The organism is Flectobacillus sp. BAB-3569 (genome assembly GCF_002270355.1).
Taxonomy (GTDB): domain Bacteria; phylum Bacteroidota; class Bacteroidia; order Cytophagales; family Spirosomataceae; genus Flectobacillus; species Flectobacillus roseus.
Map to the genome: position 1 here is coordinate 1 of NZ_NJFZ01000001.1, position 57,671 is coordinate 57,671.

Annotated in this window: 35 protein-coding genes and 2 pseudogenes (1 of these 37 running past the window's edge); 15 read left to right on the plus strand and 22 right to left on the minus strand. The window is 37.3% G+C overall.

Features of this window, described 5'->3' with window-relative positions; all coding sequences use genetic code 11:
• The 3 genes from BWI92_RS27145 to ung all read right to left on the minus strand — a co-directional run.
• A partial coding sequence (locus tag BWI92_RS27145) for a hypothetical protein (RefSeq protein ID WP_176464321.1) occupies nt 1-977 on the minus strand: 977 nt, incomplete at its 3' end.
• 201 nt (nt 978-1,178) lie between these two features.
• The gene (locus BWI92_RS00010) at nt 1,179-2,627 is read right to left on the minus strand and encodes a TlpA disulfide reductase family protein (RefSeq protein WP_095160080.1); all 1,449 of its coding nucleotides are present in this window, start codon (nt 2,625-2,627) and stop codon (nt 1,179-1,181) included.
• A 63-nt stretch (nt 2,628-2,690) separates the two neighbouring features.
• Entirely contained in the window at nt 2,691-3,356 is a 666-nt protein-coding gene (gene ung / locus BWI92_RS00015; protein ID WP_095160081.1) for a uracil-DNA glycosylase, read from the minus strand.
• 211 nt (nt 3,357-3,567) lie between these two features.
• On the opposite strand from ung, the gene apaG reads away from it, so the two are divergent.
• Nucleotides 3,568-3,954, plus strand: a complete 387-nt coding sequence (gene apaG / locus BWI92_RS00020) for a Co2+/Mg2+ efflux protein ApaG (protein WP_095160082.1) — start codon at nt 3,568-3,570, stop codon at nt 3,952-3,954.
• Between the two features lie 12 nt (nt 3,955-3,966).
• Nucleotides 3,967-4,800, plus strand: coding sequence for an O-methyltransferase (locus BWI92_RS00025; protein ID WP_095160146.1), 834 nt, complete (start codon nt 3,967-3,969; stop codon nt 4,798-4,800).
• Between the two features lie 133 nt (nt 4,801-4,933).
• Here BWI92_RS00025 and BWI92_RS00030 read toward each other — a convergent pair whose 3' ends face one another.
• Nucleotides 4,934-6,076 (minus strand): MFS transporter, encoded by a 1,143-nt coding sequence (locus BWI92_RS00030; protein ID WP_095160083.1) that lies wholly within the window; start codon nt 6,074-6,076, stop codon nt 4,934-4,936.
• A 1,168-nt stretch (nt 6,077-7,244) separates the two neighbouring features.
• Here BWI92_RS00030 and BWI92_RS00035 point away from each other — a divergent pair.
• Nucleotides 7,245-10,163 (plus strand): PAS domain S-box protein, encoded by a 2,919-nt coding sequence (locus BWI92_RS00035; protein ID WP_095160084.1) that lies wholly within the window; start codon nt 7,245-7,247, stop codon nt 10,161-10,163.
• 1 nt (nt 10,164) lies between these two features.
• A complete protein-coding gene (locus tag BWI92_RS00040; RefSeq protein WP_095160085.1) occupies nt 10,165-10,857 on the plus strand; it encodes a LytTR family DNA-binding domain-containing protein in 693 nt (230 codons plus the stop codon).
• Between the two features lie 103 nt (nt 10,858-10,960).
• Here the strand turns inward: BWI92_RS00040 and BWI92_RS00045 are convergent, their stop codons facing one another.
• The 7 genes from BWI92_RS00045 to BWI92_RS00075 form a co-directional block, all read right to left on the minus strand.
• Entirely contained in the window at nt 10,961-12,481 is a 1,521-nt protein-coding gene (locus tag BWI92_RS00045) for an ATP-binding protein (RefSeq protein WP_095160147.1), read from the minus strand.
• A 5-nt stretch (nt 12,482-12,486) separates the two neighbouring features.
• The gene (locus BWI92_RS00050) at nt 12,487-13,626 is read right to left on the minus strand and encodes an FIST signal transduction protein (RefSeq protein ID WP_095160086.1); all 1,140 of its coding nucleotides are present in this window, start codon (nt 13,624-13,626) and stop codon (nt 12,487-12,489) included.
• 495 nt (nt 13,627-14,121) lie between these two features.
• Nucleotides 14,122-16,299 (minus strand): DPP IV N-terminal domain-containing protein, encoded by a 2,178-nt coding sequence (locus tag BWI92_RS00055; protein ID WP_095160087.1) that lies wholly within the window; start codon nt 16,297-16,299, stop codon nt 14,122-14,124.
• Between the two features lie 166 nt (nt 16,300-16,465).
• Entirely contained in the window at nt 16,466-17,962 is a 1,497-nt protein-coding gene (locus BWI92_RS00060) for a RagB/SusD family nutrient uptake outer membrane protein (RefSeq protein ID WP_095160088.1), read from the minus strand.
• 18 nt (nt 17,963-17,980) lie between these two features.
• Complete coding sequence (locus tag BWI92_RS00065) at nt 17,981-21,097, minus strand: TonB-dependent receptor (protein WP_095160089.1); 3,117 nt, start codon at nt 21,095-21,097, stop codon at nt 17,981-17,983.
• A gap of 964 nt (nt 21,098-22,061) precedes the next feature.
• Complete coding sequence (locus BWI92_RS00070; protein WP_176464322.1) at nt 22,062-22,292, minus strand: DbpA RNA binding domain-containing protein; 231 nt, start codon at nt 22,290-22,292, stop codon at nt 22,062-22,064.
• Nucleotides 22,293-22,406: 114 nt separating this feature from the next.
• Nucleotides 22,407-24,734, minus strand: a complete 2,328-nt coding sequence (locus BWI92_RS00075; RefSeq protein ID WP_095160091.1) for a TonB-dependent receptor — start codon at nt 24,732-24,734, stop codon at nt 22,407-22,409.
• Between the two features lie 376 nt (nt 24,735-25,110).
• Between BWI92_RS00075 and BWI92_RS00080 the strand changes: the two genes are divergently transcribed.
• From BWI92_RS00080 to BWI92_RS00090, 3 genes and pseudogenes are all read left to right on the plus strand, one after another.
• Nucleotides 25,111-25,623, plus strand: a complete 513-nt coding sequence (locus BWI92_RS00080; protein WP_095160092.1) for an RNA polymerase sigma factor — start codon at nt 25,111-25,113, stop codon at nt 25,621-25,623.
• 473 nt (nt 25,624-26,096) lie between these two features.
• Nucleotides 26,097-27,565, plus strand: a pseudogene (locus tag BWI92_RS00085) (phytoene desaturase family protein).
• A gap of 99 nt (nt 27,566-27,664) precedes the next feature.
• Nucleotides 27,665-28,501 carry a phytoene/squalene synthase family protein gene (locus BWI92_RS00090; protein ID WP_095160093.1) on the plus strand — a complete coding sequence of 279 codons (837 nt, stop codon included), beginning with the start codon at nt 27,665-27,667 and terminating at the stop codon, nt 28,499-28,501.
• Nucleotides 28,502-28,754: 253 nt separating this feature from the next.
• Here BWI92_RS00090 and BWI92_RS00095 read toward each other — a convergent pair whose 3' ends face one another.
• Nucleotides 28,755-30,065 (minus strand): Nramp family divalent metal transporter, encoded by a 1,311-nt coding sequence (locus tag BWI92_RS00095; protein WP_095160094.1) that lies wholly within the window; start codon nt 30,063-30,065, stop codon nt 28,755-28,757.
• A 684-nt stretch (nt 30,066-30,749) separates the two neighbouring features.
• Here BWI92_RS00095 and BWI92_RS00100 point away from each other — a divergent pair.
• Complete coding sequence (locus tag BWI92_RS00100; RefSeq protein WP_095160148.1) at nt 30,750-31,412, plus strand: metal-dependent transcriptional regulator; 663 nt, start codon at nt 30,750-30,752, stop codon at nt 31,410-31,412.
• Between the two features lie 130 nt (nt 31,413-31,542).
• On the opposite strand, the gene eutC is transcribed toward BWI92_RS00100, so the two are convergent.
• From eutC to BWI92_RS00120, 4 genes are all read right to left on the minus strand, one after another.
• Nucleotides 31,543-32,298 (minus strand): ethanolamine ammonia-lyase subunit EutC, encoded by a 756-nt coding sequence (eutC, locus tag BWI92_RS00105; protein WP_095160095.1) that lies wholly within the window; start codon nt 32,296-32,298, stop codon nt 31,543-31,545.
• Nucleotides 32,299-32,309: 11 nt separating this feature from the next.
• On the minus strand, nt 32,310-33,209 hold the full coding sequence (locus BWI92_RS00110; protein ID WP_095160096.1) for a YitT family protein: 900 nt from the start codon (nt 33,207-33,209) through the stop codon (nt 32,310-32,312).
• Entirely contained in the window at nt 33,172-33,438 is a 267-nt protein-coding gene (locus BWI92_RS00115) for a hypothetical protein (RefSeq protein WP_095160097.1), read from the minus strand. The genes BWI92_RS00110 and BWI92_RS00115 overlap by 38 nt, the downstream gene beginning before the upstream one ends.
• A gap of 334 nt (nt 33,439-33,772) precedes the next feature.
• The gene (locus BWI92_RS00120) at nt 33,773-35,149 is read right to left on the minus strand and encodes an ethanolamine ammonia-lyase subunit EutB (RefSeq protein ID WP_095160098.1); all 1,377 of its coding nucleotides are present in this window, start codon (nt 35,147-35,149) and stop codon (nt 33,773-33,775) included.
• Nucleotides 35,150-35,430: 281 nt separating this feature from the next.
• On the opposite strand from BWI92_RS00120, the gene BWI92_RS00125 reads away from it, so the two are divergent.
• Nucleotides 35,431-36,132: a molybdopterin-dependent oxidoreductase gene (locus tag BWI92_RS00125; protein WP_095160099.1), complete on the plus strand. Its 702-nt coding sequence runs from the start codon at nt 35,431-35,433 to the stop codon at nt 36,130-36,132.
• 183 nt (nt 36,133-36,315) lie between these two features.
• On the opposite strand, the gene BWI92_RS00130 is transcribed toward BWI92_RS00125, so the two are convergent.
• Complete coding sequence (locus BWI92_RS00130; RefSeq protein WP_095160100.1) at nt 36,316-36,906, minus strand: NADPH-dependent FMN reductase; 591 nt, start codon at nt 36,904-36,906, stop codon at nt 36,316-36,318.
• 203 nt (nt 36,907-37,109) lie between these two features.
• On the opposite strand from BWI92_RS00130, the gene BWI92_RS00135 reads away from it, so the two are divergent.
• The 5 genes and pseudogenes from BWI92_RS00135 to BWI92_RS00155 all read left to right on the plus strand — a co-directional run bounded on the left by BWI92_RS00135 (nt 37,110) and on the right by BWI92_RS00155 (nt 42,675).
• Nucleotides 37,110-37,538, plus strand: a complete 429-nt coding sequence (locus BWI92_RS00135; protein WP_095160101.1) for a Dabb family protein — start codon at nt 37,110-37,112, stop codon at nt 37,536-37,538.
• Nucleotides 37,539-37,752: 214 nt separating this feature from the next.
• On the plus strand, nt 37,753-39,186 hold the full coding sequence (locus BWI92_RS00140) for an MFS transporter (protein ID WP_095160102.1): 1,434 nt from the start codon (nt 37,753-37,755) through the stop codon (nt 39,184-39,186).
• 206 nt (nt 39,187-39,392) lie between these two features.
• Nucleotides 39,393-40,169, plus strand: coding sequence for an alpha/beta fold hydrolase (locus BWI92_RS00145; RefSeq protein ID WP_095160103.1), 777 nt, complete (start codon nt 39,393-39,395; stop codon nt 40,167-40,169).
• Nucleotides 40,170-40,266: 97 nt separating this feature from the next.
• Nucleotides 40,267-41,349, plus strand: a complete 1,083-nt coding sequence (locus BWI92_RS00150; protein WP_095160104.1) for a type III polyketide synthase — start codon at nt 40,267-40,269, stop codon at nt 41,347-41,349.
• A 667-nt stretch (nt 41,350-42,016) separates the two neighbouring features.
• Nucleotides 42,017-42,675, plus strand: a pseudogene (locus tag BWI92_RS00155) (phosphatidylserine decarboxylase family protein).
• A gap of 397 nt (nt 42,676-43,072) precedes the next feature.
• Here BWI92_RS00155 and BWI92_RS00165 read toward each other — a convergent pair.
• Nucleotides 43,073-43,798, minus strand: coding sequence for an RluA family pseudouridine synthase (locus BWI92_RS00165; protein ID WP_176464323.1), 726 nt, complete (start codon nt 43,796-43,798; stop codon nt 43,073-43,075).
• Between the two features lie 38 nt (nt 43,799-43,836).
• On the minus strand, nt 43,837-44,652 hold the full coding sequence (panB, locus tag BWI92_RS00170; RefSeq protein ID WP_095160107.1) for a 3-methyl-2-oxobutanoate hydroxymethyltransferase: 816 nt from the start codon (nt 44,650-44,652) through the stop codon (nt 43,837-43,839).
• A gap of 372 nt (nt 44,653-45,024) precedes the next feature.
• Between panB and BWI92_RS00175 the strand changes: the two genes are divergently transcribed.
• On the plus strand, nt 45,025-46,767 hold the full coding sequence (locus BWI92_RS00175) for a hypothetical protein (RefSeq protein ID WP_095160108.1): 1,743 nt from the start codon (nt 45,025-45,027) through the stop codon (nt 46,765-46,767).
• Nucleotides 46,768-47,377: 610 nt separating this feature from the next.
• Here the strand turns inward: BWI92_RS00175 and typA are convergent.
• The 3 genes from typA to BWI92_RS00190 form a co-directional block, all read right to left on the minus strand.
• Nucleotides 47,378-49,192, minus strand: coding sequence for a translational GTPase TypA (typA, locus tag BWI92_RS00180; protein ID WP_095160109.1), 1,815 nt, complete (start codon nt 49,190-49,192; stop codon nt 47,378-47,380).
• A 236-nt stretch (nt 49,193-49,428) separates the two neighbouring features.
• Nucleotides 49,429-51,126: a hypothetical protein gene (locus BWI92_RS00185; RefSeq protein WP_095160110.1), complete on the minus strand. Its 1,698-nt coding sequence runs from the start codon at nt 51,124-51,126 to the stop codon at nt 49,429-49,431.
• A gap of 344 nt (nt 51,127-51,470) precedes the next feature.
• On the minus strand, nt 51,471-57,671 hold the 3' portion of the coding sequence (locus BWI92_RS00190) for a carboxypeptidase-like regulatory domain-containing protein (RefSeq protein WP_095160111.1). 561 nt of this gene lie beyond the right edge of the window; only the last 6,201 of its 6,762 coding nucleotides appear in the window; the start codon falls outside the window, past its right edge; its stop codon occupies nt 51,471-51,473.

The following is a 57,671-nucleotide window of genomic DNA, read 5'->3' on the forward strand; positions in this document are numbered from 1 at the left end:
GACTGATAGTTTTTGGTATCTCTCACTATTACTAACGACAAGTTAATGTCTTCAAAACTAGGGTGTTGTACTTGAGTCCAAGCAATAGAAATGCTCTTGAGAATCTTTCTCTGAGAATCGAGCACAATCTTTTTACTTCTAGCTTTAAAAGAGCGAGCTAGAAGATGGGTTTGCTTTTTACCTTTAGTTGAGTGTATAAGTAAATGATTCTTCTTCCATCGGACTAGGAAATCTTGTTCGAAGTTCGTAAACCACTCGATGGTCCACTCATTAGCGTAACCACGGTCAAGCACATGTAGGATGCCTTTTCCTACTTGTGCTTGTAGTTTTTCTAGCATCCGAAACATAATGTTTCGACCATATTCCTTGTATTTACCTCTGGTAGTCCACCAACTCATCTGACATACACTTACAGACTCACCCAAAGCTGAGAGCAACGTACTTGTCCAATGATAACCAGGAACACAAATACGTTTATTAGGAGGAGAATAGTATCCTTTTTTTATCCGTGTTAGTCGTTTTGCCTTTGAGCTTTCTACACTACAAAGCCCTTCCAAAAACCAAGATTCAGCCTTTTCTAGCCGACTATCATCCCAAAGCATTAGCGGACGTTTTCCCTGTTTTACTAACGATTCAAGCCTTTTTCGAGTTTGACTAAAGAGAAAATTATCAATGATAGTAGATGTCCATTTTTTGGAGCGTAACAGATTACTGATGCGCTTTGTCCCAGCGGGAGCATGTGAAAAACCGCAAATATAGCCACCTAACTCACTAAGCAATAAGCCCATAGAGTTGTGTCGATGCAATAAAATGGCAACTATTAAATCGTAAAAAGTACGAACTAAACGCTTATCCAGAACAGAATCTAACGATAACTGGACGTCAGCAAGATAAAGATCAAGTTTATGAAGAAGTAAATGAGAGAGTCTTGACTTACTCGATTTTATGTCATTATTTTGTAGAAATGCTTTATGCATAGAAACCTCCTGTTTGTTTGTGTTTGTCGTAATTCACAAAGTAAACAAGGAGGTTTCGTTTTTAAAAGTCTTCACGAAAAATTCGGGATGACTCATGTTTTAATGAAATTTATAGAATCATCCAAACTTTAACAATCGGTTTGAAACATATCTAGCCGCAAGGCATTCCGTCTCTACTGGCGAATCACTTAATTGAGAAATTTATTTCTCTTCAAGTAGTTGTATCAACTCTCCTAAAGTTCGTGGATCGCTAGGACGTTTGGCGTTTTCGTAGACTATTTCTCCTTTTTTATTAATAATCAAATACCTTGGAATCGCTTGCAATTTAAAGCGTTTGGCAGCTTCAGAGTACCATCCTCCTTTTGAAAACAAATTAAGTCCATCCATCAAAACATGCTTCTCTACCCCTTTTTTCCATAATTCCTCTGTATCGTCCACCGAGATATACAAAAACGCAATGTCCTTCTGGAATTTACTCGGAATAGATTGCATGAGTTTTTTGGAATAAGGAAACTCCTCAATACATGGCTTACACCAAGTTGCCCAAAAATCTATGTACAATATTTTACCTTTCAAACTCGACAAAGAAACACTGTCTCCTTTCAGATTTACAGCTCTAAATGAACCATCTTTTGCTTCTAGTACTTTCGCTATTTCGGCGTCTTTTGCTCCTAAAACCACACCGCATTTTTCTTTAATTACTTTTGACCACGCATCTGCAGTAGATGAGACCGACAGCGCAGCAAAAGTATTACGAGCCACCGAAGGCAAAACCTTATCACAATTGTTATAGAGCAAATACGCCAAATAATACTGATAACTTAGCAATGGCAAATGTTCTCTAGCAAAATTATGCTTATCGGCCATTGACTTACTTTGATCTTTGTACTTTTCAAAATCATGTGCTCTTGAGTTGAAATAGGTAACATAATAACTCAAAAAGCTTCGATATGAGTCCGAAAGTAAAGCATCATCTTGCATTTTTTTGGTATCCAAATCTGCGACTAAAGTATTTGGCAAAGCCATTACCTTAGTAAGAGCGGTATTAGTATTTCCTTTAACAATCGGGTATGCCAACAGGTAATTCCAATAATTCCAGCGGATTTGGTTTTCAATATATTGCTTAAACTTGGGTGAAAACTTCTCTAATCCCGTTGCTTTTTTGTAGAAATCTGACTGAGCTTTTTTAGCATCAAATAAGGTCATCTCCCATGAGTCTATTGGGATTTCGGCCATTTGAGCAAATACTTTTGTGGCATTAAAGTTATCAGCAAATTTTTCATTGAACTGCTGCAAAAAGGTATTCTCAGCATTCATTGAACCTTCAATCTGAAGTGATTTTGGCCAATCTTTTCCATCAATTTTAACTTTCACTTGATTGCCTCTTTCCAAATACAAATGAAAAACCTTTCCTCTAAAGCTCAGATCCACAATTCCTTCGTCGGCTATACCAAATTGGATAGCATCAGATATGCCAGAAGCAGCAACAAAAAAGTCTTTTCGCACCTTTGCCCCAAGGAAAAGTGGGTCATACGAAAGATATAAGGTATCTTTTCCCGTATTTGTGAGTTCGAGAGATACAACAGATTGCTGAGCCCTAGTACCAAGCGAACAACACAAGAGGATTAAAACACTCAGGATTTTTTTCATAATAAACAGTATAAGTGAGAGTTATGAATTGCGAATGCACTCACAATTCTGCATGAACATTTGTTACCACACAATTGGCTGTTGTCCTCTGCTAACTAAGTAGGTATTTGTCTGCGAAAAATGCTTATTCCCAAACCACCCACCTTGATTGGCTGACATAGGCGAAGGGTGCTTGCATTTTAATACCAAATGCTTTTTAGTATCTATCACAGCGCCTTTATCTTGGGCATATTTTCCCCAAAGTAAAAATACAACGCCTTCTTTCTCATCAGATAAACATTTGATTACGGCATCGGTAAACTGTTCCCAACCCTTTTTTTGATGCGAGCCTGCGCTATTGGCACGAACCGTAAGAGTAGCATTCAAAAGTAAAACTCCTTGAGTTGCCCAGCGCTCTAAATTCCCTGAAGCAGGCATTTCTGTGCCTAGATCTTCTTTAATTTCTTTAAAAATATTGATTAAAGAAGGCGGAAAAGCTACTCCATCATTGACAGAAAAAGATAATCCCATCGCTTGATTGATTCCATGATAAGGATCCTGTCCTAAAATAACTACTTTTGTTTGGTCAAAAGGGCATTTATCAAAGGCATTGAAAATTAGTTTCCCAGGAGGATATATCTTTTGAGATTGGTATTCTTCTTTTATAAATGACACTAATTGTGTAAAATAAGGCTTTTCGAACTCGCCTGCAAGTCTGGTCTTCCACGAAGACTCTATTTTTACATCCATACGTTTCTTGGTGTTTTTACAGAAAGTATTTAATTTTTATAAAAATTGATATGTGCTTTTTTAACAAAACTACACATTTTCACATTTTGAAACCTAACTTTGTATTTGTTAAAACAGTTGTAACATCGGAATTATATTTATTTTTACGCTGTTAATGGATAAAGAATTTTTGCACCACTCGTACATTCATCATACCCAAATTATTAAAAACATGGTCTCGGCAATTACACATGGCATTAAAGTAACTGTAGAAACAGAGTATCAACCACAATACTCTAATCCATCTCATGCCCATTTTGTTTTTTCTTATCGTATAAAAATAGAAAACGAAAGCGAATATACAGTCAAACTACTTCATCGCCATTGGATAATTGTAGATGCCAACGGGCTAGAGCGACAAGTGTCGGGTGAAGGCGTAGTGGGGCAACAGCCGATTATCGAGCCCGGACAATCACATGAGTATTCGAGCGGTTGTAATTTTAATACCTCTATCGGAAAAATGAAGGGTAGTTATACCATGGAGCGTGTATTTGATGGAAAAAAGTTTAATGTTGCCGTTCCTGACTTTACGATGACTGTGCCTTATCGTTTGAATTAATTATTGACTATTTTGATTTTATCATATCTAAAATACCTTCTAAAAGCAGGTGATGAACATTCGGTTCATTCGCCATTTGTATTTGATTTATATTATCGTGCCATCAAATCTCGTGATGGTCGTTATTTGCAGTTAGTCCGTGTTGAGCCTCCCGACGCCAATGCTCCCAAGCGCATTCAAAACAATCCAGAACATATCCAGTCGATTGAATCCCTCCGTGAAACACTAAAATCAGATTCAAGAACCATTGAAATCACAGAATTGGGTGCGGGCTCGAAAATTCATGCTGGCAATCAACGTAAAATATCAGACTTAAGTAATACTGCCCAAAAGCCTCCCAAATATGCTCAGCTTTTAGCTCGATTGGTCGCCTACTTTCAGCCAACTACAATCTTAGATTTGGGCACTTCGCTCGGGTTAACCACCGCTTATATGGCATTGAGCGGTCAAAATGCGAAGGTATATAGTTTTGAGGGATGTCCACAAACAGCTGCGATTGCCCAAGAAAATCTTGAGAAACTTCAAATCAGAAACGTTTCTATCATCGAAGGAAATATCGATCATACACTTCAAGAAATAGTCGATAAACTTGGGTCATTGGATTTTATTTTTGTAGATGCCAACCATCGAAAAGCTCCTACCCTTTCCTATTTTGAAATTTGTTTGCCCAAAGTTCATGAAAATTCCATCATGATTTTTGATGATATTTACTGGTCTAAAGAAATGACAGAAGCTTGGGAACAAATCAAGCAACATCCTAGCGTTGGCATAAGCATTGACTTATTTCAATTTGGCATCGTACTTTTTAGAAAAACACAAGCCAAACAGCATTTTGTATTGAAATAGACAGTAGAACGTGTTGAATAGATAGTTTGCAAAGGCTGGCAAAAATCTGCTATTTCGGATGGCGGATATTGGATTGCGGAGGTATAACATTTTATAAAATTCTTCAATATTTCCGAAATCAGAAATCCCAAATCTACAATTGATTGTATTTTACTTTTCGAAAGAAATATAGTCCGATTAGAATAATAATTACTTCAAAAATCACAAGCGCTCGAATAATGCCTAAGGCATCTGACAAATAGCCTAGGAAAATAGCAGGGATTCCAAACCCGATGTAACCTACAAACATGAATCCGGAAACGGCTCTTGCTCGTTGTTCGCCGCCAATATTAGCAATAATAGCCAATCCTCCCAGATACGAAAATCCATAGGCAGCCATGCCAATTACAGAAGCTCCCAACAAAATAATAGACAAATACGATAAATAGCATCCTAAAATTACCAACCCAAAACCGACGGGAATTAGAAGATAGCCAATTTGCACAGATCTCTTAGGGTTGTGATTTCTGATAAATGGTTGCAGGAAAGCTCCTGTCCAATTGACTAGAACCAAGCAAAAACCAGCGTAGGTAGTAAGACCAATCAACGCCAACTGTCCGGGGATAATAGCAATCACAATACCTGTTACAGCCCAGCAGACGCCAATCCCTACATTTACAGGAAGTGAATTTTCTGGGAAATAAGGCAAGCGCATTACTTTTCCTCCCAAAGGTTTCAAATCTGGCAGAAAGAGCATCAAGCATAAACCAATAAGGGTTAAGCCAATCAAAATAGGATAACTAAGAGGCACTAGGGTAAATTCATGTATAACAAGCAAGGTAGTCGTGAGGGCTCCTCCACTAAAACCTATCGCTGTAGAAAATGACGCTATATTGGCCGCCTGTGTTGCTGGGTGTTCCTCTTGATTCAGAATCAATATTTCGGTCAAATAGGCTGTTCCTGTACCCATGCTCAAGCCAAGAGCTATTCCTTGACAAAAACGAGCTATAATCAAAGTATATATCTCTGGACTAAGCGTAATTACGGTGGTAGAAATCAATGAAAATAATACACTCAATAGCATGATTTTTTTTCGACCTATCTTATCAGAAATACCTCCTAAAAAAATATAGCAAGGCAGCATTCCTACTATGTAAGAAGCCAATACCAAGGCCGTTTGTCCATTATTTAGCCCCTCATTCTGGGCATAAACCCTAAATAATGGCATCGAAACATTCACTGCAAGGGTAACTAATAGCAACGCATATGCAATAATGTATTTTGCATTTTTTTTCATTTTTCAGGATATACGAAAAATTTTGTACATGATTTAAGAAAATTATCAAAAATCATGAAAATTATTTTAAAAACTCGTAATTTAGCATACATACCCATCCATAAAACCATTGAACATTTCTACTTTTTAGAAACATCTATTTATTTGATTTTCTTGAAAATAATATTTTGTAGATGTTATGTAAAATCACAGCATTTCTCGGAATAACAATCCTTGATGTTTTCACATCTTTATACGTTTCTCAAGCACCTCATTGGTTTGGGGTGAAAAGTATTTCGGCATAAATATTTGTATATACATTTAATTTGAATACTTTCATTGTTGAAATTCAATAAAATTGTGAGTAAAAACATAGAAATTGTAAAAGTTCACAAGAAGATGCACGATTTTTGCTTGTTGTTTTCTCAAAGACTATTGCCAAATTATTGAAACCCTTTAATCAACAAATATATTCTGATTTTTCAACCAGAAGCATTTTCTCTATGCGCTCTTCATACGAGAAATCAAAAGGGAACTCTTCATTCGTCAATAATCTCTGAGTATGCAGTATTGTAAGGCTGACGCCCAAATCCTTAATTTGAAACCCATAAAAACAAACGCTCGTCAACCATACATACCTACCAAATTACCATGATTTCATTTTGAAGAAATATAGCTAAGCTTGGACAAAGTTCAGGAAAAGAAGTGGCTAATACTTGATATTATTTGCTAAATCTGTCATAGTCCTATCAGTGGTTTTTCCTACATGATATAGATTAGAAGCATTAAGCAAAGTATTCGTTTTTACTTCAAAAGTCTTAAGACTTGCATTATTTTGAATACTAATCAAATAGAGATTACTAACCATACTTTAACGTCATTATATTTTATCTATTTATGAAAAATATAGTTTTTATCAATTTTCGTGGAAAAGTGAAAGCTGGCTCTGGCTAAAATCACTTCCATGTTCAGAACACTAACCCCTAATACACAATTACCTCGTTCTGATACTCGAAACATTACCAATGCGCATTTCGTGCCAATTTATCATTCTAACCGCCGAATGGGAGACTTTGCACTTTGACTATTATTAAACTGCTTAGGTAATCACACCCCCAAAGCCAACTTTCAAATTTATTATTCAACGGAAGGTAACTGCATGGTGCGTTTTGAAATTATAGCTAAATAAATGAATCCTAACGAAATAGAGCTACTAAAAACGGAACTTGAGCGTGAAAGAGCCGCTCGTATTCAAGCTGAAACAATCTTGGACGAAAAGGCTATGGAGTTGTTTGAGTCAAATCAAAATCTGATTCGACTTAATCAGAACTTAGAAGCACAAATCAACGAAAAAGTTGCTGAGCTCAGTAAAAGTGAAATCCGTTACAAACAACTTATTGAATCTGTTCAAGATATTATATATAAAATTTCACCTGATGGATATTTTACCTTTGTCAACCCTACTATTGAACAAAGACTCGGATATCAGGAATGTGAAATTATAGGGCGTCATTTTACAGAATTAGTGCTTCCTGAATACCGAGAATCACTCGTTAATTTTTATTACGAGATGATTGCCACCAAACAGGAAAGCACTTACAATGAGTTTCCAGTATTTCATAAAGATGGACATATTATCTGGATTGGTCAGACGGTCAGATTGATGCTGGAAAACGAAGAAATCAACGAACTGGTGGCTGTTGCTCGAGATATTACCGATCGTAAGTCAACAGAAGAGATTCTTAAAAGTACCCAAATTCGTCTCTCCACTCTGATTTCAAATATGCAATCAGGTATTTTGGTAGAAGATGAAAGCAGACACATTATTTTAGTAAACCAGTTCTTGTGTGATACGCTTGGCTTCAACAGCGCCCCCGAATCACTTGTTGGAATTGACTGTGAAAGTGCTTTGCATGAGCTTAAAAACTATTTTAGTGAGCCAGAGGAATTTGCGAGTCGTGTCAACACTTTGGTTGCAGAACAAAAATTAGTAGTCAACGAAAAGGTTAGAACAGCCGACGGAAGAATTTTAGAGCGAGACTACATTCCTATATTCATCGATGACCATTATACAGGGCATCTTTGGAGATATAATGATGTGACAGAAAACTTCAATACTCAAGAAACCATTCGTAAGAGCGAGGAAAAGTATCGTGGTATTATGAATAACATGGAATTGGGGCTATTGGAGGTGGATAACGATCAAACCATCATACGAGCTTATGATAAGTTCTGTAAAATGGTAGGATATACCGAAGCTGAGTTGTTAGGGAAAAATGCGATGGAGCTATTTCTTCCTAAAGAATTCATCACGATTATTGAAGAACAACAGAATCTTCGAAAAATTGGTGGCAGTAGTTCTTATGAATTACCGATTCTTAAAAAGGATGGCGAAATCCTTTGGACGCTCATTAGTGGTGCTCCGATTATCGACGAGCATGGAGTAACAGTGGGTTCTATCGGTATCCACTATGACCTTACTGAGCGCAAAACGCTTGAACAGGAATTGAGTTTGGCAAAACAAATTGCTGAGGATGCCCGTCAAGCTGAGAAGCAGTTCTTGGCCAATATGAGTCACGAAATTCGTACGCCTTTGAATGCTATCATTGGTATGGCTCACTTGCTGTTTGATACGCATCCTACCAATCAACAAGTGGAATACCTTGAGATTTTGAGAAGTTCAGCAGATTTCTTGCATAGTCTTATTTCTGACTTGTTGGATATGGCAAAAATTGAAGCAGGTAAAATTGAGGTCAACCATAAGGAGTTTGATCTTGTGGGCTTGCTCAAAACAGTTCAGAAAGTATTTGAAATCAAAATTGGGAATCGTCCGCTCGATGTCAACGTCATGATTGACTCAAAGATTCACGGTGCCTACGTCGGGGATGATTTATTACTCAATCAGATTCTTTTAAATATCATCGGAAACGCTGAGAAATTTACGGAAAAAGGTGAAATCAATATTACCGTTCGACAGCTAAAAGAAATCGCCAAAGACGAAGTATTATTGGAGTTCCAGATTGCAGATACGGGCATTGGTATTTCTCCAGAAAAGTTAGAATTGATTTTCCAAAAGTTCAAACAAATCAATCAGCAAGGTCATAAGCACAAAGGAACTGGCTTGGGCTTGGCAATTACCAAGGAGCTCATCGAGCTTCAAGGTGGCGAAATTCACGCTACCAGTGTAGAAGGAAAAGGTACTACCTTTATTTTCTCGTTACCTTACAAAAGAAGCGACAATATTATTATTACCGCTCCAGCACCAAGTAGTAAGCTTTCAGAAACTAAAGATTTTGAAAATGGACACATCTTGGTCGTTGAAGATAATTTGATGAATCAAAAGTATATTTCAAGTCTATTAAACAAATGGAATCGTCAATTTACAGTGGTTTCTGATGGACGACAAGCGGTAGAACAAATTCATAAACATAAGTTTGATATTATTTTCATGGATCTTCAGATGCCACATATGGACGGATATGAAGCCACCATTGCCATTAGAAGTACCCAAACACCCAATCAACATATACCTATTGTTGCCCTAACGGCGTCGGCTATGCTCGACCAAAAAGTAAAGGCAATGGCAGTAGGTATGAGTGATTTTCTACCTAAGCCGTTTGCACCGAATCAATTATTTGAAATGCTACAAAAATATAGAAAACTATCTAATGAAGAAGCTGATGATGATTTTGAAGAAATTATCCCAGTAGTTTCAAATACCGAACCCCAAACACAACAAACAGCCACCGTGGAAAACCCTATTGACTACGAGCGATTAGATGAAATGTATGAGGGAGATGTCGAATATCAAGCAGATATGTTTGATACCTTTTTATCAGATGTTTATCCCGAATTCAAAGATTTGGCGCCACTCGTGGAGCAACAAAATTTTCCAGAATTGAAAAAATTGGCTCATAAGCTCAAACCAACTTTAGGTATGGTAGGGTTAACTCAGCTCGAAAAACAACTTGTGGAAGTTGAGCGCCGAGCATTGGACAAACCCGAATATTACGACCTAAAAGCTAGGGTAGATCAATTGCTTAAGGCGTTGAACCAAATTCATCCAATTTTAGAAAACGAATTGCAACGCTTACAAAACCTCCAATAAAATGAAGTTACGATGTATCATTGTTGATGATGAAATCATGGCCAGGAAATCCCTGCAAAAGCTATGTGAACAACATAGTGCGTTGGAGTTGGTGGCCATTTGTGAAAACGTCCAACAAGCTCTTAAAGTACTGGAACAAAACGAAATTGATTTGATATGGCTAGATGTTGAAATGCCTGAGATGACAGGATTTGATTTGTTAGAAAAAATCACGACAACAACCACACAAGTGATTTTGACAACCTCAAAAATTGAATATGCCTACGATGCCTTTCAATATCAAGTGACCGATTATCTGAAAAAACCCATTACTGGTCCTAGATTTAATCTTGCTGTAGAAAAAGTCTTAGATTTACGACAGAAAAAAGATAGCCCACTGCAACAGCATAACGAGATTTATATCAAGCATGAAGGTCGTTATATTAGGTTACCCTATTCAGATATTCAGTTTGTAGAAAATATAGGTGATTATGTGAAAATATATACGAGCAAGCAAGCTTACATTATTCACACCACGATGAAGTCACTGGAAGAGAAATTAGGAAAGCAATTTTTACGAGTCCATCGTTCGTTTATTGTACACCTTGATAAAATCGTAGATATTGAAGAAAACAATTTAGTCATTGCCAACAAAGTAATTCCAATAAGCCGAGCGAATAAATCAGAATTGATGAATCGACTTAATATGTTATAAAAGTACAATGCCTCAGATTAAAACTCCTTCTTCAAAGATATAAAAAGTGGTAAGTTTTCGTAACGAAAACTTACCACTTTCATTTTATACAAACTCATCAATATCAAGAACCGCGATGGCTATATTTTCCAATTTTTTGGAATAACTCTTTCGGATTAAATGGCTTGGTTACATAATCATTCATACCTACTTCAAAAGCTCTATCTTGATTATTGAGCGTAGCTGAAGCCGTTAATGCGATAATAGGTATTTTTTGATTGAGTTCACGAATGCGTAATGTAGCTGTATAGCCATCCATTTCAGGCATCAACAAGTCCATCAGAATGACATCGTAATTACCATTCTTATATTTTTCGACAGCGATGAGACCATTCTCTGCAACATCAAAATCAATTTCCCAACGACTTAGGAATTTAGTCGCTACTTTTACGTTTACTGGGTAATCCTCCACTAATAGAACCTTCACTCCTTTCAAACTAACCTCGTTAATACTTTCGGCAACAGGGGTTGGAATGGTTTTGATACCATTGCCAATTTTTAGTTTTAAGGTAAAATAAAACTTAGCCCCTTTTCCCTCTTCACTCTGTAATTGAATCTTACTACCATGAAGCTCTAACAATTTTTTGGTAATTACTAAGCCCAAGCCTGTACCACCAAACTTACGGGTGGTTTCAGAATTTGCCTGAGTGAATTGCTCAAAAATCAGTTCTTGTTTATCTAAAGGAATACCAATACCAGAGTCTTTTACTGATACATAAATCTGGGCTTCCTCTTCAGTTTTGCTCACTAACGAAATTTCTAAAGAAATACTTCCATTAATCGTAAACTTAACCGCATTAGAAACCAAATTGGATAAAATTTGTCCTAAGCGAAGCGGGTCTCCAATCAATGAATCAGGGATATCATCATCTACCATCAGGCGAATTCTATTTCCCTTTTCTTCAGCTTTTACCTGATTGGCTCTTTTGATATTAGATACTAATTGTTTGAAATCGAACGGAGTGGCTTCCAAATCAACTTTTCCTGCTTCAATTTTACTAAAATCAAGAATATCGTTGATAAGTACATGTAGATTATCTGTAGAAAACTGTAATGTCTTGAGGTTATCTGCCATCGTTGGCGAACACTCCTCTTGTTGCATCAGGTAGGTCATACCTACAATAGCATTGAGTGGCGTTCTGATTTCGTGGCTCATCATTGACAAAAACTCTGACTTGGCTTGTGTAGCTTTTTCGGCAGCGTCTTTTGCTTGACGAAGCTCAGTTTCCATCTTTTTACGATTGTCGATTTGCTTTTGTAGGTAGTCTACCAAAAGCAACAAATTATCAGCATCGAACGAAGGTAAAGAGCTATCTGTTTCAAGCGAATGAATCGCCTCAATCAATTTCTCGATAGAGCGTTTTCGTTGACCTATTTCATCTTTAAGTCGAATATTTATCTCAGCGTATTCTTTTTCATTGAGAGACGAAGAATGTTCAAAAAGTTCTTTATCTCTGTCAAAGTTCACGTAGGAGTCACTAACTACTTTCAAAAATTTCACCACATCCTCTCTTCCTTGCGACTCTGTATTTAGAAAGCGATTTACTTGTTTTGAAAGAAGTTTATGTAATTGATCGTTTTGCATATAAATCAAATCTCTGTAAATGTCGTAATAGTCATGGTTTGATTATGAAGGTCACATTTAGCTTCGGCCATCAAAGGAGATATTTCTCCGTAAGAGTAGAACCCCGTAATAAATGTATCTGGTCCAAATACTTCGCGTGCGGCCTCTACCTCTTCTTCGGTACGGTATCCCAATACGAGTCTTCTTCCAACGCAACTAATTAAAATTGCTAATTCTGGCTTGAATGATAAGGATTGTAGCGCATTTTCGGCAGCCTCTGATGAAGCATCAAGTAAATTATCAAAGTTGGCTTTCATAAAGCGAATAAGTGCTCCTTTGGGGATTTCACCTGCAAAAGTCATACTTTGTTGTTTTTCATCAATAGAAAGAATCGTTCTTACAACTGGAGCAGCATCCGCATCAACACGCATCGACAATGGGAATAACAAGGCAGCTCCCGGTAAATCTTTGGCGTATTTTCCGAGATACTCTTTGTATAGTTCTAAGGCAGGTTTATCACCAATCGTGTATAACACATTATACTGCGACTTGGTGATTTCTCTTTCTGGTCCAAAAACATCCCAGCCTCCCATTGTACCGTGACCGATTCTTAACTTATTTCCGTAAAAACCAATCCCTATTATTTTTCCTTCTGTAGGCTCTGAATTGAGTCCAACCAAGGTTTTCTCAAATCTATCATCATCCCCAGCAAGTCCTCCTGTAACAGTCACGTGTGATGCTGTATGTTCGTTTAATGCTCTTACCAAAGCACTTCCGTTTACAATACCACCATCAGAAATAACCATAATATGAACTAAGTCATCAGCTTGAAGCGCCTCTACGATTTGACACGCTGACTGATAACTCTCACTGGTATCTTTAATATTAATTTCGGTCGTTTTAATAATCGTCTCCTCAAATTCGATACCCGTAACAACAATTGTTTGGGTTTCAACACCAGCATCAAAAATCTCTCCAGCTGTTGAATTTATAACAATTTCTGCCTTTGGAAAATTTTCACGAACCTTCGAATAAACATCCATTTGTTCGAAAAGCTTGCGTTCTCCAAAAACCATTACTAATTGTGCTTTTTCTGAAGAGAAACCTTCATCAATTCTTACACTCTCCCAAGTGTCTGATTGGTAGGTACTTTGACAAATTTTCATCGTGTTAGAGAGATTTTATTATGCAGTTATTGAGTTGGCGATGAGCATAATAACACAAGAAATGTTTCAATTGTGTTAGTGTGGTACAATAATGGTTGTAATCAAATAAGCTACCCACAAATCAGTACTATTAATTCTACGCAAACTACTATAATTTTTTAATTTACCCACAACTTAAATGCCAATCTTATCAAATGGTAAAAGTTTCTGCGGTTTTGTTTTATTATAGAAAATAAGAGTGGTTAGGTATTTCGGAAAAACCGAAAATATTATATAAAGTGGTTAGGTTGCTTATCTATATCTATTGTAATCTAATGCTATTGCTAAGAAGGTATTGGCGAATTTGTTAAACATTGATTGAACAAACTTACTTAATCTAAGTGGATTCAACCAAAAATTTCGATAAACTGTAGTTTTTGGGCTTTTTTTGGTAAATGAAGAGCAAATGTATAGGTGTAGAACGTACAAAAAATGATATCATCGTGCACTTAGCCCTTATTTTCCTCCCGGAGGGCAGTATTTTCTTAAATAGTTAGTGTATAAGGTAGAGAGGTGTTTTCCTGTCCCCTCTCCTTCACTAATTCCATGAGAACGGTTTGGATAAGCCATAAATTCAAACTGTTTGTTGTACTTGATTAGCTCATTCAACAGCATCTCGGCATTTTGATAATGTACGTTGTCATCGCCTGTTCCATGAATGTATAATAAATGACCTTGCAAGTTTTTGGCGTGCGTAATTGGCGAACCATTCACAAAATCTTCTCTATTTTCTTGTGGTAATCCCATGTATCTTTCTTGATAGATATTATCGTAAGTCAACTGGTTACCAACTGCGGCTACGGCAATACCCGTTTTGTAAATTTGAGGATATTGGAACAATAGGTTTAGCGTAGTAGAACCTCCACCACTCCATCCCCATACTGCTACACGAGAGCTATCCATATAAGGTCTTTTTAGCAAATAGCTTGCTCCTGCCGCTTGGTCTGCAATATTGATTTGACCAATCTTACGATAAATAGCCTTGCGCCAAGCACGCCCTTTTGGAAGTGGCGTTCCGCGTCCGTCGATAGACACATAGATATATCCATCTTTACCCATATCGCCTTGGTATAAATTGTTACGACCTGTATAATATTCGTCTTTGGTTGTGGCTCCTGCTGGCTCAGTGTACACATAAAACACCACAGGGTATTTTTTGGTAGAGTCAAAATTGGCTGGTTTTACCATCCAAGCGCTTAATTTTACACCTCCATCTATCGGAATATCAAAGAATTCAATTGGGCGTTGCACCAAACGTACTCTTGAAAGTTTAGCTTCAATACCTTCTTTTCCACCCGCCACACTGTGGTCAGGCAGATTAACTACCTCACTCATACGGCTAATTTGGCTTGAATTGAATGAGTGAAAAGCCATTTTTTGATCTGGAGAAATTTCATACGAGTGTGTACCACTTTGTGTCAATGGAGTAATACGTGTACTTTTACCTTGTCCGTCCAATGTCGTACTGAACAAATAACGTTGACGTGGATTATCAGGTGAGGCAGTATAATACATTTTATTATTTTGCTCGCTATAGCTCAAAATATCAATTACATCAAAATCTCCGGGGGTCAATAATTGTTCTTTTCCATCCAAAGTAATTTTATAAGCATGATTCCAACCGTCTTTTTCAGAAATCCACAAAAACGATTTTCCATTGTCTAACCAATCCCAACCAACACTTTCGCCTGAACGGTTATTAAATTCGACCCAAGCTTCGTCTGTTTCTTTATAGATAGCTGTAGTAGTAGCAGTTTGTGCTTCAGCAATAAACAAAGTCGATACATTTTGCTTACGGTTCAATTGTTGAATAATCAACTTATTGGTGTTAGGCACCCATTCCATTTTAGGGATATAGTTGTTATTGGTAGCCCCCGGAAGTTTCATCCATTTAGTTTGTGCTGTTGACAATACTACCACACCTATACGACACGAAGAAGGCGTTTGTCCAGCCTTTGGATATTCAACTGGGACAATTTTTGAATATACCGAATCCGTATTATTAATCATGTAAAAATCTCTAATCGTATTAGCATCTATTTGCCAATAAGCAATCGACTTACTATCTGGACTCCAACGGAAGCCATCTCTGCACGAAAATTCTTCTTCATAAGCCCAATCAAATGTACCATTGATGAGTTTTTTTGTGCCATCCTTGGTCAAAGGAGTGATTTTATGCGTTGTGATGTTTTCAGCGTAAATATTGTTTTTATAAACATAGGCTACAGATTTACTATCTGGTGAAATTTTGGCAAACATCAAAGAGGAGGCATCAAATCCTTTTCCTAGTTGTGAAAGTTGGTTGGTTTTGAGGTCTAAAATCCAGTAATCTCCTTTTGTATCATAACGCCATACTCTTTTGGTGTTAGTATAAATAAGGACTTTTTGGTTGTCTTCCGAAAAGCTATAACTACGTACTTTTAGTTCGTCATTGGCACCTTTGGGAATAAGTAAATTTTTGGCAATTATCACATCTTTTTGACCAGTAATAGGATTCACACGAACAATCTGGTTCGCTTCTAAAGTAGTGTAATCACTTCCGCCTTTGTTCCAATTAATAGATTGTTGAGCCGTGGCAGGAAAAAGAAGACATAGGAGTGCAAGCGCACTCAATAATCGATGAAGTTGTTTCATAAATTTAGTTTTTATTTTGAAAGGGTGAATTTCTTACAAATATTGGAAGGAAAAAATGAATTTATGATAATTGGCTTATGGATTGTATCAAAATCCTTTACTCTAGCCATAAAACAAAAGAGGTTATCCTTTCGAATAACCTCTTTTGAGTAAATTGTGATACTAATTATGGGTTAGGAACACAGTCTTTATTAACGTTAATCTCTGTCTGAGGAATTGGCCAAATGTACACTGGCGAAGTTGTTGGAATCGCTACAACAGTAGGCTTAGCAGGAAGAGCTAACATATTGCGTTGTAGATCAATCGAACGGAAACCTTCTCCCAAGAATTCGATATTTCTTTCAGTCAAGATTGCACTTACCAATGCAGTACCTGTTGCAAAATCAGCAGCAGCATAAGCAGTAGTAGAACGACCACGAACTGCGTTCAATAATGTCAATGCCGAAGCATCAACAGCAGATCCAGCCAAACGAGCTTTTGCTTCAGCCAAATTCAACAATACCTCTGAGTAACGAATTACTGGAACGAAATCTTTGTGAACTGGGCCTGTAGGGAATTTTAGCAAACGGATACGACCACCATCACCGGCGATATCATTTTTAACAAAGTTAGTTCTACGAGCATCTGTTGCCAAAAATGCAGGGTTAGCAACCACTCCTGCAGGATTCAAAGCATAGTCGCCAATACCAGTTACAGGAACGTAGTAACTGTGTAAACCATTCTGAGTACCAGGAAGGTCATTGTCACCCATTGGGAATGAGAACACAGACTCTACAGTTGTATATGGAGCAGCAAAAACAGAGGCAACATTTGCTTGAAGCGCATTTGCAACACCAGTTGAAGCTCTAAAAGGAGCAGCTGCCGAAACAATTTTATTAGCTTCTGTCACTACATCACTCCATCTGCTCATTAGCAAGTACATACGAGTTTTTAGAGCAATAGCGGTGTTTTTGTGAGCACGAGTTGTATTCAACAATGCTGATGAATATGAAGCTGGCAAATTTTGTTCTGCAAAATTCAAATCATCTAAGATTTGAGCATATACCTCAGCTACAGTACTTCTTTTCAAATTGTTGTTACCACTACCTACCTCTCCTTTCAAACGCAAAGGTACACCAAGACTAGCACCCGCATCCTTGTTGAAAGGTTGTGCATAAGTATTTACCAAAGCGAAGTAAATCAACGCTCTCAAAAAACGAGCTTCTGCTTTATATTGAGAAACTGTTGCTGCATCTACTACATTTGGGTTCTTGTCTAAGCCTTCAATAAACAAGTTTGCACGGTTTATAGCAAGATAAGCAGCATTCCACATGTTAGTTGGCTCATTTGAAGACGAGTTGTTAGTGTGGTTCCAAGTTTGCAACCCTGTAACACCATTTGATGTAATATTCGACCAGTTTTCACCACGAATCTCGTTATAAATCAAATAACGACCACCAAACAACTGACCAGATTTAGCACTTGAATATAATCCATATACCTGAGCTAAGATACGGTCGGGAGTCGAAAATGCCTGTAAGTCAGACAATGATGTAATTGGAGTTGGTTCGAGCAATTCTTTTTCAGTACAAGAAACCGTTACCGTCAACATCATGAGAGCAGCCACAGATACTTTTAGTGTCTTCCCTGCATTTTTAAAAGCTACGTTTATATATTTTTTCATCGTATAATCAATTTAAAATTAGAAATTAACCGAAAGACCTACTGTGTAAGTACGCGCTTGTGGCGTAGAGTTACGGTCAACACCTGGAGCAATGTTAGAGCCACGGTTTGTTGAGATTTCAGGGTCAGCACCAGTATAGCCAGTAATCAAGAATGCATTTTGTACTTGAGCATACAATCTTGCACTAGAGATTTTAGCCTTTTCTAACAAACCTTTCTTGAATGTATAACCTAAAGAGATGTTACGCATACGAATAAAGTCTCCTTTTTCTACGTTTTCAGAAATAGGGTTTGCAGAACCGTTAGAGATGTTATCACCAAATACTAAACGTGGGATGTTAGTAACATCGCCAGCTTTTTGCCAACGATTAATGATATCAGTGTGGTTGTTCCATGCACGTTGATCACGCAAACCAGCTTTAGTACCATTATAGATATAGTTACCACCTGAGAATTGCATGAAAATGCCTAAATCAAATTGCTTATACTTGAATGTATTGTCCAAACCACCAAAGAAAGTAGGCATTGCTGTTCCCCATACCTTACGGTCTGACCCTGTAATAGCTGGAGCTACAGCACCATCTCTTACATAAGTCCATCTGGTACTACTGCTTGCTGCATGGTTATATTGTACTTCCTCGCCTTTAGCATTCACAAAAATACGCTGACCGTTAGCAGGGTTAACTCCTCTTGTTTCGATTACGAAAATACTACCAACAGGATAACCTACACGAACAATGTTTGAGCTTTCTAAACCACCCGTTGATGCAATGATATCAGCATTGTTGTTTGCCAACGCTAACACTTCATTAGAGTTTGTAGAGATGTTGAAGTTAGCATTCCAAGTGAAATCTTTTTTCTCCAACACTAAGGCATTCAAAGTAAATTCTAAACCTTTATTCACCATCGAACCAACGTTTGTGTTGATTGAGTTGTTTGGTACACCACGTGAAGGAGCTTGTGGCTCAGCCAAAACTAGGTCTGTAATATTATTTTGGTAGTAGTTCAATTCACCCGTGATACGGTCTTTGAACAAACCATAGCTAATACCTACGTCAACTTTAGTACTTTGCTCCCATCTCAAGTTAGGGTTACCTGCTTGTGCAAATGCCCATGTTGGAGTAGAACCATATAAACCAGAACCAAACAAACTCAAAGAAGCAAAATCACTTACACCCGTATTACCTACACGACCCCAGCTACCACGCAATTTTAATTCATTGATAGTATTGCTGATTGAAGAACCTTTCCAAAAAGCTTCTTCTGATAAACGCCATCCTAATGATGCACCAGGGAAGCTACCCCATTTGTTACCTACTGCATAAGCTGAGTAACCATCACTACGTAGTGTGAATGAAGCTAAGTATTTCTTGTCGAAGTCATAGTTCAAACGACCAAAGTAGGATAACAAGCCATTTTGAGACTGGTAGTTGCTACCTACAACGTTATTCACAAAGCTACCTTGGAATGAAGTAAAGAATGGATCAGAAACGTTTGTACGACCAGCACCCCAACGGTTGATAGTGAATTTTTGCGCTTCTGTACCTACTACTACTGTAAAGCTATTTTTGTCTACGTTGAAATCATACGTCAAATAGTTTTGCCAGTTCCACTGCTTGATATTTGTATATGTGTTATAAGCAGAACCGTTTGTAGTACCAGCTTCACCATGGATTGGGTTCGAGAATTGAATATCTTCAATTTGAGTGTTATCCATACCGTAAGATGTTCTGAACACCAAACCTTTGTACAATTTGAAATCAGCAAAAATATTAGCAATCAAGTGAGCATTCTCTGACGTAAATTTACTCAAATCCAAATCTGGAAGTGGGTTATAATAACCACCAGGACCAACAAGGTTTTTACCTAAACCTAGGTTGTTAGCCGATCTATTGATATTATAAGAACCGTCAGCATTGTAAGGTGCTACGTTTGGAGCCAATACTAATGGCAAACGACCTAAACCACCTGTTGAGAATGCACCAGTAGAACCAGTGTTTGGCGCTTGGTTGAATGAATTAGCGTAAGTAATGTTCGAACCAATTGTGATAAAGTCAGTCAAACGGTGAGACACATTCATACGACCAGTCATACGGCTAAATGTGTTCTTCTTCAACATACCGTTTTGGTCTGTATAACCTACAGAGAAAGAGTATTTTGTATCTTTGTTACCACCATTCAAGCTCAAGTTATGGCTTTGAGAATAACCAGTTTGGTAGATATAGTCGTACCAGTTTGTATTAACCAAGCTACCATCAGCATTGTAAGAAGGGAAGAATTGATCTGCCAATCCTGCATTACGAGAAGCCTCGTTTTTCAAATCCATGAATTGTTGAGCATCCAACATGTTAAATCTTCTGAATGTTTGAGTAGCACCTACCCAAGTATCATAAGACAACTTAGCTTTACCTTCTTTACCTTTTTTCGTAGTAATCAACATTACACCAGCAGCAGCTCTTGAACCGTAGATAGCAGTTGCAGAAGCATCTTTCAAAATTTCAACTGACTCAATATCAGATGGGTTGATATCACCTAGAGGGTTGTTCACTGTGTAACCACCAGCAGATACATCACCAGAGTTGATTGGCATACCGTCAATTACAATCAAAGGTGACGAGCTTTGGTTGATTGAAGATGTACCACGCACACGAATTACTGGAGCGTTGTTCAATACACCGTTTGGCGTTGTGATGTTAACCCCAGAAACACGACCTTGCAAACCTTGGTCAAATGATTGAACTGGCTGACTAGCGATTTCTTTACCAGAAACAGATGTTACAGCACCTGTAATCACTTTCTTACTTTGAGTACCATAACCCATTACTACCACTTCGCTCAACTCAGAAACATCTGATTCTAATTGAACATCAATTACAGAACGGTTACCTACTTTTACAGAAAGTGGTTTAAAACCTACAAAGGTAAATACCAAGGTCTCGTTTGGAGAAGCATTGATGGTATAATTACCATTTCCAGCTGAGGTTGTACCACGAGTAGTACCTTTTACAGATACACTAACTCCTGGAAGATCTGAGCCATTTTCGGCCATTGTGACTTTTCCTGTTATTTTGCTTTGAGCAAAGATTATGCTCGCAGAAAACACTAACAGCATGGTAAGTAGAAGTCTCTTTTTCATGCAATAAAAGGGTTTTACTTGTTGACGTTTTTACCTGACAATTGTTGATTTATATTTATTAAAACTAAATCCAAAAGTAAATAGAGGCGATACTCCTACCACGTTGAAACCAACGAGTAATGAGTGCTACAACAAATGGCGAATGAAGTAGCGTTGCCGATTTTTATGACTTGGGGAATTGATACTAAGGAACAATAAGAACAGGTTAAGGTAATTTTGTTTTGCAAACAAAGACTGGACTTATCTAGGAAATAGTATCAAAACTATCGAGAAGCTTTTGTAACAGTTAAGGTGATACATTAAGCCTACTTTGTAGCATTATCAAAAAGCTCAAAGATTTGTAGTAGCATGATATAGAATTCTATCTTTCATGCATTAAACAGAATATAATTTGTTGATGATTAAAACTGACTTTAGTTTGATTCTGTATGTGTTTGATTTTCTAAACTGAGGTGAAATTATACATTAACAATTAGTTTAACAATTATTTATATGCCACTTATTTAAAATTGTTTTAAAAATACAACAAAAAATTATTTTAATCATATTGTATACTCTATTTTTAGTAGCTGAATATACAATTAACATAAATAAATCGATAATTATTCATCATTTGTCAACGATAAAGGTAGTAAATAACAAAACCCGAAGAGTAAGTAATTATACTTAAACCAAAATATAATTCTACTCAAATCAACAAAACCAATGCTATATTCTTTAAGTATCTATTTTTACCAAATAATAACCTGCATGTTTTTTAAGGCAATATTTACTTTAATTTATTGAGTCGATAAGAGGCTAATAAGTAGCAAAGGACAAATATTCAATAAAAATAGTTATAATTTTAAACAAAATAACCATATTTTACTTTATTTTTTTATTGAGCAAAAGTATAGCTAGAAGTATAGGCAATAAAAAAGGCCGCTGTTTTCACAGCGGCCTTATATTTATGTAAATCGAATGCTTAGTTGTTAGGCTTTGCAATCTCAACATTTACTTTTTTACCTTTAATAGAAGCACCTTCCATACGGTTCAATACAGTGTTTGCAAATTCTTTAGGAACGTCAACAAATGAATATTTGTCGAAAATATCAATTTGACCCAATACGTTACCCGGAATTCCAGATTCACCTGCAAATGCTCCTACGATATTCGCTGGAGAGATTTTTTCGTTGAAACCGATGTTAACAAACATTCTTACCATGTTTGCATCGCGACGGTAAGGACGACCTTGTTTGTCAGAACGAGGACCTCTATCTTCCGAACGACCACCTCTATCTCTGCTATCGCCTAACCCCTAACCCCTATTTTAAAATCTATACTGCACTCTCAACGAAATATTTCTTCCCATTTCGTCTGTAAAATATCTGAATCGATTCATGTAGTCACGATAAGATTTATTGAGCAGATTACTTACACCCAGACCAAAGGTGAAATTTTTGTAAGGATACGAAGCATTCATGCTCCACAAACTGTATCCCGAAGGAGGTGCCAAGAAATCGCTGTTAGCCTCTACACGTGTTTGGCGAGCCACCAATAAGTTGGTTAAGCTCACGTAAGCTTGATTTTTTCCAAAAGTATAGCGTAGACTACTCTCCAAACGGTCGGCAGGAATATTGACCATATAATCATCGTTGCGAGTATCTTTGGCTCTTACCATTGAGTATTTTTCAGTAATGGTAAAATGTTTTGAAATCAAATATTTTACGGAAGCATCAACTCCTGCAAATCGAGCATCTACTTGTGTATAGTCAAAGGCAGGAAAAGCGCCTCTTACCGACAATACCGTTTGAATTTCCCCATTTTCTACACGAGGCTTTAAATAAATAAAGTCATTAATTAAGTTCAAATACGGACTAATTTCCCACGCCCATTTACTTCCAGAATATTCGGCAGTGACCGAAAAGTTATGTGCGACTTCGGGTTGTAGATTGATATTTCCTTTCTCGTAAGCTGCTGCTCCGTGGTGTACTCCGTTTGAGAATAATTCATTCATATTAGGTGCACGCCAAGCAATAGCAGCATTTCCTTTCAAAGATAAAGACTCCGAACTATTCCAGACAAAGCCAATGGTTGAGGAGGCATTATTAAAAGTAAAAGAATAATTGAAGAGTTTGCTGGAGGCATCTAATCCATACGCATCCGAAGAACGAATATCATAGCGCAAACCACCTTCAACTTCCCAACGATTTTTTACCCAACGTTCAATCAAAAAGACGCCACCGCTTTTAGTCTGATAATTTGGAATCAATACGGTATTAATGAGCGGTTTGGTCAACTCATACGATGATGATAAGTTTTCCTGATACATACCACTTGCGCCAAATGTTCCGCTCAAGGTGTTCCATAGCGGTTTGTGGTCAAGCAATAATTCAGCTTGATAGGTCGTGAGTTTGAAATTGAGCGTATTCAACGTACGATTTCCTCTTGGTACATCATACTCCAAACGCCAGTCATATTGGCGAGAAAGAGTCAATTGCCACTTCCCAAGATTTTCACTTACTAAAAAGGATTTTACTTTAAAGAGATTATGCGCCAAATCTTGATTAGGACGATTGATAGTATAGCTTGCCGAGGAAGGCGTGTAGTCAATATTGGGACGCGAACTATTAATCGCAGTAAGTAAGTCTGTAATATTGCCAATATGCGAACCCGCAAAAATTCCTAATTGTGTATCAAAATAGCTAAAATAGGCTTCTGTACCCCAGTGAGCAGTGTTATATCCAATAGTTGCCGAAAAATTTCGTTCTTGGATACCCGTATTGGCTAAATAATAGTCTGCCGTTTTGATGTCAGCACCGCGTTTGTAAGTACCTTGCAAACGCCAAGCCCATCCTTTTTTCTTCGCAAAACCACCTTCTATAATACCAGAGGCAATCCCTTGTTGACCATTCGAAAAGCCTACTAAATTAGCTTCACCATGAATCGCTGCCGAATCGGGTAGGGGATTAGGTTCTACCATAATTACACCAGCAATAGCATCGGACCCATAACGAACGCCAGCAGCACCTTTAATAACTGTGAGTTTTTGTGCCATAAATGGATCAATTTCTGGCGCATGTTCGCTACCCCATTGTTGCCCTTCCTGACGTATTCCATTATTAAGAATCAATACTCGGTTTGAGTGCATCCCATGAATTACGGGTTTGGCAATACTACTACCTGTTTGAAGTGTGGTTACGCCTGTTGCAGCTTTGAGGGCTTCGCCAAGACTTTGTCCACGAGTTTCGGCAAGGTCGCTACCTTCAATGACTGATTTGGCTTTGGTCTGATTTTCTGTCTTTTTTCCTGAAACGACTACCTCTTGTAAATGCTCATCGTCATTGGCAAGGGTGAGTTCCTTCGAATGCTCCTGTGTCAGGTTGATAGGAACCTCAATTTTTTGAAAGCCCACTGCCTGACATACAAGTGTATAGGCACCCTGACAAAGTTTCGGGAATTGATATTCACCTTTCGCATTGGTGAAGACCGCATATTTGGTTCCTTTCAAATATACCACGGCGCCAGGGATGGGATTGTGGGCATTGGTTTCGTGTACTACGCCTTTGAGTGTACAGTTACAGTTAGTGGTATTTTGTGCAAAAATGTTCAACCCAAAGCTGAGTAATACCGTAAGTATAAAAAAAAGTTTTTTCACGTTTGTCGATAATTGTTGGTAAACAAAGATAATAATTGGGAGGATAATAATTGCAACAAAGTTGCAATTAAAGCGGTTCTAGATTTTGGATATTTTTAAGAAGAAGGCAAAATTTTGTTTAACTTTTTACTAATATAAACTTAAACAAAAGGCTTTGTTTAACAAAATTGGCTTGTTGTTAAACTTTTTTCTAAATTTTTGAACTTTTTTGAACATTTCTGAAACTTGCAGTTTTTTGATAAATACTTGATTTTAGCCTTATTGGCTATTAATTCTAATTTAATTTTAATGTAAAATTTATTCGAAAAAGTTTTGAAGTTTGTTTAATGTTGTAATATATTTGTTAAACAAATCAACAAATAAACTCAACACAATTATGACTGCTATTGAATTTTCATTCCACATAGGTAGAGTTTCAAAGTCATTGAAACCGTTTGCTATGAAGTTGACTAGAGATTACGAAGATGCAAATGATTTGTTACAGGACACTTTGTTGAAGGCATTCACCAACAGAGATAAATATACAGAAGGTACCAACTTGAAAGCATGGTTGTACACTATCATGAAAAATACTTTTATTACGAATTATCAAAAAATGGTTCGTAAAAATACCTTCATTGATACTTCTGATAACTTGCATTATATCAACTCTTTAGAGTCAAGCACTGACAACAGCGCAGCAAGCTCTTTTGCCCTTAATGACATAGAAAATGCCGTTAAATCGCTAGATGAGGCATATCGTATGCCTTTTGTGATGTATTTCAGAGGCTTTAAATATCATGAAATAGCCGACAAATTGAATATCCCAATAGGTACAGTTAAGAACCGTATCCACATAGCCAGAAAGGAATTAAAAGATAAGCTTCATATGTATGCTTATTGGAATTAAGGCCTAAACGTTGTAACTTGGTGCCTAAAATTAATTAGGACAAGTCGTTCTAACTGGAGTTACACTTCATCAACACCAAAAGTATTGACTCCAAAAACGACAATTGTGAAATAATTGATTAGTTTTTTGGTTAACAGAAGAAAGTTGCAAAGGGTCGAGCGCTTGCTCGACTTTTTTGTTTTTGTTTAATTTTTAAAAACTAAACCTTTTACAAAACATTCTTTAGGCTTCTCGGTTTATTACAGTATAAAGTTTCTATTCTAAGATTTCTCAATACCATTTTTTCAAGAATTATACAACAGAATAAATTTCCTACGTAGATTTAGGTGGAAAAGGTAAAGTTGTATCATATGGCATTAGTTAGGCTAGATACTTTCTATCTCAATCACTCTTAAAAACTTAAACTACCTAAAAGTATCTATCTCAAAACCACACAAGAAACATCTGATTTGGATACTTAAACAAAACTATACATGAAAAAAGTAATTGTAATTGGAGCGGGATTTTCGGGTTTAGCCGCCGCAACAGGCTTGGCCGATAAAGGTTATGACGTTACGATTCTAGAAAAAATAGCATGGCGGGTGGTCGTGCGAGAGTTTTTGAGGCAGAGGGTTTTACATTTGATATGGGGCCAAGCTGGTATTGGATGCCCGATATTTTTGACAACTATTTTGCTAAATTCAATAAAAAAACTTCTGACTATTATGATTTAGTGCGTCTAGATCCTTCGTACGCTGTGATATTGGAAGGAAATGAAACCATAGCACTTCCTGCTGGGGTTGATAAACTTGAAGCGCTTTTTGAGGAAATGGAACCGGGTAGTGGTGCAAAGTTTAGAGAGTTTCTTCGACAGGCAGAGTATAAATATGATGTAGGGATCAATCAATTCGTGTGGAAGCCTTCTCGAAGCATTTCAGAATTTGTAAGTGTAAAATTACTGTATGATGTGGTTCGATTAGACGTATTTCAGTCATTTGCTAAGCATATTCGTAAGTTTTTTACAGATGATAAAATACTGAAGCTGATGGAGTTTCCTATTTTATTTTTGGGAGCTACGCCCGAAAATACTCCAGCAATGTATAGCTTGATGAATTATGCCGAAATGCAATTGGGTACATGGTATCCAATGGGTGGAATGCACAAAATCGTGAAAGGAATGGTGGCTTTGGCAGAAGAAAAGGGCGTGAAAATTCTCTATAATCAGGAGGTTCAAAAGGTTGTAGTAAACAATGGTATAGCCAAACAAGTTATTACTAGTCAAGGTACTTTTGATACTGATGCAGTGGTTGCTAGTGCCGATTATCACCATGTTGAGGATAAAATTCTAGGGCAAACTTATCGAAACTACGATGAAGAGTATTGGGATAAACGAGTGATGGCTCCATCGTCTTTATTGTTTTATTTGGGGGTCAATAAGCGTATTCCAAAATTGTTACACCATAATTTATTTTTTGACGAAGATTTTAGTCTTCATGCACACGAAATTTATACTGAACCCAAATGGCCTTCGAAGCCTCTATTTTATGCTTCGGCACCATCAGTAACAGATAGTAGTGTTGCTCCAGAGGGTTGTGAAAATATATTCTTATTAATTCCTGTGGCACCTGATTTGGAAGATACGGAGGAAATGAGAGAAAAATATTACAGTATTTTGATGGAGCGTCTTGAAAAATATTGTGGGACTTCTATTCGCGACTCTGTGGTATACAAAAGAAGCTATGCTCACCGTGATTTTAAACAAGATTATCATGCTTTCAAAGGAAATGCTTACGGTTTGGCAAATACACTTATGCAAACGGCGTTGTTGAAGCCAACTTTGAAAAGTAAGAAAATACAAAATTTTTACTACACAGGTCAGTTGACAGTACCGGGTCCTGGAGTACCTCCTTCTCTAATTTCTGGCTTATTGGTAGCTAGTGAATTGGATAAAGAAATGAGATAAAGAATCACCCGACCACATACTTACTAAACATTACTAAATCACTTTTAAACCTTTAACGGCAAAGAGGCTTTGGCTTTGATGCAATGATGCTTTAAAGACATGATGGATTTGTATAACACCACGACTTTCGAATGTAGTAAGCTCATTACTGAGTACTACAGTACTTCGTTTACGCTGGGTATCAAAACGCTAGATAAGCGTTTTCATTTCCCTATTTATGCGATTTATGGCTTTGTACGCTATGCCGATGAAATTGTGGATACCTTCCATGGTTTTGATAAAAAAGCATTGCTTAATACTTTTAGAACAGATACTTTCAAAGCTATTGACGAAAAGATTAGCCTGAATCCTGTCATACATTCGTTTCAAATGGTGGTAAATGAATATCAAATCGACCATGATTTGATTAAGGCATTTTTACACTCTATGGAAATGGATTTGTATCAGTCCGAATACAATCAAGTGGGCTACGAGGAGTATATCTACGGGTCGGCAGAGGTTGTAGGGTTGATGTGCCTAAGAGTATTTTGTGAAGGAAACAACGAGATGTATCAAGTCCTGAAAGACGATGCTAGAAGATTAGGATCAGCATTTCAAAAGGTGAACTTTTTACGTGATATTAAATCAGATTTTCAGGAAAGAGGTAGAACTTATTTCCCCAATGTAGATTTTACCAATTTTACCTTAACGGACAAACAACTCATAGAAGAAGATATTCAGGCTGACTTTGATGCCGCCTACAGAGGTATTATGAATTTGCCTAAAGGCGCCAAAGCAGGGGTATATTTAGCTTACAAATATTATCTTCGTTTGTTTGATAAAATAAAGGGTTGTCCAGCCTCAAAAATTCAGAATGAAAGAATCAGAGTGCCTGATTTTCAGAAGGTTGCTTTGCTTGCAAAAACTTACTTTCAGTTTAGGCTAAATGTGCTTTAATGGCTAATTGAGTGAATGGTGATTGAGTGATTATTACCAGTATATATGTCATGTCTTTCGTTTTAAACTATTTTTAGCAATAGAATTATTCCTAAACTGTTCATGAAAAAGGCGGTCGAAAATTGTTTTTCGACCGCCTTTTTCGATATTACTATGCTATGTCTGACTAGGCTTAAGACGCAATGCTTTGCGTCTCTACTACGGATAGACTAATCACTCAACCACTCAATCACCATTCACTCAATAACCTTTATTACATCAATGTATCCCAAAGTAAGTACATATTAAAAACTATAATGATAATTGATACGACCCATGAGGTGATTTCTACCAATTTCGAGTTGGCAAATTCTCCCATTTTCTTTTTGGAACTAGTAAACATCACAAGTGGAACTACCGCAAAACTCAACTGAAGCGATAATATTACCTGACTCAAAACCAAAAGTTCTCCTGTCCCTTTTTCTCCATAAATCAAGGTTACAATCAAGGCTGGAATTACTGCTAGCAAACGAGTAATTAGACGACGTAACCAAGGTTTTAAATGTAAGTTTAAAAAGCCTTCCATTACAATTTGCCCAGCCAAAGTACCTGTCAAAGTAGAATTTTGTCCTGAAGCTAATAAGGCTACAGCAAAACAAATACCTGCCATTTTTACACCTAATACAGGGTCGAGCAAGTGATAGGCATCATGTATATCCGCTACTTGCTGATTGCCAGAAGTATGAAAAGCTGCTGCCGATACAATCAAAATAGCGGCATTGATAAAAAAGGCAAATCCTAATGAAATAGTAGAATCAATTGTAGCGAATTTGATGGCAGAACGTTTTCCTTCAGTCGACTTTTCAAAATCACGTGTTTGTACAATGCTCGAATGCAAGTACAAATTATGTGGCATAACTGTAGCGCCTAAAATCCCGATGGCTACATAAAGCATATCTGGGTTTACAATGATTTCTTTTTTGGGAACAAGATTACCTACAATCTGAGAAAATGAAGGATGTGAAACGGCTATTTCGTAAGAAAAACAAAGGAAAATCATAAATATCAAGGCAGCTACAATACTTTCCAACATTCTGAATCCTTTGTTTTGGAAATAAAGTAAAACCAAAACATCTAACACTGTTATGACTACCCCAACACTTAAAGGCATTCCAAATAATAAATTTAGAGCAATGGCAGAGCCAATTACTTCAGCCAAGTCGCAAGCAGCAATTGCAACTTCGCAAAGCAACCAAAGAACAATTACCGTTGGTTTAGAATATGCATCACGGCAGGCTTGGGCAAGGTCTTTGCCTGTGGCAATTCCTAGTTTGAGCGATAAATGTTGTAAAAGCATCGCAAACAAATTAGAAATCAAAATAACAGAAAGAAGCGTATAGCCAAATTTAGAGCCACCAGCGATATCTGTAGCCCAATTGCCTGGGTCCATATAGCCAACGGCTACCATTAGTCCTGGTCCTGTAAAAGCCCAAAGCTTTCGCCAAAATGAACCCGTTTTGGGTACATCTATCGAGGCGTATACTTCGGGTAAGGATGGAGTTATATCTTTATTTTTCCAACTCATAGTTTTGGTAATATTAGGTTTTAATCTTTGAGAGTGTTTGTGTATTTAGTAAATGATTGTTGGTTTACAATCTCAAAAAATCAAGTATTAGTATTTTATCACCTATTTGACTCTTTTGAGCTTTCCGAAAACTGCTTCCTACTTTTGAATAAAGTGCTAAGTAGTTATCCTAAACTTTGAGCTCCAAGCTTTTACTAAATGCTTAACAAACTTAAAATGTATTTTTTATAATTCAAAACAAATTTTTAGATTAGTCTAAAATTTACTTTTGTTCAAGTAAAAAATTACCTTTGTATAAATTAAAAGCATAGTTAAAGGCTTAGTTTACTGAAAGAAGGAATTGTTTTTCTGAAATCGACTAATCGTATCTGTGTTATAAGTTAGTACGCAAAATAAAATTTAAGATTGTGCTTAGGCTTTCAGGTAACGGCTTTCGGCGGTGGGCTTTGGAAAAAAGTGGGTCTGTGGTTATTAAAAACATTTTAACACTCTTTGCCTAGTGCCTAAACTCATAGTTTAAATCTTATCTTGCTAATTATGCGTGCATTCCAGTAACTGATATACTATTAACTAATAACTTTTTTACTTAAATTCTAAATTTTGTTATTTGACAACTACTCACTTCTTTGAAAAACGCATCAACGAATCCTTTTTCGAAGAAGTATAACTATAAAATTCATGCAAATCACTTCGTTCACAGAAGAAAACTACCTGAAAATAATCTATAAACTTTCTGCCGAAACCGATGCAGATATTAGCACCAATGCCGTAGCTGAACTCACTCAGACCAAAGCAGCGTCGGTATCGGATATGCTTCGGAAGTTGTCGGAAAAGAATTTGGTTAATTACCAAAAATACCAAGGAGTACGTCTTACTGAGGCTGGCGAACAAGTGGCGCTTAAAGTGATTCGTAAGCATCGTTTGTGGGAAGTATTTCTGGTAGAAAAACTAGGGTTTAACTGGGATGAGGTTCATGATATTGCCGAGCAATTAGAGCATATAGACTCAGAGGAGTTAGTTGAAAAGTTAGATGAGTTTTTGGGTTTTCCTAAGTTTGACCCACATGGTGACCCTATTCCAGATCCTAATGGTAGAATGCCAAAACTAACCTATCAAAATTTATCAGAAGTCAAACAAGGTGAGCGCGTGTTGATGATGGGTGTTTCGGAGCATTCTTCTGCCTTTTTGCAGTATGTAGCCAAATTAGGCATTAGTCTAGGTTCGGAATTATATATTTTAGAAATCAATGATTTTGATAAATCATTATCCGTACAAATTGCTCAAGCTAATCCACAATTTATGAGTCATGAAGTAGCGAAAAATCTCTTGGTGAAGGGAATAAAATAAAAAATGAGACATTGAGAATTGAGTGATTATGTTAAAAGTTATATTCTATTTAGTAAAGACGTAAAGCATTGCGTCTCTACCAGTAAAATTCTAATAAAACAATCACTCATTCGCTCAATCACAAAACCACTCAATATAAAAGCTTCCCTTGCATTTCGTCTTTCAAATTTACCCCACTGATTTGTTTAGTTTTCATTTCGGTAAGTAAATAGAGTATTTTTTCGATAGCTGCGGGATAATTCAATCCTTCAGGACGAATATTAGATACACAGTTTCTTCTTTCATCGGTAATACCTACACTCGGCTGATATGTCAAATAAGCGCCCATACTATCTGGCGAGCTCAGTCCTGGGCGTTCGCCAATCAAAATAAGGACTATTTCGGCCTTGAAGGCACTCGCTATTTCATCAGCAATGGCTACTCGGCCTTGTTCTACCAAGGCAATAGGCGCAATACGCCAATGATGTTGAATCAACACATTCAATAAACCATTTACCACCGGTATGGCATGGGTATTGACGGCGTTGGCCGACAGGCCATCTGCTATAACAATAGCAATATCTTGTGGTGTATCAACCACGTTTTTTAGCGCCTGTTTAGAGGCTTCAGACAATTGCCTTCCCCAATCTGGACGCTGTAAATATTGAGCACGAGAATTAGCCTTACTTTGTAAGACAATAGTTTCATGCAAAATTCTATCTTGAATATTTTGTAGGTCTAAAGAAGAATGCACAGCATCACGAGCCTGAGCATGGTCAGCCTGAAACCGAAGAAGTTCTTTGGTCGGTAAGCTATGCCCAGCACGTCCACGAGCAATGCGGGCAGAGGTATAGCTTTGCAAAAAATCCCAAATATCAGTCTGAATCAGTTGTTTTTCTGTTGTCATAATTCACTCAATTAATGCAAGGGTAATTTCTTTATCATACCACCTTTTACGTCATTCAGACTTTGTTGTACGACAAAGGCCGTAGGGTCAATATTTTCGATTTCGTTGGTAAGCTTTTGGATTTCCAAACGAGTCAATACCGTATAAACTACGTCCAAGTCTTCATCTTTACGACCTCTTTTTCCGAAACCTCTTTTCGCTTTAAAAATCGTTACACCACGTCCGAGCTGCTCTATAATCATCACTCTGATTTCTTCACTTTTTTCAGAAATAATCGTCACGCCTGTGTATTCCTCTATACCATGAATCAAAAAGTCAATCGTTTTTGAGGCTGATAAATACGTAAGCATGGCATACAAGGCTGTTTCGATATTGATTAAAAAAGCTGCAACTGCAAAAATCAATACGTTGATAATAATAATGACGTCGCCTACTGATAAAACTGTTTTACGGCTAATATATAAAGCTAATACCTCGGTGCCATCCAATACGCCACCACCACGGATAGACATACCAATACCTGCGCCTAAGAAGAACCCTCCAAAGATAGCAATCAATAGTTTGTCGGAAGTAACCAGTGGGATTTCGATAAAAGCAATGCAGATAGCGAGCCCAACAATGCCTAAAAGTGTTTTGATGGCAAAAAACTTGGATACTTGACTGTATGCCAAAAATATAAACGGAAGATTTACGATAACAATTAAATAAGGAAGTGGAATGTCAGTTGTGATGTTAATCAACAAAGACATACCCATTACGCCTCCATCCAAAAAGCTATTGGGAAGCAAAAATCCTTTGAGACCAATTCCTGCGAGTAATACACCTAAGGCAATCAGAGAAACGTTCTTGACGCTTTGTGCAGGGTTATATTCATTAATGCCTAGGGTTTTGAGGAGAAGTTTTTGTACCATTGTAGATGTGAATAGGGTTTTTACAGTTTCCTTTATGCGTTAAGCTGGCATACCCATGTGTATGTTCAAGTCTTAGATATTCGCACCCGTCTATCACCACAACGGTGTATTCAGGAACGGACTCTTTTATTTTCTTGACATTTTCTAAAGATTTTTCCTGAATTTGATCGCAGCTTATAATAGCAAAGCTTAGTAATACAAGAAGACTTTTTGAAACGAGACTTTTCATACAATGCAAAGGTTTTGATTGCCTAACGTATACTAATAACGCTGATTTTGGAGAATAACTCCGTGGATTACCCTATTCTAATAGTATTCTAATATGAGATAACGTTAAAAGTTACTAGCGTAACCGTTATTGGAAAGTGTTTATAATCAGAAGAATACTATCAATATAAATGAACATACACTGATTAATGGACAAAATTGAATTTACTAGTTCAAGACTTAGTCTTGGACTCATTTTTTTAACAGTTTAAAACTGTTTTTAAAAAATGCAGTGAAAAAGTCTATACACCTGAATCACACTTTCTCGTTTTGTCCAGTAATCAGGAACACACAACTTAAGATATTGATTGTTGTAAAAGCCGATGTTCACTAGAAATAGTTTTTAGTCTAAATTGTTCATCCACGATATTCATTTTGAGTAGCCATTCTTCAAACTCAGGAGCTGGCTTTAATCCCAATAAATGACGAATATAGAGTGCATCGTGAAATGAAGTACTTTGGTAATGAAGCATCACATCGTCGGCTCCTGGTACGCCCATGATAAAATTACAGCCTGCTGTACCGAGTAATGTCAATAGCGAATCCATATCGTCTTGGTCGGCTTCGGCGTGGTTGGTATAACAAACATCCACACCCATTGGTAAGCCCAATAATTTGGCACAAAAATGGTCTTCTAAGCCTGCACGAATAATCTGTTTTCCATCAAATAAATACTCAGGGCCAATAAATCCCACTACGGTATTTACTAATAATGGATTGAAGTGACGGGCTACTGCATAAGCTCTTGTTTCGCAAGTTTGCTGGTCGAGTCCCCAATGCGCATTGGCAGATAAAGCCGAGCCTTGTCCCGTTTCAAAATACATAAGGTTATTGCCAACGCTGCCTCTATTGAGTGATAAACCAGCTTCGTAACCTTCTTTTAAGATGTCCAAATTAACGCCAAAAGAGGTGTTAGTGGCTTCTGTTCCTCCAATAGATTGAAATACCAAATCAATAGGCGCACCTCTTTCTATGGCTTTGATCGTTGTAGTAATATGACTCAAAATACAGGTTTGGATAGGAATGTCAAATTTTTGACGGACACTATCTAACATCGAAACCAATTGTATTACGGTTGGAACACTATCGGTGGCTGGGTTAATGCCAATTACGGCATCGCCGTTTCCATAAAACAAACCATCAATCATACTGGCTGCTATACCACGATAGTCGTCAGTAGGGTGATTGGGCTGTAAACGGGTCGAAAAACGTCCTTTTAAACCAATGGTATTTCTAAATTTGGTAATAACGCTACATTTAGAGGCAACATTAATCAAGTCCTGAATGCGCATGAGCTTAGAAACTGCTGCCGCCATTTCGGGAGTTATGCCTTTACTGATTTGTTGTAAAACCTCCGTCGTGGTATTTTCGGATAAAAGGAAATTTCGAAAGTCTCCCACTGTCAAGTGACTGATAGGAGAGAAGGCCGCCAAGTCGTGGGTATCGATAATCAGGCGGGTAACTTCATCTTTTTCGTAAGGAACAAGTGCTTCGTTCAGAAAAACCTTCAATGGTACATCAGCCAATGCCATTTGTGCGGCTACTCTTTCTTCGGCACTGTTGGCAGCCACACCAGCTAGTTCGTCCCCCGACCTTTTTGGGGTAGCTTTTGCCATAAGCGTTTTGAGGTCGGCAAATTGATAGGTTTTGTATTTAATCGTTTGTTGAAACATATTGTTAGACTGTCATGACTTAGAGGAAGAGATGATTCAAAAAAGTATCATGATTCATATCGAAGACATATTCCCTTTCCTTTTTCACTTAATTTAAAAACTTTTTGAGTTTGATTCTGTTTTTCAATTGAATAAATTTATCCTTGAAGAGCTGATTAGGAATCTAATCATAAATTTTTCTGTATTGTAAAGAGGTTATTGCATTTTTGGCTTACGGCATAAAGCTTATTGCCTACGGCAGGTATTTACTCAACTATTTTTACTTATAGCCCACAAAGCGTATGACAGGTGAACAAAATCCTGAGAAATTAGATAAAATCATTGAAGCGAGAATGAAACTCAAAGCTCGTTTTGAAGAAAAAATGAAGGAGACTCCATCTATGGCTGACCCAAATCCAATGGGACGAGGACCAATCAATCGCCATGGAATGCCTCAAACCCCCATAGGACAAACTATTACACAAAAGTGGCCTGTGCTAGACTTGGGTTATCATCCACAAATTCCAATGGACAAGTGGCGCTTAATCATTGATGGCGAAGTAGAAAACCCCGTAGTATTGAAATGGGAAGACTTTTTGGCATTGCCTCAAACCGACGATATTTCTGATTTTCACTGTGTGACTACTTGGTCAAAACTAGATATGTCTTGGCGTGGCGTGCGTTTGATGGACTTGGCAGCTTTGGTACAACCCAAAGAAACCGCCACACATTTGATGTGTTATGGCTATGATACCTATACAACCAACGTATCCTTGGAGGAGGCACTCAAGCCCGATGTGATGCTCGTGCATACTGTCGAAGGAGAACCCTTACCACTCGAACATGGAGGTCCTTTGCGTATGATTACGCCACAGTTGTATGCTTGGAAAGGCTCAAAATGGATTAAAAGAATCGAATTTTTATCGGCTAATAAGCTAGGTTTTTGGGAAGAAAGAGGATACTCGAATACAGCTTATCCTTGGCGCAATGATAGATATAGTTAAGTGCTGAGTTTGGAGTGTAGAGTGCATAGTTTTTATTAAAGTACAAATACTAATTGGGTGAGTTGTGATTGAGTGGATGAGTGATTATTTTGATTTTACGTACTTGTAGGGGCGCAATGCTTTGCCTCTAAATATGTGTCATTTTAAAATAATCACTCAACCACCATTCACTCAATTTCAACATTATGCTTTTCCATTATTCCAGCGTTGAGCGATTTTGATAGAATAATCTACAAAAGCTTTTACTGAATTTTCATAAACAGTATTGTCATTGGCTAATTCGCCATTTTCGTTGAGATTAACGTGGGTTTCATGCGATTCATAAATACGAGGTGAAATCACTGAGTATTGATTCAAGAAATTGATGAGTTTTCCCAACATGACCGTCATTTCTATGGCAGGAAGCTTGCCTCCACGACCACTTGATACACCCGCCAATGCGAAGGTTTTTTCTCCAAAAAGATGCGCAAAATCTTTGCCTCCCAACTGATTCAACAAGTTGATTAATTCTGCATCTGGAAACCAATTGTATTCGGGCATTACTATAAAAACTAAATCTGCTTTAGCCCAAGCGCCAATTAGTTTTTCTTGAAAAGCACTCAAGCTATCTTTTTTGATAAAACCCTGACCAAAAAATGGTACATCGTAATTTTCGAAGTCAACAATTTCAATTTGGTCAAAGCCTGCCTCTTGGCTAAGCGATTTTAAGTATTTTGAAAAACGAAGAGAACTACTGTTTTTTCTGGGTGAGGTCGATAAAATCGTAATATTCATGATTGTACGAGTTGTCAATAACCGTGGTTGTAGGTTAAAATAAAGTTGATTGTTAGATATTTGACTACTAAGTAAGTAACTCAACTCACTAGGGATAAGTTTATAAAAGTTATTTTTTGTGAAAAAATAATGCCCTGCATAAAGACATAGATTCTTTCAAATGATTTGCTATCTTGTAATCAAACACAAAAATCTATTCAAAAATGAAAAATACATCTCGAAGAAATTTTATTGAAAAATCTCTCCAAGTAGCCACTGCTGGCACAGCCCTAACTGTTATGACACCGAGTAATTCTGAAGCAGCCGTTCCAAAGGCACTGCCTGTTTTTTCACATCATGTGTTTTTTTGGTTGAAAGACAGCAAAGATAAAAAGGCTTATGAGCAATTGCTTGCAGGTTTGAAAGGATTAGGTAAAATTGAACAAATCAAACAAGCGCATATCGGAAAGGCTTCAATTAATGATTTTGACAAACCTGTGACTGATGCGTCTTACACATTTTCGGTATTACTATTGTTTGCTTCGAAAGAGGATGAAGAGAAATATTTAGTACATCCACTCCACAAGAAATTCATTGAAGATCATAAACATTTGTGGTCGAAGGTTGTGGTATATGATTCGATAGCGTTGTAGTTTGATAGAATAGTCACAAGTTGTGGTTATGTCAAAAATAAAAATATTTGCCCTTGCCGATTGTGATAAATCTACACAATCGGCATTTTAATACTTATTCTAAATATGGAATACGGCTTTTTAAGTTATTTTAAAAAGTAAAGATAATTTTTGCCAGAAAAAGTAGTAGTTTTAAGCAAAGTTGTCTATTCTCTTTTTTAAAAAGTACTAAACTATGTCTAATTCCTCAACGCAAAGTAATCAGTCTGCGCTCTACACGCTGGTAACAGTGTGGTTCTTTTGGAGTTTTGTAGCTGCTTCAAACGGTATTCTTATCCCACTATTCAAAGACAAATTCGAATTGCAACAATGGCAAGCTCAATTAGTAGACTTTGCTTTTTACGCTGCTTATTTCGTAGGGTCCATTCTCTATTTTGTGGTTTCTGGCATCATTAAAGGTGATGTACTCAACAGAATTGGATACAAAAATGGTATCATTTATGGCTTGATTATCTCGGCTGTTGGTACTATTCTTTTCTACCCAGCTGCTGAACTAAAATCATTTCCTATCCTCCTTTCAGCTCTATTTATTGTAGGACTGGGCTTTTCATTACAGCAAACAGCAACCCAACCCTTTATGATTGCCTTGGGCGACCCTGCAACAGGTGCTCAACGTATCAACTTAGGAGGTGCTGTTAATAACCTAGGCGGTACAATCGGTCCTGCTTTGATTAGTTACGCTATCTTCGGTTCAATTTCGGCTGATGCAGCTAAAAATGCTTCGATTGATTCGGTAAAAGCACCTTATTTGATTTTAGGGGTTGTTTTTGCCTTATTCGCAGTATTTTTCAAACTATCAAAACTTCCACGTATCACTAACGACGAAGACGTAGAAATCGGAACAGGTGCCTTGAAATATCCACAATTATTATTGGGTATGTCGGCAATCTTCGTTTATGTTGGCGTTGAAGTAACGATTGGTAGTAACTTGGGTGAATATTTGAAAGTAACCGAAAACTTAGAGTCTTCTCAAATTGCGAAGTACGTATCTCTTTTCTGGGGAAGTATGATGGTAGGTCGTTGGACTGCTTCAATCGGAAACTTTAACTTTAGCCAAAGCACTCAAACTATTTTAAAGGTAGTTATTCCATTCGTCGCATTTGCTATTGTATTAGGCGTAAATGCCTTGGGTGGTAGTGCTGTTCAAGACTTATTACCTTACGGTTTTTGTGTTGTGATGATGATTGCAGCATTCTTTGCTAGTCAAGAAAAGCCAGTAAAAACTTTATTGATTTATACAGCTTGTGGCGCAGTAACATCGTTATTGGGGGTAATTTTTACAGGAAAAATCGCATTGTTCTTATTGATTAGTGGAGGTTTATTCTGTTCAGTATTGTGGCCTTCAATTTTCTCACTGGGTACTGCTGGTTTAGGAAAATACACAAACCAAGGTGCAGCCTTCTTGATTATGATGATTTTGGGTGGTGCTGTGATTCCTGTAGTTCAAGGTATTTTAGCAGATAGTATTGGTATTCAATTGTCATATTTGTTGGCAGTAGCTTGTTTTGGTTACTTGTTCTTCTTTGGTATTCGTGTTCAAGCTGTACTGCGCAAACAGAATATTGATTTTGATAAAGAAGTCGTCAAAAATACAGGTAAAGGACACTAGGTATTAATGTAGAATTGTGAGTGATGAATTAAGTTAGTGGGCAAAAAAAGTTTAATCATTGAGCTTTCGGCTTTCAGCTATGGGCATTGGGTAAAACTTATCTATCGTTACTAAAAACAATTTAACACTCCTTGCCTTGTGCCTGTTGCCTTGTGCCTAAAATAAAAATTTTGCCCACTAACTTAACCTGTCGTCAAATATTCCTCATGGTTTTGAACTATCATAAAATAGGAAATGGTGCTAAAATCCTGCTCGCATTCCACGGAATCGGGCAGGATTTTTCATGTTTCATGCACTTTGCCGAAGTTTTCTCAGAGAGATACACTACCTATCTTTTTGATTTACCTTTTCATGGAAAACATATTCATCAAGACCCATTTGTTGTAACAAAGCAATTATGGAAAGATAGCTTAGTCCAATTTTTTGAAAATGAAAATATTCAAGAATTTGATATAATAGGTTTTAGCATAGGGGGGCGTTTTGCTTTGGCGACTTTTGAGGAATTTGCTGCAAGAATAAATCATGTACTACTTTTAGCGCCAGACGGCATCAAAGTAAACCCTTTGTATCGACTGGCTACAGGAAGTAAATTGGGAAGATGGGGCTTTAGACGAGTCATTGCACATCAGCCAACTTTTTTGAAAATGGGTAATTCTCTTCAAAAATTGGGAATAGTATCAAAAAGTACTGTTCGAATGGCAGATTTTATGTTAGGAACACCCCTCAAACAAAAGCAAATTTACCATGCTTGGATTGGCTTTAAAGAGTTACAATTTGATATTCCCAAACTAATACAACTTGCACAAAGATTTCAGACCAAGTTTAGCTTTTTTGTGGGAAGGTACGACCAACTACTTCCTCCACAACAAATTTTGCCATTGAGTAAATATGTACAAAAACAGCAAACTGTTTTGCTTGATACAGGTCATACCAAATTGGTTGACAAGGTGGTAACCTATCTAAGCAAAGAAGGTTTTTCTTGAAAAACTGAACAATTGTGTGGATATTATCGTATATAACAATGATTAAGTAACCTGACTTTAATCTATAAAGACAATTCACACGTTATACTGAAAATCTATGAGCTATATCACTGCTATCGGAACAGCAGTTCCTGCCAATCGTTTTGGACAACTCGAAATCGCTGAGTTTATGGCGCGTTCTTTGGAGTTGGACGAAATAGAAAAACGTAAGCTCATAGCACTTTATAGAAGTACCAAAATTCAGTATCGCCATTCTGTTATACCAGATTATGGCCTTCCCATTGAATCCTACCAATTTTATCCTAATACACAAAATTTAGAACCTTTTCCTTCCGTAGCACATCGTATGCAAGTGTACAAGCAAACAGCTTTACCGCTTTGTGTGGAGGCTACTAAAGGCTTATCTCTGGAGGGCATTACCCACCTAATTACTGTAAGTTGTACGGGTATGTATGCTCCTGGGTTAGATATTGAGTTAGTACAAGCCTTGGGGTTGCCAACCTATACGAAAAGAACTGCCATTAATTTCATGGGTTGCTATGGTGCTTTTAATGGCTTGAAAGTCGCTAATGATATATGTCTAGCCAATCCTGATGCCAAAGTTTTACTAGTTAGTGTCGAGCTGTGTACGCTTCATTTTCAGAAGAAAAAAGATTTAGATTTTTTGCTTTCCAATGCACTATTCTCTGATGGAGCAGCAGCCGTGATTATTGAACCTAGGGCTCCTCATGAAAAGGTTTTGAAATTAGAATCTTTTTATTGTGACTTATTCACTGAAGGACAGTCAGACATGGCGTGGCACATTGCTGATTTTGGTTTTGAAATGACTTTAACATCTTATGTCCCTCAACTCATCAAAAATGGTATCAATCAGTTAGTAGAGAACCTTCTCGAAGCTAACGGCACCCGTAGAGATGAAGTACAATATTATGCTATTCATCCGGGAGGCAGAGCCATTTTGGAATCAGTAGAGATAGCCCTAGGAATAAGTTCATTGGATAATCAATATGCCTACGAGGTCTTACGAGATTATGGTAATATGTCTTCTACTACCATACTCTTTGTTTTAAAAAGGGTTTTAGAACAGGTAAATGACGAAAATAAAGGCTGTAAAATTTTGAGTTGTGCTTTTGGGCCAGGGTTAACAGTAGAGTCTTTAATAGCAAAAATAGGCGTTTAGTGTGGTTTTTCATCGCTTGTAAAACTTTCATTTCTTAACTTCCACTAGTAATTAAAAAAGATTAGTTTTGCTATAGATTCATAGTTTTCTATGACTCAAACTAGGAGCTCAATAATAATATTTGTCTTTTTCCATTACCGCCCTTCTTCATAAGACAACCGCCGTCGAAATATATTGAATATCCTACTATGAATCATCTATGTAACTCTCTTGAGAGGTACTGATGTGCTAAAAGTAGTTTGATTATTAAACGCAGGCAGGGGTTGTTATTCCCAAGCTGATTTTCTTGAAACTTTCAACATTTAGCTGATAGCTAATGTATTTATTTCGTGGGCTAGTTAAGTAGTTTACAGTCCATATTAGAGTTGATGTCATCATTTTAATGCATCTTAACTATTACAGAGCCTTTACCAATTCGTCCTAAGTAATTAATCAGTCTAATGTGCATAGCTTGTTATACAAGTTATAACTTAGTCAAAAGTTTAGAAGTAAAACAGTAGGTCTTTTAAAACTTCTTAGACTTTGCCAATAACAAGTTATGCATATTATTTAGTAGGTTCTTCTTCATTCTCCCCACAACAAATATCACGGATTCCTAATACGACAGGTCTTTACCAATCAAAAAAATTCTTACCTTTGTAGAAACCATATTTCCCTAAAGCAAAGTATGACAATTCACAAAGAAGGTACAGGTACCATTTTGGTAACAGTTGTTTTTTGGCTGTACTGAATTCAGCTGTTTATTATTTCTTTCCTGACAATGATCTAATTCGTAAGATTGCTGTAGTTTTCAGCGTCTTGTTCTCTATCATTATCTTACAGTTTTTTAGAGTTCCTAAAAGAGTAACTGTAAAGAATCCAAAGCATATCATCGCTCCAGCAGATGGGAAAGTTGTGGTAATTGAAGAAGTAGAAGAACCTGAATATTTCAAAGGTCGTCGTCGTCAGATTTCGATTTTTATGTCTCCAGTGAATGTTCATATTAATTTCAATCCACTTTCAGGGATTGTATCTTTCTTTAAATATCATCCTGGGAAGTATTTGGTAGCTTGGCATCCAAAAGCAAGTACTGAAAATGAGCGTACTACTATTGTGGTTCGCCATGAAAGTGGAACAGAGGTAATGTTTCGTCAGATTGCAGGTGCTCTAGCAAGACGTATTTGTTGGTATGTAGAGGAAGGAAAGCAAGTAGAGCAAGGTTCTGAATTTGGCTTTATCAAATTTGGTTCTCGTGTGGATATCTTTTTGCCATTAGATGCAAAGGTATTAGTTAACCTAGACGATCGTCCTGTAGGAGGAGAGACTGTAATCGCTGAATTAGCTTAATAATCAGATTTTTATATTTAGAAAAGCCTTTGCAAATCAATTGCAAAGGCTTTTTTATTGTGTAATAAACATTTTTCGGTACTTCTTCGTTATATAGTTTGTGAATTAAATAATAAAAAATTGTAAAATTTTAACAAAATTAATTTGTGTGCATTGCTAAAAGAAATTACCTTTATATCACTTAAATCAAAAATTAACCACTTAAAGTACAATAAAATCGTTTACAACCATTAAAATCTAAAAGTTATGAAAAAGGTAAATCAATTTATGCTTCTACAATGGCTTGTGTTTTTACCATTAATACTTCCATTGAGTATCGCATCCGGAATTTTGCAAGGAGTCAAACAAGCAGTATCAAGTCTGATACTACAGATTTGGTCCGATGTATCGTCGCCGATTATTCATGAAGAAAACCCAGATTTTTTTGCTTAATATCTTCAGGGTCTAGTTCTAAAAACTCTTCCCAGAATGGAATCGGAGGTACTGCCGCCTTGCAAATAATAGGTTCTTTTTTGATAGGGTGGGTAAAATAGAGACGACGTGCATGTAAGTTAATACTCCCATCAGCATTTGGTCTGTCATAGCCATATTTAAGATCACCTCTGATTGGGCATCCCATGCTTGCTAGTTGTACACGAATTTGGTGTGGACGTCCTGAGATGGGCTCAACCTCCAGCAAATAATGTTTATTAATCGTACCTAAAACTTTATAATATAGTTCAGCTTTTTGAGAACCATTTACTTCAGTATCATGAGCTGTTACAACATTACGCTTTTCATCTTTAACCAGCCAGTGAGTAAGCTTGCCTTTCTCGTTGGCTGGTTTTTTTCTTACCACTGCCCAATAAGTCTTTTGAATTTCACGTTTACGGAAAACCTCCATCATACGCTCCAAGCCCTTTGAGGTACGTGCAAAAATAACCAATCCACTTACAGGACGGTCTAATCTATGAACTGGATGCAAAAAGACGTCTCCAGGTTTATCATATTTCTTTTTGATATATTCTTTTACAGCATCAGTAAGTGTGCGGTCGCCAGTAGAGTCTCCTTGCACGAGAATCCCAGCTCTTTTGCTTACAATGATGATATGATTATCCTCGTAAACTACATGGAAATCTTTCATGATAATAATTGATTAATAGGAGCGTGTGCTCCTGAAGATTAATAACTTTCTTTGGCATTCGGGAAATCTACAGCTTTGACATCTGCTACGTATTGTCCAATGGCTTCGTGCATGATGGTGTCTAAATCTGCATATCTTCTCAAAAAGCGTGGTTTAAATTCCTTGTTGATACCAAGCATATCGTGTACCACCAAAATTTGACCATCAGCATCAGGGCCTGCTCCAATACCTACAGTTGGAATGGTGAGTTGCTCGGATACTTTTTTGGTAAGTGCTGCAGGAATTTTTTCAAGAACAACGCTGAATGCGCCACATTGTTCAAGCATTTTGGCATCTTCGATGAGTTTGCTTGCCTCATCATCTTCTTTGGCACGTACAGAGTAAGTTCCAAATTTGTAAATAGACTGTGGTGTTAGTCCTAGGTGTCCCATTACAGGAATACCTGCACTTAAAACACGAGTAATCGATTCTTTAATTTCGGCACCACCTTCCATTTTAACGGCATGCGCTCCCGATTCTTTCATAATTCGAATCGCTGAACGAAGTGCTTCCGAAGAGTTACCTTGGTATGAGCCAAAGGGAATATCGACTACGACAAGTGCTCTCTTAACTCCTTTCACAACTGATGAAGCATGGTAAATCATTTGGTCAAGGGTAATAGGGAGCGTTGTTTCATGCCCTGCCATTACATTGGAAGCTGAATCGCCAACCAAAATAAGGTCAACACCTGCTGCATCGACAATACGAGCCATCGAGTAATCGTAGGCAGTCAAACAACTAATTTTTTCACCACGATTCTTCATTTCTTGCAAAATGTGGGTGGTGATTCTCTTAATTTCACTATGTACGGACATGGTAGTTCTATCTAACGAATGGTACTTATTTCAAAATTGAGAACAAGAATTGACGAAAAAGTAAAAATTAAATCATTGTATAACAAATGATTAATTATACGAGTAAGAAATTCTTCTTAAATACCGTTTATTAAGCGGTATTCAATATTAAATAATGAGACGTATCTTTGCTTGTAAAATTTCAATTGTGCAAATTTACAGGATTCTTGTCAAAAAACTCTAGCAGAAGGTTTGATAATCCAATGTTTAGCAATTTGGCAATATGACTTTTTTACTTTATATTGTTTCTGTTAGTGACTTTTTGGCTATATTTTTGTCGAAACTAAAGCATTACCAGTAAATCCTATATTAATAATTATAAAACAAGCAGTTATGAAACAAAGTTTTTCAACATCCAGTTTCGCTGTCAATGTTTCTAAGCGACTATCTATGGGGGTTATTTCATGCCTTTTAGCTAGTCAAGTAGCAACTGCACAGACCGAAAGCAAGCCGTCGATTGTTAGTTCAGTGACAGAAAGTGGAATTACAACTACTACTTACTCTAACGGTAAAATTGTAAAATCAGTAGCAGAGGGTTATCATCTTGATACTGCTTTTTATAAAAACAGTAATGTAGTTCTTTCTACAAAACCAAAGCAATATTGGAAAATTACTGATCGTATTGGTGTTGCAACTCCGTTCTGTAAAGAAGGTGAAGATATTACCATGTTCCTTAAATCAGGTGTTTATAACTATTTAACAGTTAATCACTTCTGGGGCAAGGTTGGTTTGGGTATCCTTGGTGGTTATCAAAATTTTGGTGTTAGCGATGACTACAAAGGACCACAAGGTTTGATTGCTCGTAATGCAGCAACAAGAGGTATTCCTACAAGCTCATTAAAATATGATAATGTGGGTAGCTATGAAGATTTCTTGTTGATGATTGGACCTGCTGTATCCCTTCCATTAGGCTCGAAATTCTCTCTAGATATCGATGCAAAAGGTGGTTTGGTGAATACCTCAGCTCCTCGTTTTGGTGCTACAATTCCTGGTAACTTAGGAGCAGATCAAGTAATTTTCCGCTTGAATCCATCGGCATCTAAAAACCAATTAGGTGGTGTTCTTAGTGTAGACTTATTGTACAACTTGTCTAAAACTTGGTCATTAGGTTTGAACGCAGTTGGTTTTGTTACAAAAACTCCATTTACTACAGTGGGGCAAGATGTAACACCTGGCTCTAATATCTTGTTGACTAAAGAAGACACAAGAACTCATGGTGGTTGTAACTTTGGTTTGGCATTGGCACACACATTTGGTGCTTGTAGTGCTCAAACAGTTTATGAACTGTTGCCTCCTCCTCCAGCTCCAGTAGTTTGTGCGGTTCCAACACTTGAATCTGAAAGTGGAAGAATGTATGACTATGGTTCGACTGAAAAACCTACTTTCCGTTGGAAAAGTACTTCTGGTACTCCAGAAAACGAGGAGTATATTTTCAAGTTGTATAAAGCTGATGGTTCGGGTATTCCTGTATATCAGCAAACTACCAAGTCTACTACATTAAACTTACCTAATAATGTTTCGCTTGTAAATGGTGATGAGTGTAGCTTCTATTACTACACTATTCAATCAAGTGTACAAGGTAAATGTTTGTCTGAAGCAAATGCAGCTAGTTTCGGTTACAAAGCAAAACCAGCGCCAATCGCTCCTGTTGCAAAAACTGAAGATCAGTATATCTTTAAAATTTTCGGTGGTTCAACTGCTACCAAATACTTTGGAACAGGTAAGCCAGTGCGTAAGCCTCGTAAGATTGCTAAAGCGGCAACTCCTGCTACAGTAACTGCTGCTCCTGCTAAAAAGCTTATTCCAAGACGTAAAAAAGCAAGTGCAGGGACTGTTACAGGTGTGAAAAAATACAGTACAGTAGTTAATTACGAAAACGTAGCTACAAACCCAAATATCAAATGGCCAGAAGATCTTCCACTTCCTAAATCGCCAGCGGTTTATGAATACGAAGTTCAACGTTTGAGTGCTGGTGATTGTAAGCCAACTGGACAAGTTGCAAAATACAAATTCTATATTGACCCTAAGAAACCAAATGATATCAGAATTATTCCTGATTCTCCAAAAAGAAAATAGTTTCTAACGATCATTATTAAGGCCTCTGATTGAAAAATCAGGGGCTTTTTATTTTTAAGTTGTTACAACCTTTTTACCGTGAATCATGTCTTTAATAGGGAATAGGGAAGAATTTTAAACTATTGCTGATTTGGGATTTCTGATTTCGGAAATATTGAAAATGCTTTACTCTTTATAAAATACTATATTCAAAAAAGTGGGTTATACCTCCGAAATCCAATATCTAAAATGAAAGGTTATTTACATGAGTAATTATAAGGCATTTCTGCTATTCAACACAGTAAGAAAGGAATAATAAAGAGTGGAAAATACTTGGTCAAAATTAGGAAGCAAGCAGTCTAATAATTGATTGGAAAGTACACAGGAAACTAATAGAGAAATTATCAAAGCTTATGGAGAATTTAGAAAGCTCTCGGAATTTTTCTGGGAGTTTTTTTATTGCTTTGATTATCAGGAAGAAATAGATTTTTTGAAAAAATATTAAAAAAATCTGACTACTCATACAACCCTTTCATAAAAAGTGCTGTCTATATAGATAGAAATTATAAAGCAATTAGTGGTAAAAGGACAACCCCTCCGACTTGAATCAGAGGGGTTTTGTTTTTTATGACTAAGCCATTTCCATTTTTTGTTCCATACGCTTACGTACACTTGGATCTAAATAGATTTTACGCATACGAATCGATTGAGGAGTTACTTCTAAGTACTCATCTTTCTGGATATATTCCATTGACTCTTCTAATGAGAATTGGATTTTCGGAGCAATTTTAACGTTAGTATCCGTACCAGAAGCACGCATGTTCGTTAATTGTTTAGCATTTTGAAGGTTTACTTCAATGTCATTTTGACGGTTATGCTCTCCAACTACCATACCTGCATAAACCTCCTCACCTGGATCGATAAAGAATACCCCTCTGTCTTGTAATTTATCTACTGCATAAGCGGTAACCGAACCTGAGTTCATCGAAATCAAAGATCCGTTGATACGTCCAGGAATTGGCCCTTTGTAAGGCTCATACGCTTTGAAACGGTGTGCCATGATAGCTTCACCAAAAGTTGCAGTCAATACTTTTGAACGCATACCAATCAAACCACGTGAAGGAATGTTGAATTCTAAGTGTTGTAAGTCACCTTTTGGTTCCATAATCAACAACTCACCTTTTCCTTGTGTAGCCAATTCAATTACTTTACCAGCAGACTCATCTGGAACGTCTACTACCAATGTTTCGATTGGTTCCAAACGCTCACCATTTTCACCTTCTTTGAAAATTACTTGAGGTTGTCCTACTTGTAATTCATAACCTTCACGACGCATCGTTTCGATTAATACAGACAAGTGAAGGATACCGCGACCAAATACTAAGAATTTATCTTCAGAATCAGTTGCAACAACTTTCAAGGCCAAATTTTTCTCGGTTTCTTTGTACAGACGATCACGTAAGTGACGAGAAGTTACAAATTTACCTTCTTTACCAAAGAATGGAGAGTTGTTGATTGTAAACAACATGTTCATTGTTGGCTCATCAATCGAAATACGTGGCAATGCCTCTTGCACTTCAACATCCGAAATAGTATCACCAATTTCGAAGTCATCGATACCCATCATTGCACAAATTTCGCCAGAAGAAACTTCCTCAGCTTTTGCTCTACCAAGACCTTCAAATGTTTGAAGTTCTTTGATTTTCATTTTCTTCACAGTACCGTCAGATTTCATCAAAGCAACTTGTTGTCCTTCTTTGAAAGTACCACGGTGAACACGACCAATAGCGATACGACCTACGAATGAAGAGTAGTCTAATGAAGTGATTTGCATTTGAGCAGGACCTTCATTGATTGGAGCCGCAGGAATATTGTCGATGATTACATCTAATAATTCAGTAATATCTTCAGTTTTGCGTTTCCAGTCAGTACTCATCCATCCTTGTTTAGATGAACCGTAAAGTGTTTGGAAGTCTAATTGATCTTCTGTTGCACCTAAGTTGAACATCAAGTCAAATACTTGCTCGTGTACTTCGTCAGGGCGACAGTTTTCTTTATCAACTTTGTTGATAATTACGATTGGCTTAAGACCTAAGTCAATTGCTTTTCCTAATACGAAACGAGTTTGAGGCATTGGACCTTCGAAAGCATCCACCAAAAGGCAAACACCGTCAGCCAATTTCAATACACGTTCCACTTCGCCTCCAAAGTCGGAGTGACCAGGAGTATCAATGATATTAATTTTTACGCCTTTGTAGCGAACTGATACGTTTTTAGATACAATTGTGATACCACGTTCACGTTCCAAGTCATTGTTATCAAGAATCAAATCTCCGAATTCTTGGTTATCACGAAATAATTTCGATGCGTGGATGATTTTGTCAACAAGGGTCGTTTTACCGTGGTCAACGTGCGCTATAATTGCAATGTTACGAATGCTTTGCATCTTCGATGAATGTTATCTGTTATTTACTAATCGTTAATCGCCATTTTGCTTTTGTAACACGAATAACTCTTAACGTAGCTCTTGAATGAGGGTGCAAAGGTACGGAGTTTTTCTTAGAAAAGTGCTATTGACCTTCAAATAAAAATGGTATTTTTTTATCTAAATGATTTTTAATGTATTATTATTCAATTGTTTATAATTATTTTTTCTTCATATTTACGATAAGCCCTGATTAGCTACTGCCAACTTATTCCAACTTCGTCGCTAAGAATGCTTTCTTGGTTTTGTGAATCAACTACCGAAACTTTATAGAAGTAGTCTTTTCCCTTAGGTAATCCAGCATCTTTGTAAGTGTTTATACCTACGGGTAAAGTTTGAACTAATAGGGGTGTTCTGCTCTGAGAATCGAACCTGTATACCTTATAATTTTTGAGATTTTTGAATGCTGGTTTGTCCCATTCTACAATAATAGATTGATTATCAGTGATTACTTTTAGCCCTGCAGGGGGAGGTGGTAATACTTTACTTAGTAAAATGGTTGTGGGTGCACTCAGGGCACTTTGAAAATTGTGATGACCAACGGATTTTACAGCATATTCATAACTTTTGCCTGTTATGCCAAGCGAATCAACAAAGGAGTTTTGGATATTTGCCACTGAATTTTGAAAGATGATTTTGTAATCATCTAGCGCTTTATTGCTTGTCGGATTTACTTCTCGTCGATATAATTCATATCCTGTCACATAAGGGCTAATAACAGTCATGTCTTTCCAAATAACCAATACTTTGTTGTTTGACTGTCGGTAGGCTGCTAGTCCAATAGGTGTTGGTAATGACAAGGCCGCTGAAGGTACTGTATAAACTGAGTTAGAGTTTGGGCTTGTATTGTAGCTAGTATTGAAAGACACTACAGAGTAAGAATAAACTTGTGTGGAATCAAGATTTTGGATATTGTCCGTATAAGAAACTAAAGAATCTTTACTGTAAACAAGGTCTGACACTTGAACTTGCTTGCCTTTATAGCCTTCGCCTCGATATACATAATAGCCGCGTGTATTGCGCTCTGAGCGAGTCCACGAGAGCGTCACTATAGTACCTTGTTGCTTAATGGTTAGGTTTTTAGGAGGTAATACAGCTTGCTCGATGCCCTCTAACATACCCGCAACTTTTACCGAAGGGTACCCTTGGTTATAAAGAGAATTCATTTGGAGGTAATAGAAATAGGTTTCGATTGGCTCAACTTTGCTGTCCAAATATGTTGTGTCTGCTGGTTGTAAAGTGGCAATGGCTTGATATGGACCTTCAAAACTTTTGCTTCGGTAGAGTTGGAGGTCTTTTAATGCAATGGCTTTATCAAAACTCCATTTTAACAAAATACCCCTACGTTGATTATCACTATCAGCCGTAAAGTGCTGAAGAATAGGGATATCACTATACGGTTTTACATTTTTTACTAAAATAGTATCGCTAGGAGTCCCCTCATTACCAAAGGCGTCGTAAGGAATAATCATATAACGATAAAGTCGCTTTGCAGAAGTTTGCCTGTCGATTGTTCTGAGGATTACACTGTCTCTTGATGCCGTAAAAAACTTGATGACAGGAATTTCCTGCATGGTAGTTTGGAGATAATACTGACGATATACCTTCCAGCTAAAAGGTAAATTACCCCGTTTTGAAATACGCCATTCTAGCCCCACAAGGTCTTCTTCTGGTAGACTTTTGTTGAATACTAATTCATATTTTGGCTTTTGTGCCACAAAACGAATAGGGGCAGACGTTTGTTCTGACACTTTGGGCGAATTGCTTGTAAGGCGATACTGATAAGTCTGGTTGGCTTGTACCTCTGTGTCGAAATAGCCTAATCCTGCGGTTTCTAGCATCAATGGCGAAGCGTTGAACTCGTAAAGGGAGTCAGAGATAACGGCACGATTCATGAGTTTGGAGAACCTTTTGAATACTGTATCACTAGGGACTTCGTAAAAAGAATTTTTACGATGAGCTTGTCGTAAACGTAAAAGTAAGCTTTGAGTAGAACGATCAACAGTGATGTTAGTTACGGGTTCCCATTCTGTGGAAGTGGCTATTTTGCGTTCGAGTTGGTAACTAAAATTGATGGGGATATTTTTTCCAAAAAGAATAAAAATGCCATTTTTCCAACATAAGTTTGTAAGTTTTGCGAAAAAATGGGAGCACTCATGCTGATTATTAGCAGAAATATGAGTGTTGAGGTATATGTATTGAAAGAAACTTTCATAATAAAGGCAATTGAAAAGTTTAACTATTTACAAGGTTCAGTTTTGCAAGGGCTTAAACTGAGGTCGGCACTAACTCCGCTAGTTCCTCCAGAGAAACTTACACAGAATCCTTTCTCAAGACAATCATCAAAGAGGGTTGAACCACAATCAAATAGTAGTGGTATTTGTTGTTTGAGACATATCTTATTTGAGTTTCCTAGTTTGGCATTTAGGTTTGCTGAGAAATTCCCTTTCGATTTTTGTACCTGAATTTTAATGGCAGCTTCGGCATCGACCGATCCTGTGAGACTTGTACAAGTGATAGCCTTTAGCCCATAGTCTGCATGAACTTTGGCTCTGATGCCTGCGCCAAAATCAACAGTGCCAAATAAGTTTCCATAAAAATAGGCATCCATAAAGGCATCGACGCTAAAATAGGCACTCGCAATAACCAAGTCGATTTCCATAGACAAACCATCGAGTGGCATAGGACGCTCTCCTGTTACATAAAATCCTGCAAAGCCTTGTGCAAAACTACATGGAAGCTGTTTCTCTCGTACATAGGTAAACAATACGCTAGAAGACTCAGCTGGGAGCGCTTGGCTGTAGCTACCAATTAATAAACCTGCTTTTAGAACGGTTGGGTCAGGCAGTGGAACATTGCTGACAATACCCGCTGCTGTGAGAATCCAACCTTGAGGGTCAAATAATACCTGAGCTACTCCTTTCATCTCAAGACCTTCAACTCCTTGTGTGAGCTTACTTAGGTCTATAGTGCCAATTAAGCGTTTTTTCTCAATATCATAAGTAAGTTGTAAACCCGGTAAGGAAGGTAAATTGTCAGCTTGGATTTTTTGGTCTGAAGCCTTGATTTCACCAAATACCGTAAATTTCATACGATTTGGTTGGCTTTGGGTTCCTTTGTAATTATCTAAATCCCCTTCAAAAGTTAGGAAAGACCAATCTTGATTTGGACTTGCCGTTAGGGTAAGGGCAATATTTCTGAGTTTGGTATCACTCGCCCCTGAGCCACCAATCGGGATAGATTGTTTTGGGAGGTTTGGAAATTCTGTTTCTACAGGAACAATCTTAGTTTCGGTTGGGGTATGGATTAAGGCTACCTTGATGGGCTGTAATTTGCCAGGTTCTTCTATTTTGCCAGTAGCTACAAAACGCCCATTCTCAAACGTTTGCTTATCTGTTCCGGCTACCGATGAAAAGCGAACATATCCTTTGGCTTCAAAACCAAGGTCGAAAGTACTTAGTTGGATTGCTGGAGTAGATTTAACAAATTTTACTACCAACATTTGGTCGTTGGCAACTCTTTGAATGCCTATTGAGCCTGAGCCAACCAATGAGAAGTAGTCAGCACCTGTATTGATAGTATTAGGTTTGAAATTGACTAAATTAAAAAGTTTATAGTTGCTACTTTCATTACTAAAAGACAAAATGTCCTCACCATTGTCGAGCAATGAAATCATGCTTAAGGTAATGTCCTGATTCGGAAATCCTTTGAATTTCACAAGGTCTTCTTTTTTGATTCTTCCAGCATAGCCAGCACTGCCTGACGGAACGCTCAGTTTCCAATGTCCTGAGGCATCGCTACCAGTTTTGGCATCATAACCAAAATAGATTTTATCGCCAGAAACAGTAGTTTGTAGTTGGGCAATGCCAGCTACATTTAGGCTTTCTACTTTAAAATCGCTAATGTCAAGAAGATTAGAACGTAGCATAAAACTTGAAAAAGGAACATCTATCTTGCCTGTTTTGATGATACCATTTGAAGACGTAATTCCTCCTTCGGTGGGTGAAATAGACCAGTTCTTTACTTCTACACTCCATTTACCTGCAAGATTAAAGGACATCGCTTGCCCAGTAACTGCTTTTACTTGATCAGAGGTTAATTCTATTTTACCGACATTGAGTTTAAAAGCGGATGGATTGGCATTTGGTATTTTACAATCCAAACTAACATCCAAAATTATTTTGCTACCACTTATCGTAGAAGTAGCTGTTTGAGCTTGGGCATCAAAGCCAATAAATTTGAACTTGATAGGGTTTCCTTGCTTGTTGCAAATATTAAATTTGCTCGGAATATCAGGTAAGGACGAAATAATTGGAATGTTACGGTTTAGAACCCCATTGTTATTGATAGCAAAATAAAATTCATTTTCGTCAAACTCTAAATGGCTACTTGGATATTTGAAGGAGTTATCAATAATTTGAGTTAAGCCATTAACTGAACTCGACAAATCCCCACTTTTGGCAATCGACAAATAATAGTCGCTATTAGCTGGAACTGTTTTGGTATTGTAAGTATCATTATAGCGCATTTTTAAATAGCTATGTTGAAGGTTTACTTTTTGAGATACACAAACGGTTTTGTCTCCAACCTTGCTGAATTCGGCACCATAAAATGATACTTTCATATCGCTGTCAAATAGTTTGAACACCATTACATTATCTAGATTGGTATTCACTTGGATTCCTCCTGGTCCTTGAACGGTGCCATTCCCTGTGTTTGTTTTATTGAAAGAAATCGTTCCTCTCACCAACAAATTACCGTTAGCTTGTTTTTGGGCTTGTTCAATTTGAATCGGAAATCCCCATAGTGTGGTAATATTGAAATCACTTTCTTTGATATTGAGTGTTACATTTTTTGCATTTTGAGTATTTACATACACCTCATCACCAATGTAAGCTTTACCATTGTTGGGGTTATAGGTAGCTACCACACGTGCATACGAGGCCGCTTCTGGATAAGAAAGTTTGAAGCTTCCATCTGCTTCACTTTGCGTTGTGTAAGAAACGCCATTGATGCCTGCTGTCATAGATACTTCTGCTCCTTTAACAGGCTGACCATTGAGTATCACTTTGCCTGCAATCTTAAAGCCGTTTTTCAGTATTACATCATCATAAAGCTGGTATTCTCGACTTTCCTCGTTGGTAAAGGCAATGGTCTGTGGTATATACCCCATTTTGGCTGGGGAACTTACTTTCATTTGTAGATAGTTGACAGATACATTTTTGAATTGTGCCTCTACCCAGCCATCTTTATCTGAATAAAATACTTGCCCTAGAATATCTACAGAAGCTTTTTCAATCGCTTGGATGACATTCTTGGTAGTGGTTTTACCATTAGCATTGAGCGTAACAAGTTGCGTTTCGCCCATTACTCTGAATTTGACACGGTGATTGCGTTGATATACTGTAATCTTATCTAGTACTTTTACACCATCTGGAACTGTTACCCAAGCATTTTCCTCAAAATAAGATATATCCTTGGGAATAACATTGACCAATGAAAGCATCTTAGGAATAGCATAGGTAAAATAGATACCAGTATTGGCGGAGGTTTCAACATAAGGTCCTTTCCCAACTTTGACATACGCTCCAACTCCTTTATTTTGCTCATTGACGATTGTGCCTGCAACCAGTCCCTTAGGTGTGAGGGGGATTTCTTTTTGCACCAGCTGTACACCATTTTTTAGGGCTGGAATAGATTCTGTGTATTCGTCTTGGTTTTCATAGTTGTAAGAAGGATGACTGATTGTAAGTGTTGACTCCAGACCAGTTTGTAAATTATTGAATACTACATAGCCATCCTTGTCAGAGTAGGTACTAATAGTTTCTTTAGAAAATAATTTCTTGAAAACCATGGAAGCACTAGCACTTGCAACACCATCGGTGGCCTTGTCTTTTCGGACAACACGATACGAAAGTCGTGGTTTGGCTGGACTCATTAGACGTGTTGTACTGTTTTGGAAATGATTATACTCACTATTGAAAGTATAAGCACCAAAAGCATTATTCGTCTTTTCATTATCCTGAGAAATGATAATCCCTACATAATCTGAAGGGAAATTAGATTTGTCGGATTTATCCAAATTGCCATAAGTATTGTTTGTACCTGAGTTTGGGTTAGATTGTACAGCCAGATAATATACATCCGAGGCTATGCCGGAGTGACGGATTAGTCGCTTGAGTAATACCTTGCCAGAACCATTAGTTACCTCTTTTGAAATGATTTCATATCCCTTTCCATTATTATCACTGGCGTAAGTATTGAGGTGCATACCTTCGTTTTGTGGAACTCCCGCAGGTCTACTTTTCCAAGCGCGCAATAAAAATACATCCATGCCACTCAAGGCACTATTAGGTGATGCCTGATTGGGGTCACTATTAGATTTAACGGCTACTTCGAGACTAAAACTTTGAACCAGCGACATCAGAGTGCCTACGTTTTTGGACTCAAGAGGATATATCTCAATATTGTCGTCGGGACTACAGTAATAAGGGCTTTCGACTACGATGCGTATGTAGCGATACAAATCACCAGTTACGTATGAAGGAAACTCCCCAGAGGTGTTACCAATCGTCATGTTCTTTTTGACGAGTCCCCATTTGGGCATTTTATCAAAATTAATGATCATAGAAAAAGAACCATCATTGGTCGTTTTTCCAGTACCAATGATCATATCCGAATCTGCATATTCGGGTTGTCCACTAAAACTGTAATTGTTGCGAATCACTACCGAAGGAGTACCATCTGGGCTTACTTGATGTTGACCAGAAATATTATAGTTAACACCTTTGGCATTTTTCATAACATACATAACTTGAGCCTTTACGGTTGTATTTGCTAAAGGAGCTAGGTCTGTTTCATTAGGGTCAGAATATTTACTGATGATTTTTCCTGTAAGTGTTGCAGTAGGAGGAAAAGGCGAAATAACAGTTAAAGTTGTAGACTGAGTAACATTCATGTTTTTTGAAAAACTGATAGAAAAAGGCTGAGCATCTTTGATGTCCATTTCACTTGTCCACAAATAATAGACATCATTTTCATCGGCTTTACAAAGAAGGTTTTCGAAAAGAACCTCACCATTATTATCGGTTTTTTCGGTGGCAATGAGTTCATAATTTGAAGATTTTTTGGCAAACAAATCCACATCTTTAGGATCAATAGATGGGCTAGGAACACCAGCAGATGAAAATCGAGTAATCATACCTTCAACAGGTGGACGCACTCCCGAGTAGGAGTTTCCGCCTAAGCCAATGCCTGGGGTGTTATTGCCAATACCTCCGCCAAAACCGTTTGGTACAGTTCCTGAGCCAATTTGCCAACCTCCAGTATTCGAAGAGGAGGAAGCTTTTTTGAGACGATATAAATAAACAGTACGATTTTCTAATATTTCTTTTTTGGAGATATTCTTGTATCCTTCTTGTAAACGAACTTTTAATTTAAAGCCTTTTGCTTCAGTTTTGATAAGTCCTAAATCTATATCTCCGTCCTTGGTATTAAATAAAACGGCATTTGGGTAGTCTTTGTAATAGGGACTATCTGAGACAATTTTGAATATCGTTGTAATAGGCTGTCCTTTAAAAAATTTCCCAGTTGGTTGATTGACTTTGTTAAAGTCGTTTACCCCAAAATCAAAACTTCCATCAGAAAGAGTGGTAGTTTGTGACATAAGTTTTTCATCCAATACACGATAATCGTTTCCTCCTTTGTCAATAACTTCTTGTAAATAAAGTGCTAAGGAAGCATTGGATGCCTTATAAGCAGCTGTTTGCTCAGGGTAAGCATAGGTTAATTTTCCTTTGATATGCCTTTGGGCTACTACCAAAATAGAGTCTTTTTTCCTGAAGGTAAAATCACAACTTTGTTCAGCCACAACTTGGTTATTGTTGGGGTCGATTTGCTGAACTTTCATATTGTACTTATTGCCATTTACGACGCCTATTTTACTGATATCATCTTCCTGAAAATAAGGGTTACTAAGTGTTTTATTTACAACGACACTTTGTTTGCTATCAGTAATTACGAGATTGTAGCGTTCAGGAACTGTAGGTCTTTGGGGCTTCCAGCGAAGATAGAATGCAATATTTATCCCTGCTTTTATATCATCTCCACATTTTTTAGGAACTAAGATTGAGATGGCATTATCAATGTCACGAGCTTTTTGGGTTTGATAGGTAAACTGATATATTTCGGAATAACCTTGATTTCGAAATGATGTGCGCCCCGTTGGGTCTACGGCTTGCACGCTAAAAGCATAACTTCGACCTGCTACCAGCAAAGGAAATGATGGACCGTAATTTAAAAAGTTTACATTGGTTTGTTGCTCCAAGATGTAAGGTGTACCCAAACGCATGATATTGTTTGGGTTCTGACCAGTGGGAAGTTCTTTAATCCTAAAAATATAGCGTGTGCCAGCAGGAGCTTGGGCAGGTACTGTCCATGC

Excerpts from the sequence above, each read along its gene's own strand:
- ung (WP_095160081.1), bottom strand. The coding sequence starts at position 3,356 with ATGGATGTAAAAATAGAGTCTTCGTGGAAGACCAGACTTGCAGGCGAG.
- BWI92_RS00055 (WP_095160087.1), bottom strand. The coding sequence starts at position 16,299 with ATGAAACAACTTCATCGATTATTGAGTGCGCTTGCACTCCTATGTCTT.
- BWI92_RS00145 (WP_095160103.1), top strand. The coding sequence starts at position 39,393 with ATGGTTTTGAACTATCATAAAATAGGAAATGGTGCTAAAATCCTGCTC.
- BWI92_RS00125 (WP_095160099.1), top strand. The coding sequence starts at position 35,431 with ATGACAGGTGAACAAAATCCTGAGAAATTAGATAAAATCATTGAAGCG.
- BWI92_RS00050 (WP_095160086.1), bottom strand. The coding sequence starts at position 13,626 with ATGAAAATTTGTCAAAGTACCTACCAATCAGACACTTGGGAGAGTGTA.
- BWI92_RS00080 (WP_095160092.1), top strand. The coding sequence starts at position 25,111 with ATGACTGCTATTGAATTTTCATTCCACATAGGTAGAGTTTCAAAGTCA.
- BWI92_RS00090 (WP_095160093.1), top strand. The coding sequence starts at position 27,665 with ATGATGGATTTGTATAACACCACGACTTTCGAATGTAGTAAGCTCATT.
- BWI92_RS00175 (WP_095160108.1), top strand. The coding sequence starts at position 45,025 with ATGAAACAAAGTTTTTCAACATCCAGTTTCGCTGTCAATGTTTCTAAG.
- BWI92_RS00070 (WP_176464322.1), bottom strand. The coding sequence starts at position 22,292 with ATGTTTGTTAACATCGGTTTCAACGAAAAAATCTCTCCAGCGAATATC.
- BWI92_RS00135 (WP_095160101.1), top strand. The coding sequence starts at position 37,110 with ATGAAAAATACATCTCGAAGAAATTTTATTGAAAAATCTCTCCAAGTA.
- BWI92_RS00120 (WP_095160098.1), bottom strand. The coding sequence starts at position 35,149 with ATGTTTCAACAAACGATTAAATACAAAACCTATCAATTTGCCGACCTC.
- BWI92_RS00115 (WP_095160097.1), bottom strand. The coding sequence starts at position 33,438 with ATGAAAAGTCTCGTTTCAAAAAGTCTTCTTGTATTACTAAGCTTTGCT.
- apaG (WP_095160082.1), top strand. The coding sequence starts at position 3,568 with ATGGTCTCGGCAATTACACATGGCATTAAAGTAACTGTAGAAACAGAG.
- BWI92_RS00060 (WP_095160088.1), bottom strand. The coding sequence starts at position 17,962 with ATGAAAAAATATATAAACGTAGCTTTTAAAAATGCAGGGAAGACACTA.
- BWI92_RS00065 (WP_095160089.1), bottom strand. The coding sequence starts at position 21,097 with ATGAAAAAGAGACTTCTACTTACCATGCTGTTAGTGTTTTCTGCGAGC.
- BWI92_RS00095 (WP_095160094.1), bottom strand. The coding sequence starts at position 30,065 with ATGAGTTGGAAAAATAAAGATATAACTCCATCCTTACCCGAAGTATAC.
- typA (WP_095160109.1), bottom strand. The coding sequence starts at position 49,192 with ATGCAAAGCATTCGTAACATTGCAATTATAGCGCACGTTGACCACGGT.
- panB (WP_095160107.1), bottom strand. The coding sequence starts at position 44,652 with ATGTCCGTACATAGTGAAATTAAGAGAATCACCACCCACATTTTGCAA.
- BWI92_RS00040 (WP_095160085.1), top strand. The coding sequence starts at position 10,165 with ATGAAGTTACGATGTATCATTGTTGATGATGAAATCATGGCCAGGAAA.
- BWI92_RS00140 (WP_095160102.1), top strand. The coding sequence starts at position 37,753 with ATGTCTAATTCCTCAACGCAAAGTAATCAGTCTGCGCTCTACACGCTG.
- BWI92_RS00110 (WP_095160096.1), bottom strand. The coding sequence starts at position 33,209 with ATGGTACAAAAACTTCTCCTCAAAACCCTAGGCATTAATGAATATAAC.
- eutC (WP_095160095.1), bottom strand. The coding sequence starts at position 32,298 with ATGACAACAGAAAAACAACTGATTCAGACTGATATTTGGGATTTTTTG.
- BWI92_RS00035 (WP_095160084.1), top strand. The coding sequence starts at position 7,245 with ATGAATCCTAACGAAATAGAGCTACTAAAAACGGAACTTGAGCGTGAA.
- BWI92_RS00130 (WP_095160100.1), bottom strand. The coding sequence starts at position 36,906 with ATGAATATTACGATTTTATCGACCTCACCCAGAAAAAACAGTAGTTCT.
- BWI92_RS00045 (WP_095160147.1), bottom strand. The coding sequence starts at position 12,481 with ATGCAAAACGATCAATTACATAAACTTCTTTCAAAACAAGTAAATCGC.
- BWI92_RS00165 (WP_176464323.1), bottom strand. The coding sequence starts at position 43,798 with ATGAAAGATTTCCATGTAGTTTACGAGGATAATCATATCATCATTGTA.
- BWI92_RS00150 (WP_095160104.1), top strand. The coding sequence starts at position 40,267 with ATGAGCTATATCACTGCTATCGGAACAGCAGTTCCTGCCAATCGTTTT.
- BWI92_RS00185 (WP_095160110.1), bottom strand. The coding sequence starts at position 51,126 with ATGAATCGTGCCGTTATCTCTGACTCCCTTTACGAGTTCAACGCTTCG.
- BWI92_RS00010 (WP_095160080.1), bottom strand. The coding sequence starts at position 2,627 with ATGAAAAAAATCCTGAGTGTTTTAATCCTCTTGTGTTGTTCGCTTGGT.
- BWI92_RS00030 (WP_095160083.1), bottom strand. The coding sequence starts at position 6,076 with ATGAAAAAAAATGCAAAATACATTATTGCATATGCGTTGCTATTAGTT.